This window comes from Paenibacillus lautus NBRC 15380 (assembly GCF_004000945.1).
GTDB classification, from domain to species: domain Bacteria; phylum Bacillota; class Bacilli; order Paenibacillales; family Paenibacillaceae; genus Paenibacillus_AQ; species Paenibacillus_AQ lautus.
In genome coordinates, this window is the sequence record NZ_BIMF01000004.1 from 1 (window position 1) to 57,671 (window position 57,671).

50 protein-coding genes (1 of these 50 running past the window's edge) are annotated in these 57,671 nt (G+C 50.1%); 10 read left to right on the plus strand and 40 right to left on the minus strand.

The annotated features are described in order from the left end of the window. Positions 1-122: 122 nt before the first annotated feature. From metG to adhE, 13 genes are all read right to left on the minus strand, one after another. Positions 123-2,111 carry a methionine--tRNA ligase gene (gene metG / locus PLA01S_RS09175; protein ID WP_127591742.1) on the minus strand — a complete coding sequence of 663 codons (1,989 nt, stop codon included), beginning with the start codon at positions 2,109-2,111 and terminating at the stop codon, positions 123-125. A gap of 473 nt (positions 2,112-2,584) precedes the next feature. Further along, positions 2,585-2,842 (minus strand): membrane protein insertion efficiency factor YidD, encoded by a 258-nt coding sequence (gene yidD, locus PLA01S_RS09180; protein ID WP_127591743.1) that lies wholly within the window; start codon positions 2,840-2,842, stop codon positions 2,585-2,587. Then, a complete protein-coding gene (locus PLA01S_RS09185) occupies positions 2,839-3,309 on the minus strand; it encodes a Fur family transcriptional regulator (RefSeq protein ID WP_127591744.1) in 471 nt (156 codons plus the stop codon). Before PLA01S_RS09185 ends, yidD begins: the two co-directional genes overlap by 4 nt. Before the next feature lie 230 nt (positions 3,310-3,539). Continuing rightward, positions 3,540-6,272: a copper amine oxidase N-terminal domain-containing protein gene (locus PLA01S_RS09190; protein ID WP_127591745.1), complete on the minus strand. Its 2,733-nt coding sequence runs from the start codon at positions 6,270-6,272 to the stop codon at positions 3,540-3,542. A 155-nt stretch (positions 6,273-6,427) separates the two neighbouring features. Beyond that, the gene (gene nagZ, locus PLA01S_RS09195) at positions 6,428-8,068 is read right to left on the minus strand and encodes a beta-N-acetylhexosaminidase (RefSeq protein ID WP_127592196.1); all 1,641 of its coding nucleotides are present in this window, start codon (positions 8,066-8,068) and stop codon (positions 6,428-6,430) included. 99 nt (positions 8,069-8,167) lie between these two features. Continuing rightward, positions 8,168-8,953 (minus strand): response regulator transcription factor, encoded by a 786-nt coding sequence (locus PLA01S_RS09200; RefSeq protein ID WP_100536215.1) that lies wholly within the window; start codon positions 8,951-8,953, stop codon positions 8,168-8,170. Continuing rightward, positions 8,931-10,787, minus strand: coding sequence for a cache domain-containing sensor histidine kinase (locus PLA01S_RS09205; RefSeq protein ID WP_127592198.1), 1,857 nt, complete (start codon positions 10,785-10,787; stop codon positions 8,931-8,933). Before PLA01S_RS09205 ends, PLA01S_RS09200 begins: the two co-directional genes overlap by 23 nt. A gap of 22 nt (positions 10,788-10,809) precedes the next feature. Then, positions 10,810-11,637 carry a carbohydrate ABC transporter permease gene (locus PLA01S_RS09210; protein WP_100536214.1) on the minus strand — a complete coding sequence of 276 codons (828 nt, stop codon included), beginning with the start codon at positions 11,635-11,637 and terminating at the stop codon, positions 10,810-10,812. Then, positions 11,637-12,521 carry a carbohydrate ABC transporter permease gene (locus tag PLA01S_RS09215; protein WP_127591746.1) on the minus strand — a complete coding sequence of 295 codons (885 nt, stop codon included), beginning with the start codon at positions 12,519-12,521 and terminating at the stop codon, positions 11,637-11,639. Before PLA01S_RS09215 ends, PLA01S_RS09210 begins: the two co-directional genes overlap by 1 nt. A 91-nt stretch (positions 12,522-12,612) precedes the next feature. After that, positions 12,613-13,971 carry an ABC transporter substrate-binding protein gene (locus tag PLA01S_RS09220; protein ID WP_127591747.1) on the minus strand — a complete coding sequence of 453 codons (1,359 nt, stop codon included), beginning with the start codon at positions 13,969-13,971 and terminating at the stop codon, positions 12,613-12,615. A gap of 206 nt (positions 13,972-14,177) precedes the next feature. Further along, complete coding sequence (pflA, locus tag PLA01S_RS09225; RefSeq protein ID WP_127591748.1) at positions 14,178-14,921, minus strand: pyruvate formate-lyase-activating protein; 744 nt, start codon at positions 14,919-14,921, stop codon at positions 14,178-14,180. 43 nt (positions 14,922-14,964) lie between these two features. After that, positions 14,965-17,211, minus strand: a complete 2,247-nt coding sequence (pflB, locus tag PLA01S_RS09230) for a formate C-acetyltransferase (protein ID WP_127591749.1) — start codon at positions 17,209-17,211, stop codon at positions 14,965-14,967. Between the two features lie 319 nt (positions 17,212-17,530). Next, entirely contained in the window at positions 17,531-20,140 is a 2,610-nt protein-coding gene (gene adhE / locus PLA01S_RS09235) for a bifunctional acetaldehyde-CoA/alcohol dehydrogenase (protein WP_127591750.1), read from the minus strand. Positions 20,141-20,416: 276 nt separating this feature from the next. Here adhE and PLA01S_RS09240 point away from each other — a divergent pair, with 276 nt between their 5' ends. Both PLA01S_RS09240 and PLA01S_RS09245 read left to right on the plus strand, forming a co-directional pair. Continuing rightward, positions 20,417-21,142 carry a Crp/Fnr family transcriptional regulator gene (locus PLA01S_RS09240; protein WP_100536208.1) on the plus strand — a complete coding sequence of 242 codons (726 nt, stop codon included), beginning with the start codon at positions 20,417-20,419 and terminating at the stop codon, positions 21,140-21,142. Positions 21,143-21,229: 87 nt separating this feature from the next. Continuing rightward, positions 21,230-21,388 carry an asparagine synthase gene (locus PLA01S_RS09245; protein ID WP_071223816.1) on the plus strand — a complete coding sequence of 53 codons (159 nt, stop codon included), beginning with the start codon at positions 21,230-21,232 and terminating at the stop codon, positions 21,386-21,388. A 400-nt stretch (positions 21,389-21,788) separates the two neighbouring features. Here PLA01S_RS09245 and PLA01S_RS09250 read toward each other — a convergent pair whose 3' ends face one another. From PLA01S_RS09250 to PLA01S_RS09295, 10 genes are all read right to left on the minus strand, one after another. After that, positions 21,789-22,577 carry a formate/nitrite transporter family protein gene (locus PLA01S_RS09250; RefSeq protein WP_127591751.1) on the minus strand — a complete coding sequence of 263 codons (789 nt, stop codon included), beginning with the start codon at positions 22,575-22,577 and terminating at the stop codon, positions 21,789-21,791. Positions 22,578-22,624: 47 nt separating this feature from the next. Next, positions 22,625-22,942, minus strand: a complete 318-nt coding sequence (gene nirD, locus PLA01S_RS09255; RefSeq protein WP_127591752.1) for a nitrite reductase small subunit NirD — start codon at positions 22,940-22,942, stop codon at positions 22,625-22,627. A 95-nt stretch (positions 22,943-23,037) separates the two neighbouring features. Continuing rightward, positions 23,038-25,476 carry a nitrite reductase large subunit NirB gene (nirB, locus tag PLA01S_RS09260; protein ID WP_127591753.1) on the minus strand — a complete coding sequence of 813 codons (2,439 nt, stop codon included), beginning with the start codon at positions 25,474-25,476 and terminating at the stop codon, positions 23,038-23,040. Between the two features lie 182 nt (positions 25,477-25,658). Then, entirely contained in the window at positions 25,659-26,336 is a 678-nt protein-coding gene (locus PLA01S_RS09265; protein WP_127591754.1) for a hypothetical protein, read from the minus strand. 182 nt (positions 26,337-26,518) lie between these two features. Then, a complete protein-coding gene (locus PLA01S_RS09270) occupies positions 26,519-26,839 on the minus strand; it encodes a winged helix-turn-helix transcriptional regulator (RefSeq protein WP_071223811.1) in 321 nt (106 codons plus the stop codon). A 147-nt stretch (positions 26,840-26,986) separates the two neighbouring features. Beyond that, positions 26,987-27,655 (minus strand): uracil-DNA glycosylase, encoded by a 669-nt coding sequence (locus PLA01S_RS09275; RefSeq protein ID WP_127591755.1) that lies wholly within the window; start codon positions 27,653-27,655, stop codon positions 26,987-26,989. Positions 27,656-27,833: 178 nt separating this feature from the next. Continuing rightward, positions 27,834-28,556, minus strand: a complete 723-nt coding sequence (locus PLA01S_RS09280) for a ThuA domain-containing protein (protein ID WP_100536201.1) — start codon at positions 28,554-28,556, stop codon at positions 27,834-27,836. A 45-nt stretch (positions 28,557-28,601) separates the two neighbouring features. Then, on the minus strand, positions 28,602-29,570 hold the full coding sequence (locus PLA01S_RS09285; protein ID WP_127591756.1) for a sugar phosphate isomerase/epimerase family protein: 969 nt from the start codon (positions 29,568-29,570) through the stop codon (positions 28,602-28,604). Between the two features lie 45 nt (positions 29,571-29,615). Beyond that, the gene (locus PLA01S_RS09290) at positions 29,616-30,701 is read right to left on the minus strand and encodes a Gfo/Idh/MocA family protein (protein WP_127591757.1); all 1,086 of its coding nucleotides are present in this window, start codon (positions 30,699-30,701) and stop codon (positions 29,616-29,618) included. Positions 30,702-30,873: 172 nt separating this feature from the next. Then, positions 30,874-31,974, minus strand: coding sequence for a Gfo/Idh/MocA family protein (locus tag PLA01S_RS09295; protein WP_127591758.1), 1,101 nt, complete (start codon positions 31,972-31,974; stop codon positions 30,874-30,876). Positions 31,975-32,114: 140 nt separating this feature from the next. Here PLA01S_RS09295 and PLA01S_RS09300 point away from each other — a divergent pair, with 140 nt between their 5' ends. After that, a complete protein-coding gene (locus PLA01S_RS09300) occupies positions 32,115-32,933 on the plus strand; it encodes an AraC family transcriptional regulator (RefSeq protein ID WP_100536197.1) in 819 nt (272 codons plus the stop codon). 100 nt (positions 32,934-33,033) lie between these two features. Here PLA01S_RS09300 and yxiS read toward each other — a convergent pair whose 3' ends face one another. Together yxiS and PLA01S_RS09310 are read right to left on the minus strand one after the other, a co-directional pair. Then, a complete protein-coding gene (gene yxiS, locus PLA01S_RS09305) occupies positions 33,034-33,348 on the minus strand; it encodes a protein YxiS (protein ID WP_100536196.1) in 315 nt (104 codons plus the stop codon). A gap of 91 nt (positions 33,349-33,439) precedes the next feature. Next, entirely contained in the window at positions 33,440-34,141 is a 702-nt protein-coding gene (locus tag PLA01S_RS09310; RefSeq protein WP_100536195.1) for a TerC family protein, read from the minus strand. A 518-nt stretch (positions 34,142-34,659) separates the two neighbouring features. On the opposite strand from PLA01S_RS09310, the gene PLA01S_RS09315 reads away from it, so the two are divergent. The 3 genes from PLA01S_RS09315 (at position 34,660) to PLA01S_RS09325 (ending at position 36,646) form a co-directional block, all read left to right on the plus strand. After that, complete coding sequence (locus PLA01S_RS09315; RefSeq protein ID WP_127591759.1) at positions 34,660-35,271, plus strand: TVP38/TMEM64 family protein; 612 nt, start codon at positions 34,660-34,662, stop codon at positions 35,269-35,271. Between the two features lie 90 nt (positions 35,272-35,361). After that, positions 35,362-36,327, plus strand: coding sequence for a peptide-methionine (S)-S-oxide reductase MsrA (msrA, locus tag PLA01S_RS09320; RefSeq protein ID WP_127591760.1), 966 nt, complete (start codon positions 35,362-35,364; stop codon positions 36,325-36,327). Positions 36,328-36,463: 136 nt separating this feature from the next. Continuing rightward, a complete protein-coding gene (locus tag PLA01S_RS09325) occupies positions 36,464-36,646 on the plus strand; it encodes a DUF2188 domain-containing protein (protein ID WP_009592922.1) in 183 nt (60 codons plus the stop codon). A 69-nt stretch (positions 36,647-36,715) separates the two neighbouring features. On the opposite strand, the gene PLA01S_RS09330 is transcribed toward PLA01S_RS09325, so the two are convergent. Beyond that, complete coding sequence (locus PLA01S_RS09330) at positions 36,716-37,408, minus strand: YitT family protein (RefSeq protein ID WP_127591761.1); 693 nt, start codon at positions 37,406-37,408, stop codon at positions 36,716-36,718. A gap of 482 nt (positions 37,409-37,890) precedes the next feature. On the opposite strand from PLA01S_RS09330, the gene hmpA reads away from it, so the two are divergent. Beyond that, positions 37,891-39,096, plus strand: coding sequence for an NO-inducible flavohemoprotein (gene hmpA, locus PLA01S_RS09335; RefSeq protein ID WP_127591762.1), 1,206 nt, complete (start codon positions 37,891-37,893; stop codon positions 39,094-39,096). 193 nt (positions 39,097-39,289) lie between these two features. Here hmpA and PLA01S_RS09340 read toward each other — a convergent pair whose 3' ends face one another. Then, entirely contained in the window at positions 39,290-39,784 is a 495-nt protein-coding gene (locus PLA01S_RS09340; RefSeq protein ID WP_127591763.1) for a Crp/Fnr family transcriptional regulator, read from the minus strand. Between the two features lie 182 nt (positions 39,785-39,966). Between PLA01S_RS09340 and PLA01S_RS09345 the strand changes: the two genes are divergently transcribed. Then, positions 39,967-40,353: a YhjD family protein gene (locus PLA01S_RS09345; protein ID WP_127591764.1), complete on the plus strand. Its 387-nt coding sequence runs from the start codon at positions 39,967-39,969 to the stop codon at positions 40,351-40,353. A gap of 29 nt (positions 40,354-40,382) precedes the next feature. Continuing rightward, positions 40,383-42,530 carry a YhgE/Pip domain-containing protein gene (locus PLA01S_RS09350; protein ID WP_127591765.1) on the plus strand — a complete coding sequence of 716 codons (2,148 nt, stop codon included), beginning with the start codon at positions 40,383-40,385 and terminating at the stop codon, positions 42,528-42,530. Between the two features lie 116 nt (positions 42,531-42,646). On the opposite strand, the gene PLA01S_RS09355 is transcribed toward PLA01S_RS09350, so the two are convergent. The 9 genes from PLA01S_RS09355 to PLA01S_RS09395 all read right to left on the minus strand — a co-directional run bounded on the left by PLA01S_RS09355 (position 42,647) and on the right by PLA01S_RS09395 (position 53,907). Continuing rightward, positions 42,647-43,735 carry a glycoside hydrolase family 18 protein gene (locus PLA01S_RS09355; RefSeq protein ID WP_127591766.1) on the minus strand — a complete coding sequence of 363 codons (1,089 nt, stop codon included), beginning with the start codon at positions 43,733-43,735 and terminating at the stop codon, positions 42,647-42,649. A 29-nt stretch (positions 43,736-43,764) separates the two neighbouring features. Beyond that, positions 43,765-43,986, minus strand: coding sequence for a hypothetical protein (locus tag PLA01S_RS09360; RefSeq protein ID WP_246059405.1), 222 nt, complete (start codon positions 43,984-43,986; stop codon positions 43,765-43,767). A 414-nt stretch (positions 43,987-44,400) separates the two neighbouring features. Further along, entirely contained in the window at positions 44,401-45,309 is a 909-nt protein-coding gene (locus PLA01S_RS09365; protein WP_246059406.1) for a hypothetical protein, read from the minus strand. A gap of 17 nt (positions 45,310-45,326) precedes the next feature. Then, positions 45,327-46,688: a nucleotide sugar dehydrogenase gene (locus PLA01S_RS09370; protein WP_127591768.1), complete on the minus strand. Its 1,362-nt coding sequence runs from the start codon at positions 46,686-46,688 to the stop codon at positions 45,327-45,329. 177 nt (positions 46,689-46,865) lie between these two features. Continuing rightward, complete coding sequence (locus PLA01S_RS09375; RefSeq protein WP_127591769.1) at positions 46,866-47,672, minus strand: response regulator transcription factor; 807 nt, start codon at positions 47,670-47,672, stop codon at positions 46,866-46,868. 61 nt (positions 47,673-47,733) lie between these two features. Next, complete coding sequence (locus tag PLA01S_RS09380) at positions 47,734-49,122, minus strand: glycosyltransferase family 2 protein (protein ID WP_174819204.1); 1,389 nt, start codon at positions 49,120-49,122, stop codon at positions 47,734-47,736. Between the two features lie 22 nt (positions 49,123-49,144). Continuing rightward, positions 49,145-50,338: a HEAT repeat domain-containing protein gene (locus PLA01S_RS09385; protein ID WP_127591770.1), complete on the minus strand. Its 1,194-nt coding sequence runs from the start codon at positions 50,336-50,338 to the stop codon at positions 49,145-49,147. Between the two features lie 18 nt (positions 50,339-50,356). Beyond that, entirely contained in the window at positions 50,357-52,615 is a 2,259-nt protein-coding gene (locus PLA01S_RS09390) for a hypothetical protein (protein WP_127591771.1), read from the minus strand. Between the two features lie 770 nt (positions 52,616-53,385). Beyond that, positions 53,386-53,907 carry an HPP family protein gene (locus PLA01S_RS09395; protein ID WP_127592202.1) on the minus strand — a complete coding sequence of 174 codons (522 nt, stop codon included), beginning with the start codon at positions 53,905-53,907 and terminating at the stop codon, positions 53,386-53,388. A 148-nt stretch (positions 53,908-54,055) separates the two neighbouring features. On the opposite strand from PLA01S_RS09395, the gene PLA01S_RS09400 reads away from it, so the two are divergent. Beyond that, on the plus strand, positions 54,056-55,012 hold the full coding sequence (locus PLA01S_RS09400) for a GntR family transcriptional regulator (protein WP_127591772.1): 957 nt from the start codon (positions 54,056-54,058) through the stop codon (positions 55,010-55,012). Between the two features lie 152 nt (positions 55,013-55,164). Here the strand turns inward: PLA01S_RS09400 and PLA01S_RS09405 are convergent, their stop codons facing one another. The 4 genes in view from PLA01S_RS09405 to PLA01S_RS09420 are tightly spaced (at most 37 nt apart) and all read right to left on the minus strand, a layout consistent with a single transcriptional unit that may run on beyond the window. Further along, positions 55,165-56,187, minus strand: coding sequence for a potassium channel family protein (locus PLA01S_RS09405; RefSeq protein ID WP_127591773.1), 1,023 nt, complete (start codon positions 56,185-56,187; stop codon positions 55,165-55,167). Between the two features lie 37 nt (positions 56,188-56,224). Next, the gene (locus PLA01S_RS09410; RefSeq protein WP_100536174.1) at positions 56,225-56,617 is read right to left on the minus strand and encodes a DUF350 domain-containing protein; all 393 of its coding nucleotides are present in this window, start codon (positions 56,615-56,617) and stop codon (positions 56,225-56,227) included. Beyond that, entirely contained in the window at positions 56,614-57,288 is a 675-nt protein-coding gene (locus PLA01S_RS09415) for a hypothetical protein (protein WP_127591774.1), read from the minus strand. The genes PLA01S_RS09410 and PLA01S_RS09415 overlap by 4 nt, the downstream gene beginning before the upstream one ends. Next, positions 57,289-57,671: the 3' portion of a glutathionylspermidine synthase family protein gene (locus tag PLA01S_RS09420; protein ID WP_127591775.1), read on the minus strand. The gene runs 817 nt beyond the window's last position; only the last 383 of its 1,200 coding nucleotides appear in the window; its start codon lies off the right edge, out of view; its stop codon occupies positions 57,289-57,291. It abuts the gene before it with no gap.

Consider the following 57,671-nt stretch of genomic DNA (forward strand, 5'->3'; position numbering starts at 1 on the left):
CCTCGATAAAGGTTTTCTTATCAAAAGCGGACTTTTTGAACAACCTCTTAAAGGAAAAAATAACGGCGTACCCTTTAATAGGGTACACCGTCTATCGCGACTTAATTCAATGCGAGAGCATTTTATTTGACAACTGCGCCGTTAGGCATGCCCTCTGGTACCGTTGCAAGCGTCAGCTGGTCTCCGTGGGAGGCGGCCAGAATCATGCCTTGCGACATTTCGCCTCTAAGCTTCACCGGTTTCAGGTTCGTTACGCAAATCACTTTGCGTCCGACCAATTCCTCCGGCGTGTAGAACTTCGCAATGCCGGATACCACTTGCCGCTGCTCAAATCCGAGATCGAGCTGCAGCTTGAGGAGTTTGTCCGCTTTCTTGACCGGCTCGGCAGCGATCACCTGCGCTACGCGCAGTTCTACCTTGGCAAAATCCTCAATGCCGATTTCCTCTTTAAGCTCCACAGGCTCCTCCGAGCTATCGGTGGACGAAGCTGCTGCCGAGGTCGAAGGCTCTTCCTGGGCGGCCTTCGTACCGCCTGTCATCGCCTCTGCGATGTATGCCACTTCCTGCTCTGTATCCAGGCGAGGGAATATCGGCTCGCCTTTTTGAAGCTTCGTCCCAGCCGGTATGGCTCCGAACTGGCGTCCGCTTTCCCAAGTTGTCCATTCGCCTTCCGCCAAGCCGAGCTGATCCCACATTTTCTTCGGCGTACGGGTCAGGAACGGCTGCAGCAGGATCGATGCCACGCGGAGCGTCTCCACCAAATGACTCATGACGGATGCCAGTTCATTTCGTTTGCCCTCGTCTTTGGCCAGCGTCCATGGCTGGGTCTCATCGATATATTTGTTGCTGCGGCTGACAAACTGGCTGATGGCCGTCAGCGCAACCGAAAATTCCATATTCTCCATAGCGGTTTCGACTTTCTCATAAACCGACTTAGCCGCTTCCTCGATGGCTGCATCAAACGGCGTTACGCCTGCGGAGAAAGCCGGAACTTCTCCGTCAAAATATTTATCGACCATGGCCACGGTTCGGTTCAACAGGTTGCCCAAATCATTGGCCAGGTCGGAGTTCACCCGCTCCACGAAGCTTTCTGGCGTAAAAGTACCGTCCGCCCCGAATGGAACTTCGCGCAGCAGGTAATAACGAAGCGCATCAAGACCATACCGGTCTATCATCGTAACCGGATCGACCACATTCCCCTTGGACTTGGACATTTTCCCGTCCTTCATCAGCAGCCAGCCGTGAGCAAACACCTTTTTCGGAAGGGGAACATCGAGCGCCATCAGAATGATCGGCCAATAGATCGTATGGAAACGCACGATCTCCTTACTCATCAGGTGTACGTCGGCCGGCCAGTATTTGTCATACAGGCTGGTGTCCTCTGTACCGTATCCGAGTGCCGTTATATAGTTCAGTAGTGCGTCAATCCACACATAGATCACGTGCTTCGGATCGCTTTTCACCTTGACGCCCCACTCATAGGTCGTACGGGACACAGCCAGATCCTCAAGACCCGGTTTAATGAAGTTGTTGATCATCTCATTCTTGCGGGATACCGGCTGAATGAAATCCGGATTCTCCTCGTAATACTGAAGCAGGCGGTCCACATATTTGCTCATGCGGAAGAAGTAGCTCTCTTCCTTCACGAGCTCTACGGGTCGTCCACAGTCCGGACAGTTGCCGTTGACAAGCTGACGCTCCAGGAAGAATGACTCACAAGGCGTGCAGTACCAGCCTTCGTATTCACCCTTGTAGATGTCATCCTGCTTCAGCAGACGTTCAAATACCTCCTGAACAACCGAAGTGTGGCGCTGCTCCGTGGTCCGAATGAAATCTTCGTTTGATATGTCCAGCTTCTTCCACAGGTCCTTGATGCCTGCCACGATGTCGTCAACGAACTGCTGCGGGGTTTTTCCAGCCTCCGCCGCTTTGCGTTCAATCTTCTGTCCGTGCTCGTCGGTCCCCGTCAAATAACGGACATCGTACCCACGAAGCCGTTTGTAGCGGGCCATGGCGTCGCCGGCCACCGTAGTATAAGCATGGCCGATATGCAGCTTGTCGCTTGGATAATAGATTGGCGTTGTAATATAAAACGTCTTTTTGTCTGCCATAGTAACCTTCCTTTACCGTGAAATGAATTGTCGTGTCAGGCTATCTCTTTTGATGAAAAACAGCAGTAAACAGCAAAAAACCCCCGCCCCTATGGGACGAGAGTTGTTCTCACGTGTTACCACCCAAATTCCCTGTCCCCTTACGGGTAACAGGCTCGTCTGCCGTCATCCGGCAGTCCATTAACGCTGGCTCACGCCGCTTCTTTACGGCAGTCTGATTACCCGGACTGCAGCGCTCAAAAGCGGATCCTCCAAGACCATTTTCCGAAATTCGCCAAGACCGGTTTCCAGCTGCTCCGGCTCTCTGTTCAAGGCAAGCTTTTCGTACTTATCTCTTCCTCGGATATACCTATAATTTCTTACATTTTAATCAAACCGGCTGCGGCGTGTCAAGGTTAAGCGCGATCCGAAGGACTGTTATGTCTAAAGACAGCTGCATTCCGTCCCATATCGAGTAGGATGCCCCAAAAACGCTATTTCTCTGTCAATGAAGACGACACCTTATCCTTACGCGGCGGAACCATGTCAATGCCGCCAGGATGAAACGGATGGCATCTTCCTATTCGCTTGGCTGCCAGCCAGGAGCCCTTGAGCGCGCCGTGCACCTCAATCGCTTCCAGAGCATAGGCCGAGCAGGTTGGATAGAATCGGCAGGTCGCCGGTTTCAACGGAGAAATGAATTTCCGATAGAAGTGTATCGGCACCTTCACCACTCTGCGCGCCGTGCTCATGCCCGGCTATCCCGCTTTCCCCCACTGGCTGGAGACGTTTCCTTATCGGTATTGTCCTTGCCGCAGTCCCTGCAGTAACCGAACACTTCGAATTTATGCTGAACCACCTGGAAATCATCCGGTGCATCGGTCAGCTGCATCGGGCAGAACTTAATCGGGTACGTCTTCTGGCACTGCAGGCAGATCATGTGATGATGGTGATGTTCTTCGCTGCAGCGTCCTCGAAACTTGATGCCTTCCTCGAACACAACCTGCTCCAATACGCCTAACTCGTACAATACCCGAAGATTCCGGTACACCGTATCAAAGCTCAAACCACTGTACTTCTGGCCCATATATTCGTACACATCCTTGGCCGTCAAATATCCAGGATGTTCCCCAAACAATTTGGCAAGCGTCTTGCGCTGATCGGTAATGCGCAGCCCATGTTCCGACATGGCGTCGATGATCTGTTCCGTCGTAAGCATACGGAGGTAGCCTCCTCTACTTGAAGATACTCTCTTCTTATAATGCCTGAAAAATAAGACAGCGTCAATGAAAGCGGTTGTGTATAGGCTAAACGCTTCCAAGGTACTGCGCCGCTGGAACCCGAAACGATCGGCATTTGACGTGATCCCTTGGAGAGTGCCAACAAAAAGGACAGCCCTAACCATGTGCTGGCTGTAAGGCTGTCCCTTTATTATGAATAAATAATGGATTAGTTCTTCACTTGCGGAAGCGGCTGCAACAGAATGTTGATTGGCAAACTGCTTCCCGGTGCCGCCGTAAACAGAATTTCCACGGTCTGCTCGTAATTCCCCGTCCGATAGAGAACGGCAGCTTCATTCGGTGCAGATACAGCGCCTCCGCTTGTATTCGGCGTCTGAATGATATTTCCGTTCACCATCATCGCCCCCATGTATTTGCCTCCGCGCGGATTCAGCGTGATCAGCGTATTGGGCGCTACGCGGTGCAGCTTGATTTTGTACAGTACGCCGAAGTTCCCGGCATTGGATTGATATGAACCGTTAATGCCATCATATCCTTCCAGATTCGGATCGTTTGTCTTGTCACCAAGCGCGAGACGGGTAGGCGTGTTGCCAACCAGATCATAGGATTCAATGATCCGTGTCGAGTCCGGGTACGTTCCCCGGTTATGAACGCCATCGCTCGGATGGAGCTTCAGGTAAGGAAGCTTTTGAATCGGATCCTTGGCTTCATCAATCATGATGACATCATACCGGATCGGCGAATCCGAATAGAGATCAGCAAACATGGAGAGCACCTGCTGATTCTTCATGGTTTGCGCGCTCAAGTCTTGCAGAATGACCCGGCTTTCCCCAGGGGCGAGCGAGATCGTCTTGAATGAATCAGCTGATTGCATGGACTCGAGGTAGCGCTGAACAGCCGCTTTTCCCGTGGCAGTCGGAATATTAATCGGACCGCCTATTCCCGTATACTCGGTTGTCAGACGCGCCGTCATGGTGTTGATATTGGTGGCGACGACGTACATCTTCATGTTCTTCCCGGTTGCGTTCAAGTGGTGAATCATAAACCGCGTGCTGGCATTGCCGACCTCGCGGTAGACGATGCCCTCTTGATAGACGGTTTCCGGAGAGTTGCTGCGGATCAACAGATAAGGTTCGGAGCTTCTTGTAATCGGCATCAGATTCCATGTCGGCACAGCGGATCCGTCAAAGGTGTATTTGTCGCCGATGCCCGTAAACAATTGATTGAATTGATCACGCGTGTACAATACTTCGCTCGTTACGTTAATAATCTTCTCGTATGAGCTGGTCGCTCCATGTTTATCGGTAACAATCAACAGCACTTTATGCGGTCCTGCCGTAAAAAAGGCCTGATCATTGTTTTCCCACTTATACGTAAGCTCATCGCCAGGATCGTTGTCATAACTCATATTCATGTACGTTATTTTCTCACCGATCTTATATTCCTGTTTATCCGTTTCGAACATGGCAACAGGCGGCGTATTCGGTGCGGATACTTGGATGCTCAATATATACGGGTCGCTCCACTCCCCGCTGGAATCCTGTACCGAGTAGGAAACCGTATGCACGCCGGGTTCGTCAAAAATCTCTTCCCGGCCTTCCCAATGCTCGTCAACTATAGCCAGGCCCGTCGGCGAATAGGCATTCGTCTTATACGTAACCCTTGTTTGTCCGGCAAGGATCTCACCAGGCTGCACCGTGAAGGAAGCTACGGGCTTTGCGCTCAGGGTAAGAATAACCCGTTTGTTCGGCTGGTCCACCCGATAGGTGATGTCCAGCGCCTGCGTGATGCTGGTCAGCGGCACCATGAACGTATTGTTGGACTGGTATGCAGGTCCCTTCATCGATTTTCTGACCCCGTTTACGGTGTACACGCTGCTGTTCGTCTTAAAACGAAGCTCATCGTTTCCGCGGATGATAATCGTTTCCTTTGTCTTTCCGTCATAAGTCAGCTTCAAGCCGACACGATCGACGAGGGAGCGAATGGCAACAAAGGATACGCCGTTCTTTACTGCCATCGGCTGACCTGCCGTATACGCTTTCCCGTTCTGATACATCTTGTTGCTGTTCATCATCAGGATGAGGTCATTCGGACCCAGGTTCGGTATATTCGGAACCTCGCTGCCAGAGCCCCCGCCGTTATTTCCGCCTGGCTGTTCGCCGTTATTGTTGCCGCTGCCCATACCGGATAAATCGAGAATAACCTTCTTCTCGGGCTGGTTCACCTGGTATGGGATATCAAGCGCTTGCGTGATTGCGGTTAACGGAACCATAAACACATTGTTGCTCTGGTAGGCAGGGCCTTTCATCGGACGTACCTGTCCGTTGACTTTATAATGGCTGCTTCCTGTCGTAAACCGAAGTTCATTTCCATCCTTAAGGATGATGGTTTCCTTCGTTTTGTTATCGTAAGACAGCTTCAGTCCTGCACGTTCAACCATGGCGCGAATGGCGACATAGGATACCCCTTGCTTCACAGCCATCGGCTGTCCCGCTTTGTATTTCTTGCCGTTATGGTACATCACATTGCTGTTCATCATCAGAACAAGTTCATTCGCAGAAAACTTGGAAGTGCTGACTTCGGGTTTGTCTCCGGACGAGCTGCCCTCTTCGTTCTCTGCTACCTCATTATCGGAAGGATCGTTTTGCGTGTCCTCCTGCTGTTCATTTGATGCAGAAGGTTCGGCATTCGGATCGCTAATCGTGCCTTCGACTGAATCAGAAGGTGTTTCCTTTGGCGTTGCCGATGTTTCCTCCGCTTGCTGCAAGTCCGTCTGTTGTTCTCCACTTTGCTGGCTTTGTCCTTCCACCGGGGACTGCAGCGCTGATTGGCTATTTAGCGCCGGAGCTGTAATATCCGGTGATTCAGCTGCCGCGGGAAATGCCATGGATACCTGGGCCGCGGCAAGGACTGTAATCATCGAGATTCTCTTGAAATTCATTCTCTACTCCTTTAAAACTCTCAGTATAGTCTGTCTGCCTCTATTGGACATACTATTAGACGCGGACTTTCCCAAAAAGTTGCTCAGAAATGGCTGGAAAATAGGAAAACCGGAGCATTCCTAGGTAGGAAGACTCCGGTTCCAGCAACCTTTATTTAATTATTGACATAGTCCTCATTACATCTCCAGCCTAGCGGATAAGTCGCGCTGATCCCTACCGGGAGCTTACCCTCAGGCGTAACCTGTCCTATCAAGACGCCCGCGGCTGCATTCATATAATAAGGTGTGTTCTCGTAGCAACACACATACGTCGGAACCGGCGGAAGATCATTGATATCATAGGGATTACGGGTAGCGACGATAACAAGTGCCACATCCTCAAGTTCAGCCAGCTTGTTCACCAGCTTCTGCTGGCCAGCGGGAAGACGGCTCTCCGAGGTGTACGTAGCGACTACAATCTGGTTATATCCTTCAGCTGCCTTAACGGCTTGCTCTACCTCTTCATCGGACATATCCGTTCCGACACGCAGATCGTCTGCCTGAACCCCGTAACTTCTCAAGGCATCCCCTAAGGTGTAGCTCTTGCTCCATGCTTCATCCACCTGGGTTGCCTGAAGCAGTTCAGGCCAGATCACCGCGACGGCCTGCTCCGGCTTAAGAGGCAGCTGCCCTTCGTCTTTCACCAGCGTGATGCCTCTGCCTGCGATTTGAGCCAGCCATTGTTTGGTCTCTTCCGCAACCTCGCCAATCGGGTAGACCGGAAGCTCTTCTGCGAGCTTCGCATTACGCTGCTTAAGCGTCAATATCCGCTCTACAGCTGTATCGATCAGATCTTCTGAAAGTCTTCCGCTGCGGACAGCCTCAATGACGGCCGTAATCGCCGCCGTCTGCTCGGATAGATTATGGCTGACCAGTACGCAGTCCGCACCCGCTTCGATCGCGCGTATCGCGCCCTCCGGAATTCCGTACTCTTTGGAGATTGCATGCATCTCAAGGCAGTCCGTTACGATCAGTCCTTCAAACCCCATCTCTTCCCTCAGCAAGCCCGTTAACACGGCATGAGAGAGCGTAGCAGGCAGATCACTCGGCTCTATCGCCGGGAAACTGACGTGAGCCGTCATGATGGCATCCACGCCGCCCTGGATCGCTTGCGCGAACGGATACAATTCCACGCTGCGGAGCCGTTCCAAATCATGCGGTACAGAAGCCCGCCCGAGATGAGAATCGACGCTAGTGTCGCCATGCCCCGGGAAGTGCTTAGCCGTAGCGGATACGCCTTCTTCCTGGTATCCCTTAATCGCCGCAGTCCCAAGAGCGGCAACAGCTTGGGGATCTTCGCCGAAGGAACGCACGCCGATGACCGGATTACGAGGATTGTTGTTCACATCGAGGCAAGGAGCGAAATTCATGTTTACACCGAGTGAACGCAATTCGCGCGCCCCGATTTGCGCTGCCCTGTACGAATCCTCCGCGCTGCCCGCTGCTCCAAGCGCCATATTCCCCGGAATGCGGCTGATGCCTTCATGATCAATTCGTGCAACCATACCGCCCTCTTGATCAATCGAGATCAGAAGCGGGAACTTTCGGCTGTCCGATGCGAGCTGCTGCAAGGACTCCGACAGCTCGGCAAGTTGAGGCAGCGTTTTCACGTTCCGGCGAAAATAGCAGATGCCCCCGACCTGATATTGTTCGATCAGGATTTTGGCATGCTCATTCGGCGTCAGTGCGTTGAAGCCGCATATAAACATTTGTCCTACCTTTTGTTCTAACGATAAATCTGCTGCCGTCCATTTCATTGATTCCATACCTACCTTCCATCAATTTAAAGGACTTTGCAAGCCAGGCGGGATTGGCCTAGTGATGACTTTAGCAGCCTGCATGGGTCCTTTCAAAACCTATACCGTTGCCTCCCCGGACATTTCCCGAAATTCGGATGGCGTCATGCCGGTAGCCTTTTGAAATACCTTGGTAAAATACCGCCGCTCATGGTAACCGACAAAGGAGCCGATCTGAGCGATATTCTTATCGCTGTTCACCAGCAGGAACTTGGCAGCCTCCATCCGCTGTCTCGTCAAGTACTCCACAAAGGTAAGTCCGACATGGTTCTTGAACAATAAACAGAAGTAGCTGGAGCTGATGCCCAGATGCTCCGAAAGCTCCTCAATTCCCAAATCCTGTCCCATATGGGTATTGATATACTCCAGAGCAGACGTTACCAATTGTTCCGGCGTTTTCTTTACAGCTTCGGGATTCGGAGCCTCATCAATAAGCGAAACGGTGCTGTAATACTTCTCTTTCGCCCTCTTCTTGCGGATCTCCTCCCCGATCTCCCGAATCTTCATCTCGAGTTCCCCGTAATGAATCGGCTTGCTGATGTAGTCTTTGACGCCCAGCTTAATCGCTTCCCGTGCATATTCAAACTCCTGATACCCCGTCAGCAAAAAGATTTCCGCCCGGCTTCCTTTCTCCCGGATCTTCGTAATAAAGGACAGTCCATCCATGACGGGCATCCGGATATCACACAGGATCAGATCGGGATTATACTGGTCCGCTACTTCAAGTGCTTCCATCCCGCTTCGGGCAAGTCCGACAACCTTCATGCCCATCTCTTCCCAAGGCAGAACCTTGCTGAGATTGTTCAGGATGGGAGCCTCATCATCAACTAATAATGCCTTCAACATGCTGCCCTTCCCCCCTATCATAATTGGGTATGACGCATTGTATAACGGTGCCGCCGGGGCGGCTTGAGCATATGAACAGACCGTAATAATCCCCATACTGAATTCTAAGCCGGTCAGCCACGCTCCGCAGTCCAAGTCCCCGCCGTTCCTGGTTCACTTTGAGATTCTGCATCGTCGTCTGTTCGGATCCGTTATCCTCGGACACCATATATTCAAACATGGACAACTGCTCAGAGGTCATGCCGAGTCCGTTATCCTCTACCCGAATGATGACATTACCGAGCTCCTTCCATGCAGAGATCCGTATCCATCCCGTATAAGAAATGCCTTCAAAGCCATGCTGTATGCTGTTCTCAACCAGCGGCTGCAGCGTCAGCTTCAAGATGCGGCTGTGCATAAGCTCTTTCGGCACGTCAATCTCGTATTCGAACAGGTCCTCGAACCGAAACTTCTGGATTTCAAGATAACTCTGCAAGTGCCTGATTTCTTCATCCAGCGTAATTTCTTCCTTGTCCTGTATACTGATCCGCAAGATGCTGGCAAGCCGGTAAACCATCTCACTGACCTTGCGTCCTTCATTCTGGACAGCGAGAACATTGATCGATTCCAAGGTGTTAAAAAGGAAGTGCGGCTTAATCTGCGCTTGCAGCACACGCATCTCCGCGTCGGTTTTCTGCCTCTGCTCCTTTTTGATCTGCGCAAACAGATTGTTGATCCGGTTCATCAAGTTGTTGAACCCTTTCGACAGCAGCAGCAGTTCATCTTCTCCCTTCTCTTCAACTCTCGCGTTCAAATCCCCATCCTCCACGCGGCGCATAAACCGCACGATAACAGCGATCGTCCCGGTAATCCGATTCATGAATAGACGGTTGAACACAATCGCGGTAACCAGACAGAGGCCCATAATGACGAAGAACCACTTGGCAAAGGAGGTAACCTCCTGTGAGAGCGAGTTCCAGTCGGTTACCGAGACGAGATTCCAGCCGTAATCATTCAGATGATAGATGGAAACAATATTCTCTTTGCCGTTAAACTTGGCTTTAAAGCTTTGGTAGCCTTGCTTAAACTCAACGTCACGCTTCATATATTGGCTGATATTTTGACCATCCATATCGTTTTTTGGGTCAAATAAAATGAAGCCTTCATTGTTGACCAACATAAAAGATGTGTTCTGCAGATTGTTAGGCAGTGTCAGATTACGGAAAATCTCTTCAAACTCCCACCTCTTGATCTGGACCACAAGAATCCCCAGTTTGCGGAGTGTCGTGACATCCTTAATCAGCCTGATCTGCGTAAATACCGGTTCCGCCCCCGTTAATTCCGGAAATTCGTGCGGAGCCAGCCATTTGGGAATTCCGTTAAGCTGAACCACCTCTTCATATAAGGGACTATTCTTAAACTCTTCATAAGGCAGCGTCCTGAAATCTTCTTTACTGAATATAGGAATCGGTGATGACTCTTTATTAAAATGATATAAAAACGCATAACTGATCGCTGGATGATTATATAAAAGATTCCGAAAGCTCCGCTGTCTGTCGTTCAATTTCAGCTGGTCCGCATTGGATTCCTTAATCAGGTTCTGCGCATCGGGATCCTTGGCGTTCAGCGCCATGGCGAAGACGGAGGTGGCAATCCCGTTATCCGTGACGTACTCCATCTCCTTAAACACGCTCAGAATGCTGTAGCTGATCGCTTTGAGCGAATATTCGGCCTGCTGGCTGTACTTTTCCTCTATCGAATTGTAGGTAATAAAGAATGTAAATAGGCCCAGCACAAATAACGGAATAATAATGAGCCCCAAAAAGGCCGTGAATAGTTTGTTCCGCAAATTCATACGCATGCTCCTGCTCCTAGGATTACCCCTTGACGCTTCCTGCGGTGACACCTTCAATGATCTTCTCTTGCAGAACGGCATAAATGATAAGGACCGGCAGCACGCTGAATATGATACCCGCAGACATTTGTGCGTAGTTCATATTGTAGGCGTCTCTGAAACCGACCATTCCGACAGGCAGCGTTCTCAGTTCATCATTCGATAGGAAGTAGTTAGCAAGCAAGAATTCGTTCCAGTTACCCAGGAAATTGATGATAAATACGGTAACGATGGCCGGAACGGTCAGAGGTAAGATAATTCTAGCAAACAACCCTCCGGACCTCAATCCATCAATAACCGCAGCCTCCTCGATTTCACCGGGCAGCGAGCGCATAAAGGCAGCCAGTATAATAACCGAGAACGGGATGGCATTGGCAACATACGGAAGAATCAGAGCCATATGCGTATTCAAAATATCCAACTGCCTCATCATGCCATATATCGGCAGCATGAGAGAGTTATTCGGAATCAGCATGCCTATCAAAATACATTGAAAGACGATGGCGCTGATCCGGTTGTATCTCATCCGCGTCACGGCAAAGGCCAGCATCGCTGCAAACAGAATCGACAAGCAAGCTGAGAGCACGCCGATGTATAAGCTGTTCCAGAAATACGTGCTAATCTTGGCGCTCACCCATGCGTTCACATAGTTATCAAATACCAGCGTGCTAGGCAAACCAAAAGGGTTCGTTGCAATGGACTGGTTATCTACCTTCACGGAAGAGAACAGGACGAACAGGAATGGATACAGTATGACGAGCAAGTATGCCATCAGAAAAATGTGCGGGATCAGTTTCTTTATTGCTCTCATCAGTATTCAATCCTTTCGTTGCGTCTTGCGATCAGCACCTGGTAGAGCACCGTTACGACAATTGTGAAGAGGAAGATCAGCACGGCGATCGAATTGCCAAAGCCATGCTTGAAGCTCGTAATCGCATATCGAATCATATATGTCGCCATAACGTCGGTTGAGCCGGCCGGCCCGCCCTTAGTCATAACCAGAATAATGTCCGCCGCTTTCATGGCTCCCGCGATCGAAAGCATGATTACAACAGAGATAATTGGCATAATTAATGGAAGCGTGATTTTGGTTGCTCTTTGGACGCCTGTCGCTCCATCAATTGCCGCAGCCTCATCAAGCTCTTTGGGTATGGATAAAATTGCGGCAAGCACCATCACGATGTAAAAGCCGGTCCATTGCCACGCATTCGTGATCAGGATGGCAATCATGGCCCATTTGCTATCCGATAACCAGTAGATGGGTTCAATTCCAACCAGCCCTAAAATCTCATTCATCAGACCAAAGTCCGGGTTGTAAATGAATCCCCATAAAATGCCGATCACAGCCGTCGACATGATGGATGGTGCGAAAACCGCCGTTTTATATAGCCCCTTCAAACGCTTCACGTTTGCGATTAACAGGGAGAAGAATACGATTGTCGGAACCTGGATCAAACAGGAAAAGAAAATGAAATAAACGTTGTTCCTGACAGCCTTCCAAAAAGCATCGTCATTCAAAGCTGTCACATAGTTATCGAACCCAATGTACTTCACATCTTTGGAGATGCCGTTCCAGCTCGTAAAACTGTTGTCAAACGCAGTAAAGATCGGGTATATGAAAAAAGCCAGAAACAGCAAGAATGCCGGCAACACAAAAACGATGTAAATCAGAGGATTTCTCAGCGCTTTGTTCATGGTAACCTCCGTATTTATGTCTGATGTTGTTTAGGCGAAAGGGCACCCCCATGTACCGCAGCGGGTGGTGCCCTTTCGTCTAGAATTTTAGTTATTCCTCTGAAGCATTAGCCGCTTCTTGCGCTGCTTGCACATTCTCCAGCATCTTCTCGGCATCAAGCTCGCCGCCGATAACCTGCTGAATTCCCATGCTCAGTGCGGTGTTCACGTCTGCTTGAACAAGTGCATCAAAGGCAGGGAAGGATTTGTTGATCTCACTGACGCCTTTGAAAATGTCCTGCATAAGCGGATCATCCGAAGTGGAGTTCATTGTTGCCAGATCCATCTTCATGGCCGGCAGTACACCGTCTTCTTTCAGTCCGCGAAGCTGCATTTCATCTGTCCACATATTTTTAATGAATTCTTTAACCGCTTGAAGTTTACGAGGATCTTCTGCTACCGCTGCGGAGAATCCATATCCGTTGTTTGCGTCCTGCATGACGATGACAGGGTCGCCTTCATTAACCGGAGGCAAGTTGAAGTAGCCGACCTTACCTACCATATCACCTGCTTGAGCCGGATCTCGAAATACGGAGTTTGCCCACGATCCGTCCATCATCATGACGGCTTCGCCGGTGATCATTTGGTTTCTCATATCCGCGTATTCGAAGCCGAGCTCGCCTTTTTTGAAGTACCCTTTCTCAACCCATTCCTGATGCTTCTTCACGCCTTCCACGACTTTCGGATCCGTCCATTTGGTTTCTCCGGTCTTGAAGCCGTAAGTAACCTCCGCACCTGCATAGTAGCTCCACAGGTTATTCGTGGTCATGAGTGGAATCCAAGCATCCTTGGAGGATTGCGCAAAAGGAATCTTGCCGTCGGCTTTGATCGTTTCGGCAATTTGCTCCAGTTCGGCCAATGTTTTTGGAACACTCAGGCCCTTTTGTGTGAAGTAATCCTTGTTATAGAAAATCCCTTCAATGGAACCGCCAATTGGCAATCCGTAGATCTTGCCGTCATGTGTGAACGGGTCCAGTGTCGTAAATTTGTCTTTAATGCCGAGTTCATCCAAAATCGGAGTCAAATCGAGCATCAAGCCTTCTTTGGAATATACGCCTGCATCCGGGCTGCCGAACACATCGAATACTTCCGGCGGCTTACCGGCTGCCATCTCGCCTCTCAACTTCTCTTTACGGTTCACTTCAGAGTCTACAGCGTCCAGCTTGATTTTCAGCCCGGGTACCGCCTCTTCGGTTTTACTGACAACATCGTTCAGCAATGCGAGACGGAATTTCTTGGATTCACCTACTTGCGTATGGCGAATGGTGATTTCAAACGGCTCATTGCTCACCGTTCCTTCCGAACCACCTGACGGTTTTTCTGCTGCCTTGTCACCGCCGCCGCATGCAGACAAAAGCGTGGATGAGACGAACAGAAGCGACATTAATAAAGCCAGACCCTTTTTCTTCATTGTCTTTGACCCTCCCGAAGTGTTTGTATACTTGATAGGCGCTTTCCTTACATCTTCATTATAGAAAGCGATTCCACTTTTCGATAGGTCGATATTTTTCTATCCAAGGGATAAAATCCTCTACAAAAAACAATAACCCTTCCATATCTAGGAAAGGTTATTGTTATTAATTGTAACATATTATGTTTAGTATTATACGGGTGGCATTAATTCTGGACAGTCTGTATTTTCTCGGGTATCTCTCCAATCAACCGGTAAGCGCGTGCCACTTCTTCCTCGGACGGAGAAGGCACGCCCTCCAATGGATAAGCCATGCCGAGCTCCTTCCATTTGTACACGCCCATCTGATGGTAAGGCAAGATTTCGAATTTCTCCACGCCGTGCAGCGTCCGGATGAATTGACCGAGTGCAATCAAGTCGTCCTCGCTATCATGGATGCCCGGCACATAGACGTGCCGGATCCACATGTTCCGATCATGGTCAGACAGCCAGCGGGCGGTCTTTAACGTCCTTTCATTGGACTTCCCGGTAAGCTTAATATGCTTCTCGTCGTTGATATGCTTCAGATCAAGCAGCACCAAGTCGGTAAACTCCAACAATTCCGATATTTTCTCCGGTTCATTATAGCCGTTGCTGTCCAGAGTCGTATGCAAATTCCACCGGCGCTTTACTTCCTTGAACAGCTCTGTGACAAAAGGATACTGCAATGTCGGCTCACCGCCGGAGACGGTTAACCCGCCGCCCGATGAACGGTAGTAGCTCAGATAAGGTTCAATCTCAGCCAGCACGTCCTCCACCGTCATCTCGCGTCCTTCATGCAGTCCCCAGGTATCCGGATTATGGCAGTATTGACACTTCAAGAGGCAGCCCTGCATGAAGAGCACAAAGCGGATACCCGGACCGTCCACCGTTCCGAACGTTTCTATGGAGTGTACATGACCTTTTAGCATGGTGCGTCATCCTTTCTGTATCCGCTATGGTTGTCTTCCATTCTTACATCGATCCGTGGAACGTACGGTTGATGACATCGAGCTGCTGTTCGCGCGTCAGTTTGACGAAGTTGACCGCATAACCGGATACCCGGATCGTTAACTGCGGATAATTCTCCGGATGCTCCATCGCATCGATCAGCTGCTCCCGGTCAAATACGTTGACGTTCAGATGGTGCGCTTTGCTGCCAAAATAACCGTCCAGCATCGAAACCAGGTTGTTCACACGGATATCACTCTCTTTACCAAGTGCTTTTGGCACGATCGAGAACGTATTCGAGATGCCGTCGAGGCTGTCCTCATAAGGCAGCTTGGCCACGGAGGTCAGCGAAGCGAGAGCTCCCTTCTTATCGCGTCCGTGCATCGGATTCGCGCCCGGAGCAAACGGCTCGCCTGCCTTGCGTCCATCCGGCGTGGTTCCTGTCTTCTTGCCGTATACGACGTTCGACGTAATCGTGAGCACCGATTGGGTCGGCATGGCATCACGGTAAGCCTTGTGCTTGCGAATCATGCTCATGAAGGCCTCGACCAACTCAACGGCGATGCTATCCACGCGATCATCGTTGTTGCCGTAGCAAGGGAACTCGCCTTCGATTTCAAAATCCACCGCAATCCCTTGCTCATTGCGTACCGGCTTCACCTTCGCATATTTAATCGCGCTCAGTGAATCCGCTGCTACGGACAGGCCTGCGATGCCGCATGCCATCGTGCGCAGGATATCCCGGTCGTGAAGCGCCATCTCAATCCGTTCATAGCTGTATTTGTCATGCATGTAATGGATAACGTTGAGTGTATTCATATAGAGCTTAGCGAGCCATTCCATCATCGGCTTGAATCGCTTCATGACTTCATCATAACTCAGAACCTCGGCGGTGATGGCCGGATATTCCGGTCCAACCTGGGCGCCGGATTTCTCATCCTTACCGCCGTTGATCGCATACAGCAGCGCTTTGGCGAGGTTCGCTCTGGCTCCGAAGAACTGCATCTGCTTCCCGATGCGCATGGCGGATACACAGCAGGCGATGCCGTAATCGTCTCCGTAGATCGGACGCATGAGATCATCATTCTCGTATTGAATCGAGCTGGTTTCAATCGAAACCTTCGAACAATATTTTTTGAAGGCTTCCGGCAGCTTCTCCGACCACAGCACCGTCAAGTTCGGTTCCGGAGCAGGTCCCAAATTGTACAGGGTGTGCAGGAAGCGGAAGCTGTTCTTGGTCACTCTCGTCTCACCGTTTACCGACATCCCGCCGATGGATTCCGTCACCCACGTCGGATCCCCGCTGAACAGCTCGTTATAATCCGGCGTACGCAGGAATTTCACGATCCGAAGTTTCATAACGAAATGGTCGACCAATTCCTGGGCTGTCTCTTCCGTCAGCTTGCCTTCAGCCAGATCCCGCTGAATATAAATATCAAGGAAAGAAGATACCCGGCCAAGCGACATCGCAGCGCCATTCTGTTCCTTGATCGCAGCCAAATAACCGAAATACAACCACTGGAATGCTTCCTTCGCCGTATTCGCAGGCTTGGAAATGTCAAAACCGTGCATACCCGCCATTTCCTTCAGTTCCTTGAGTGCCCGCATTTGTTCAGACAATTCTTCGCGCAAACGGATAACCGGCTCATCCATGGCATCCACTTCAAGCTCGGCGAGTTCTCTCAATTTGTCCTGAATCAGTGCATCTACACCGTATAACGATATTCTGCGATAGTCACCGATGATACGTCCGCGACCGTACGCATCAGGAAGTCCCGTAATAATCCCGGCCTTGCGCGCTGCTCTCATCTCAGGAGTATAGGCGTCAAACACGCCTTGATTATGCGTTTTGCGGATGCCGTTAAAGATGTCCACAACTGCCTGCGGCATTTCAAAGCCGTATGCGTTGCACGCATCAATCATCATCCGGATCCCGCCAAAAGGTTGAATCGAGCGCTTGAACGGCTCATCGGTCTGAACGCCGACAATCTGTTCTTTATCCTTATCCAAATAGCCAGGTTGATGGGAGGTGATGGTTGAAGGTGTATGGACATCCACGTCCAGAACCCCGCCGTTGTCCCGTTCCCTCTTGGTTAAATCCGATACGATATCCCACAGCGCTTTGGTGTTATCCGTGGGTCCTGCCAAAAATTCATCAGAGCCATAATAGGGAGCAATGTTCTCTGCAATAAAATCATTAACGTCAATTCGCTTGGTCCATTTACCTGATTTAAAACCTTTCCAGCCTGCTTCTTTTTCAATCACCGACATATCGAATCCCTCCTAGATTTGCTGGGGCTTGCAAGGACAGGCGGGGCCACACCTTGATCTATCTCAGATCTTTACATGTGATAATTTTCACGACCAATGATGCAACTACCCCGCCTTGTGCCTTCAAGCTTCTATATCAAAGATCTGAGATTCAGCTTCCTTCTACACCTTTATTGTAGTCCTGTTGATCTCTTGTATCTGTGATAATAATCACAAACTTATACTTTCCCGTGATTTTTATCACTCTGGTCCTGGTCTCGCATACCTTACCTCAAAACCTTCACAGTTCTTCATGATCGGCGTTCAATACCTATCCTATTTAGAACCGGCCGTAGAATGCGTTGCGGTAAACTTCTGCGAGCTCTGTCACCAGCGGCAGCTTCGGATTGCTCGTTGTGCACTGGTCTTCAAAAGCCCGATCCGCCAAATGCTCAACATTTTTCTCGAAATCTTTAGGATCGATGCCAAGCTGCTGGAACGACTCCTCGATACCGAGCTTGCTGTTCAGCTCCCGGATCGCGGCAATCAAACTGTTTACGCCCTCTTCCGTCGTTCTTGCCGGCAGCCCCAGAATCCGTGCGATTTCAGCATATCTCTTATCAGCTACAAAATGGGTGTATTTAGGCCATGCCGCGAATTTCGTTGGCTTCTTGGCGTTGTAACGGATGACGTGAGGCATCAGGATAGCATTAGTGCGTCCGTGTGCCGTGTGATACTGGCCGCCCCACTTATGCGCAAGACTGTGGTTGATGCCCAGGAACGCATTCGCAAAAGCCATGCCGGCAAGTGTCGAAGCATTATGCATTTTCTCGCGGGCGAGCTTGTCACCGGTAAGCGCCGACTGCTCAAGATACTGGAACACCAGCTGTATGGCCTTGATGGCAAGCCCATCCGTGTAATCGCTGGCCATCACCGATACGTAGGCTTCAATTGCATGTGTCAGAACGTCCATACCGGTATCGGCTACCGCCGTTTTAGGCAAGGTGTACACAAATTCCGGATCGATAATCGCCACATCCGGTGTCAGCTCATAGTCAGCCAGCGGGTATTTGGTATTCCCCAGCCCTTTGTCCGTGATGACGGCAAACGAAGTCACTTCCGAGCCCGTTCCCGACGTTGTTGGAATGGCAACGAACTTTGCCTTCCGTCCAAGCTTCGGATATTTATAGACCCGTTTGCGGATATCCATGAATTTTTGCTTCAGATTGTTAAAGTCCGTATCCGGATATTCATAGAACAGCCACATGGCTTTGGCTGCATCCATTGGCGATCCGCCGCCGAGGGCGATGATGCAGTCCGGCTGGAACCTGGCAAGCATCTCCGTTCCGCGTTCTACGGTCGTTGTCGAAGGATCCGGCTCGACCTCCGAGAAGACTTCGATGGCTACCGGCACTCTGCGCTGACGCAGATAGTGCTCCACCCGCTCCACATAACCCAGCTTCACCATCATGGGGTCGGTAACGATCGCGACACGGGTGATTTCCGGCATTTTCGCAAGATACTGCGTGGAACCTTTTTCAAAGTAAATTTTGTCCGGCACTTTAAACCACTGCATATTCACGGTTCTGCGGTTCACCCTTTTCACGTTGATTAGATTGACAGCCGTCACGTTCGACGAAGTGGAATTACGTCCATACGAACCGCAGCCCAGCGTCAGCGATGGCAGGTTCGTGTTGTAGATATCGCCGATGCCGCCTTGCGAAGAAGGCTGGTTCACCAGGATGCGGCAGGTTTTCATCCGATCCGAGAATTTCATGATGATGTCCTCATTGTGCGAGTGTATCACCGACGAGTGACCCATGCCGCCAAAAGCAACCATCTCTTCTGCGCGGGTTATGCCTTCCTCGGCATCCTTTACCTTATAGCAGGCCAGAACCGGACTCAGCTTCTCGGCGGACAACGGATAAGCCGGACCGACCCCTTCCAGCTCGGCGACCAGGATCTTGGTGCTTTCCGGCACCTCGAAACCGCATGCCTCGGCAATTTTAGCGGCCGGCTTTCCGACGATGGACGGATTGACCGCACATTTCTCCGATACCATCGCATGCGCAGTCAGCTTCGCCAGCTCTTCCTTGTTGACGAAATAACAGCCGCTGGCGATCATTTTTTTCTTCGCTGTATGATATATAGGCTCCTCGATAATGACAGCCTGCTCCGAAGCGCAGATCATGCCGTTATCAAAGGTCTTGGACAAAATCAAGTCGTTCACCGCCTGATCCAGATCGGCGTTCTTCTCTATAAAGCAGGGCACGTTACCTGGTCCTACGCCGAGGGCCGGCTTGCCGCAGCTGTATGCCGCCTTAACCATCGCCGAACCGCCCGTAGCCAGAATACAGGCGACGTCAGGATGATTCATGAGCGCATTGGTTTTATCCATGGAAGGAGCTTCGATCCACTGGATGCAATCGGCAGGAGCACCTTGCTTCACGGCGGCATCCCGCAATATCAGCGCAGCTTCCCGGCTGCAGGCCTGAGCGGATGGATGGAATCCGAAAATGATCGGGTTTCTTGTTTTAATGGAGATCAGCGCTTTGAATATCGTCGTGGACGTCGGATTGGTTACCGGTGTTATCCCCATGATAATCCCGATCGGTTCCGCTATTTTTTGAAAGCTGTCATAAGCGTTGTCTTCAATGATACCCACCGTCTTGTCATATTTGATGCTGTTGTGGATATACTCTGTGGCAAACAGGTTCTTGATGATTTTGTCTTCGTACACGCCGCGTCCCGTTTCCTCAACCGCCATCTTCGCCAGCTGCATGTGCTTCTCAAGGCCTGCCATGGCCATCGCCTGTACAATCCCGTCGACTTGCTCCTGATTCAATTCCATAAACTTTTCTTTGGCCCGATTCGCCTTGTCAATCAGACCCTGAATGTACTCTGCTGCCGTTTGTCCTTTAACTTCAACCGTTCCTTTGCTCACAGCCATATCTCTCATCCTCCCATGGTTCGTGTTTCTTTCTTCTCTACGCCTCGATCGTAACACAGCTGTTTCTAAAATCATGTGAAATATTTCACAATATTAAAATTTATCTTTTCTGTGTGATTCATACCTGTCTTTCCCTTCTTTCAAGTGAAAGAGATCACAAAGTTTGAAAATTCGCCACGATTTCCCTCTTATTCCCCCCCAAAAGTGAATGTTTTCACGTTATAATGTATTTAAAGATTAAACAGATCAAATTTTAGGATGTTAGGGGATACCAACATGAATACTGTAGACCATGTAATGGAAATCGAAAACTTAGGGAACACGCAGTGCTTCTCGGAACAAAACCGCAACCGTCTGCTGGTCACCATGAAGGAAAGGGTACTCCCTGAAGGATCCCATTTGTTCTGGGAAGGTGACTTCGCCGACAAGCTGTACTTCGTTAAACAAGGAAGAATTAAATTAACCAAATCGACGGATGAAGGCAAAGAGCTTATTCTATATATGTACCATCCAGGAGACATGGTCGGTCAAGCCGATCCATTCTTCAGCAACAACCACAGTTTCTCGGCAGAGGTGCTTGAGGATAGTGTTGTCGGAGTCATCGAGCACAAGGATCTGGAGCTGCTGATCTGTCAGCATTGCGACTTTGCCATTGATTTTATGAAGTGGATGGGCATTCACCACCGCATCACCCAGACCAAATTCCGTGATCTCATGATGTACGGAAAGCCCGGTGCTTTAACGTCGACGCTCATCCGTCTGAGCAATACCTACGGGCAGCATCAAGCGGATGATACCATTCTCATCAACAAGAAGATTACCCACACCGATCTATCGAACATGATTGGGGCAACCCGAGAAAGCGTGAACCGGATGCTGAGTGACTTACGCAAAAAAGATGCCATCGAATATGCCGGCGGGATGATTGTCATTAAAGATCTTCCGATGCTGCAGGAAATCTGCCATTGCGAGCTGTGTCCGAACGAAATCTGCCGGATTTAACCGGCCTGCTCCCTTCTGTGCATAATTTACAGTCATCTGCTTACAATAAACCTTGTCTTTCCAAACCAATTAAAGGGAGTGCTCAGCATGCGTGAAGGTTTGATTCCTGCTGTTCTTGGAACTGTGGTTTCTGCTTCGGGTGCCGCTCTGCTTGGCAGCAAGTATAAACTTGCCGCCACCGGTATTCTCGGCTTCGGACTGGCTCATATCGTGCTCGGTGCGATTGACCTCGTGGAACATCGGTAAAACGATTGGGAAGACAAGATTCGCATAGCTGTCCTTTCAGTTCAATGACTGAGGAGGACAGCTTATTTATGCTAGCGCCCTCCCGTTCGCTCCAGCGATGACATCTCTAAAAAGCGGATATCCCCCCACTCTATTAATATACAAAAAAGAAACCGTTTCTTGGCAAATGGAAGAATGACAGACCATTAACCAAGAACGGTTTCTTTGTTTATTCATCAGGTTAAACTTCATCTGACAATGAACTTGGAGGATGGAATTCCTCCACAACATCTCGTTCGCACGGTGAATGAAGCGGTCAACCGCTTGGGCAACCGAGAATCTTTATGGCTGACTCCCCAAGGCAGCGGATGCAACAGCTATCATTCATTCCGCTCCAAGGTTCGCTACCGCCTACGACAGCCTACTTTTGCTTGCTCCCTTTTCCCGACGAGATAAACCAGTAAGCCATGCCTACAAACAACCCGCCGCCAATCATATTCCCCAGGGTGACCGGCACCATGTTGCTGATCCATCCACCGATGGAAATGGTCTCGGGATGCCCTGGTAAAATCGTCGCAAGCGTCAGAAGTGTCATATTGGCTACGCTATGCTCGTACCCTGTCGCAATGAAGGCAAACAGACACCACCATATTAAGATCAGCTTTGTCGTTTCTCCTTTGGCCCGAATCCCCATCCATAAAGCCAGACAGACAAGCCAGTTACACAAGATGCCTCTGAAAAACAGCTCCATAAACGGATCATTCATTTTCTTGGCGGCAGCCGTGAAGATGAGATGGTCCGGCGCCAGGCCTTTGAACAGGCCGGAAGCATACACCAGATAGCTGAGCAGAATCGCTCCAGCCAAATTGCCGATAAATACGAGTACCCAGTTTTTCAGCGTATCCCCCATCGTCGTTCGTCCGGATAAGGTGCTTATCGTAAAAAACATATGATTCCCGGTGAACAGCTCGGATCCGGCGAACACCACCAACGTGAGCGCAATTCCGAATGCAGCTCCCATAACGAGGGATTGGAAAGGTGAGCCGGCAGCTGCCAGCGGCGCCCCCAGCTTAAAGATCAATACAATTCCAATGCCGACATACGCGCCCGCCAGCATAGCCGATACCATATAGCGCAGCAGATTGTTATTCATCTGCTCTTTTTTCCCGACGGCGGCATTGACGACGGCTTCCACATCGGTTTTAAACATGGGATACCACCCCTTGATATCGTCTGTTGATTATGCGATTGCTGGCCTTAAACACCCACCTCAACCCTTCCGTCCACGGCGCGAATCGGATACACACGAACCTGACCTTGATCCGGAGCCTGTACGAGCCCGGTTGAAAGCTCGATTTTCCAATCGTATAACGGATCGTAGATGTAGTGCCCGGATACGATGGCTTCTGAAAGCGGCCCTCCTTTTGGATGTGGGCTTTGATTGTCCAGCGCAAACCATTGATGATCCGAAGTCCGGAAGACGGCAATCTCCCGGTCTCCAAGTTGGACCACCCTTCCGAGCTGTGACAGAAAATCATGTTCATTCCCTACCGTAATAAATCTTCCGGTTTCCATAACATATAACCTCCACTTCTCTTTTCTATCCTCATCCTTACTTCGAATAGCTCTCTTTGTTCAGGCGGCAAGAGGGAAGTATGTTCCTCCCTCTTTTATTTGCTGCTGACCGGTCTTGCATCCTCGAATAACGTATTGCGCAGCTTCTCGTCGTTCAGCACTTTCTTCCAAGGATCCTCGACTTGCTGCAGGGCGAGCTCAATTCTCTCCACCAGTTCCTTACGCTGCTTGGGATCATCCAGGATAACCGCTCGGATTTGTTCCAGTCCCAAGCGCTCCACCCACTCCGATGTTCTCTCCAGGTACTTGCCGGTTTCACGGTAATACTGCATCAAGGCTCCGCAGATTTCGATCAGCTCTTCATCCGTTTTCACTTTGCAGAACGAATCAGCCAGACGCGCTTTCGTTCCGCCGTTGCCTCCAACGAATATTTCCCATCCACCGTCATTGCCAACGATCCCGATGTCTTTTGTGCACGACTCGGCACAATTTCGCGGACATCCATTGACCGCCAATTTAAATTTCGCCGGAAAATCCAGTCTTTCAAATTTCTCCTCGAGGAATGCCCCCATGCCCATCGAATCCTGCGTACCGAAACGACAAAATTGGGAACCTACACAGGTCTTCACGGTCCGCAGCGATTTGGCATAAGCATAACCCGACGGCATATCGAGCTCTTCCCAAACCCTCGGTAAATCTTCCTTCTTAACACCGATGAGGTCCAGACGCTGTCCGCCGGTAACCTTTACGACCTTCACATTATATTTAAGCGATACATCCGCGATTTTCTTCAAATCCTCCGGTGTGGTAACGCCGCCGTACATTCTTGGGACTACCGTGTACGTGCCGTCTTTCTGAATGTTGGCGTTCATCCGTTCGTTGACAAATCGGGATTCTCTCTCCTCCTGATGGGTTACCGGATTCAGCATCGCCAGATAATAATGAATGGCAGGACGGCATTTCGAGCAGCCCTCCGGGTTGCTGAACTCCAGAACATGCATGACTTCCTTCGTCGTGGTAAGCCCCTTGGCGCGGATTTCGGCGACGATTTCGTCCCGATCGAGCGTTGTGCATGGGCATATGCCTTGTTTGCCTGCCGCCTTAAAGCCATCGCCCAATACGCTCTGGAGTATTTGCTCCACGACAGGTTTACAGCCGCCGCACGAGCGGGTAGCTCCTGTACATGCTTTAATCTCATCCACTGTCGTATGGCCTTGGAGAGTAATGGCATCCACAATGGCTTTTTTGGTTACGCCGTTGCAGCCGCATACGATTTCATCATCGGGCATCTTCTCCAGCGAGAATGCCTTGGCGCTTCCTGTCCCTGCACTGTCAGTGCCCATGATCGAATCGTAAATCTGATCCGTCATGGCTGTCTTTTTCCGAATCATGGATTGAAGGCTTGCCGAATCGCTCACATCTCCGAACAATATCGCCCCAACGATGATATTGTCGCGAATTAATATTTTCTTATAGGTCTTGCGCCAATCATCTTTCGCGGTGATCACCGCGTGTTCGGCTTGCTCCATGAACTCGCCGGCAGAGAATACATCAACCCCGCTGATTTTCAGCTTCGTCGATACAATGCTTCCCTCGTAAGGCTTGCCTTCCACGCCGCATAGATGCTTCGCCAATACCTGTCCCTGTTCGAACAACGGCGCAACCAGGCCGTAGCATGCCCCCCGATGCTCGCAGCATTCGCCAACCGCATACACATCCGGCCAGGAAGTTTGAAGATAATCATTGACTACGATGCCCCGGTTCACTTCGATTCCGCTCGCTTGGGCGATCGCGGTGTTCGCTCTGATGCCCACTGCCATAACCACCAGGTCGGCTTCAAGCTCATCCCCATCCTTGAACCGGAGTCCCGTAACTCTGGTATCTCCCAATATTTCGGTTGTTTGCTTGCCTAATAAGAAGTTGATGCCCTGCTGTTCAAGCTCCCTTTTCAGCATGCCGGATGCCATCGAGTCCAACTGGCTCTCCATTAAATCCTGCATGAGATGAACTACCGTCACCTCCATGCCCAGGCTGACCAATCCCTTGGCCGCTTCCAGACCCAGAAGCCCCCCGCCAATGACAGCCGCTTTCTTGTATGCCTTAGCGGCTTGAAGCATCTGCGTGCAATCGGCAATGTTTCGGAAACCGATAACGCCTTCTTTGTCACTTCCCGGTACGGGTAAAATAAAGGGCTTCGAGCCCGTAGCTATCATGACTTTGTCATAAGGCACCGTCAATCCGTTGTCGGCTGTCACGACCTTGCGCTCTCCATCAATGGCAGTTACAGTGGCACCCGTGTGCAAAGTGATATGGTTATCCTCGTACCATTTCCAATCATTCAATACAATGTCATCCAATGTTTTGCTGCCTTCCAGCACATACGACAGCATGATGCGGTTATAATTCGGATGAGGCTCTTGTCCAATGACGGTGATGTCAAAATTCCCACCCAATTTAATGATTTGCTCGACCGTACTAATCCCGGCAATACCGTTGCCAATGACAACTAACTTTTCTCTCTTTATATTGGACATAAGTTCGATTCCTCCCCAACACATTTATCTAGTGATCGTGGTATTCCGTTCCTTTCACATAAATTATATCGTCTGACGTCATTAATTTTTGTGATATATTTCACATAAATCGTTAAAATTTTAAACAAATATACAAAATAACCCTGTCCGCATCGGAACAAGGTTATGATGAAGAATGCTCTCTATATAATATCGGCTTCCATATAGGCTCGTTCGCCGTTAGGAACCTTCAAATAAGGACGAATCCCGGCAAACCCCTTCGCGTCCAGGTTCACCCCGGTCATCCAGTTCCCCTCCAATAAGCCACGATCCGATTGCATAATGACGGCAGGTGCCTGAATATGCTCCTGATACAGAACAATGTCGGCCTGAATGGTCTTAAAGGCCTTTCCTTGTTCCACCAACGGTACGGCGCTGATATACGTAGGCACAAAATAATTCGCGATCACATCCAGCTCTTCCCCGTCAAAAAACGGCTCGCTGCCAAGGATGGGATGCAGCATCGCGATTTTCTCATAGAGTGACCAGATGATCATCTGCAGGAATCTTCCCGTTCGTCCTATATTCTGCCCGGTGGACGCATTCAATTTATCGGTTTCATAACCAATGAACTTCCATCCGCCGGGGGCTTTGACCCATTTCTGAAACATGCCTGCAGCATCGGCACTGCTTGGGTAAACGGATTCTGCAGATTCCGGGCTTGTTCCAGACACAGCTAGCCACAGGGAGTCCGGCACATACTGGCTCAGCATCCGCTTGGTTTTCTCAAAAATATGAAGCACTTTTAATGAAGCGTTTTCAAGTTCTGAGATGTCCTCTTGTCCATAATGGAAACGGGAGATATACGTTCGCTTGGTCATGGGCTCGCCTCCTTGATATGCTGCTGGGTTTTTCACATTATATAGCAGCTGCGTCCGCTTGGTGCATGTCCACCTATTCTTGCCGTAAAGAAACAGGAATCATACTGCTATTTAGAAAAAAAACCCTGAAATGAGGATGTCTCATGCCAGGGTTTAATCATCAAGGGGAGTCTTAAGATGACTCATCTTTCGACCCATTGTTCTGCCCAGGATGCAATTTGCTCCATCACCGGACGCAGTGCTTTGCCTTTTTCAGTCAGTTCATATTCAATACGTACCGGTGTTTCCGGATAGACATGACGAATCAAAATGCCTTCACATTCCAAATCCTTCATCCGCTCGGAGAGCATTTTATCGCTCATGGACGGAATCAAATTCGAAATATCCTTAAAGCGCTTAGGCCCGCTCATCAACGTTTGAATAATCAAACCGTTCCACCGTTTGCCCAGAAAAGAAAATGCAGATTCAAAACGGGGACACATCGTAACATTTGTAACTTCCATATCCCTTCACCTCTTTACGAAGTCACCTTGTTTATAGAAACTCATAAGCTTAATCAAAAATCTAGAAAACTTACGAATTGTAAGTATGTTTCATTTTAGCACATTTCCGAGAAACTGAAAACCACCTAGCCCCTTTTTCCCATAAAATCAGCGTTTGTCCCATAATATACGAGCCAAAATATCCAAATCTTCCTCGATCAAAGTGGATAATTTCCTATTATACAGTACGGCCGCTGGATGGAACAGAGGGAATATCTTATAGGTTTCCACTGAAAACATATAGCCCCCACCGGGATTCTCCGGATCTGCTGCTTGCTGGACCGGGCCTTCCATCAGTTTGCCGTGCAGCGATGTCACCGTTTCATGGCTTCCGATTAACCGGTGCAGCGCCGTATTTCCCATGGGTGCGATAATGTGTGGGCGAACCCATCGGATCTCTTCATCAAGCAAAGGTGCATGGGCCAATATTTCCGCCTTCGTCGGTGTCCGATTGGAGCGGCTGATGACACGCTCGCCCGTGGACCTCACGATTATCTTTTCCTTATAGGGCCTGCTTCTCATGGCACTGGTAATATAGACTTGCTCCCGGGTCAGGTTCAGCCGTTCCAGGTAGGCATTCATCTCTTGTCCGGCCTGCCCTACAAAAGGTAAGCCTTCCAGAACTTCATGGGCGCCGGGTGCTTCCCCGATAAACATAATCTTGGCGAAGCGGACTCCTCTCCCCAGCAGGAAGCCCTCAACGGGTTGATGGACAAGCTTGGCCTGGCATATGGCGATGGTTGCGGGATCTACAGGTGCGCTTTGTACTTCACTCATGTGTACAGCCCCCCTTCTTGTATATCATAACAATACCCCATACTTAGGTATATTCTATCCCTAGCTGGCAAAAACATTTCGGTGAACTTTCACCGCCAACGATAAAACGAGCCGCTCAAGGATTGCCCCCTGAACGACTCGTTAACTCATTGCTTCTTAAAAAAACGCTGCTTGTAGCTTAGACTAAAACGGGAAGCGCGCGAACCGGCTGACTGTTGCCAAAGGTTTGCTTGCCTGCTGTAGAATAAGCCCAGTTAATCGCATTGGTGATCACTTTCAGCACTTCGGGGTTGTAGTAGGTTGGATAGGTCTCATGCCCCGGTCGGAAATAGAAAATGTTTCCATGACCACGCTTGAACGTGCAACCGCTGCGGAATACTTCGCCGCCTTCAAAATTGCTGACAAATACCAGCTCATCTGGGGCTGGAATATCAAAGAACTCCCCGTACATTTCCTCGTGCTCAATGATGATCGGCCCCGTAATTCCCGCCGCAATCGGATGCGTCGGATTCACGCTCCAAATAATTTCCTGTTCTCCTGCTTCGCGCCACTTCAAATCGCAGCTTGTGCCCATCAATGCTTTGAACGGCTTGGAAAAATGTCCGGAATGAAGAACAATCAGACCCATCCCATCCTGCACGCGCTTTACGACCTTGCTTACGATTTCGTCACTTACCTGGTCATGAGCCATATGCCCCCACCACAACAGCACATCGGTTGAATCCAGTACATCGTCCGTCAATCCATGCTCCGGCTGATCAAGCGTTGCCGTTCTGATAACGAAATCCGGATTTTGCAGACCCTCCGCCAAAGCAGTGTGAATCCCCGCCGGATAAACGCTGCGAACCTCATCATGGATCTTCTCGTGTACGAATTCATTCCAAATGGTTACGTTAAGCATGTTGCTGTTCCCCCTAATTGCTTATTCGGCTATTCCTCTACGCTGTTAGACCCACCACATTTCTCCGAGCGGCTCTTCGATCAGCACTTGCTGAAGGTTTTGCACCGCTTTGGAGAAGCCTTCTTCAATGGACATCAATCCATCTTCATGTTCAATGCTTACGACATAATCATATCCAACCAGACGAAGGGCACTCATCATATCCGCCCATTCCTTCACATCATGTCCGTAGCCTACGCTGCGGAACTGCCAAGCGCGATCCAGCATGTTGGCATAAGACTGCATATCGGTCAGACCGTGTTTGTTCACGTTGATCGGGTCAATGCTTGTATCCTTCGCATGGAAGTGGTGGATTGCCCCTTCGCGACCCAAAATTTGAATCGCTTGAACAGGATCGATCCCTTGCCACCACATATGGCTCGGATCCAGGTTGGCACCGATCACTTCGCCTGCGGCTTCACGCAAACGGAGCAGCGTGCCTGGCGTATGAACGGAGAAGCCGCCGTGCAATTCCAAACCAATCTTCACATTTCGATCTGCGGCAAATTTACCCCATTCGGTCCAATAAGGAATGACCTTGTTATCCCACTGCCAAGTCAGAATCTCTTGGTAGTCGTTAGGCCAAGGCGCAACCGGCCAGTTCGGGTATTTAGCATCCTCATGGTCGCCCGGGCAGCCGGAGAATGTGTTAACAACAGGTACTTCAAGCTTCTCGGCAAGTTCTACCGTTTTTACGTACGTGTCATGGAACTCTTTCGCGATTGCCTTTTGCGGATGAAGCGGGTTGCCGTGGCAGCTCAGTGCGCTAATGATCAACCCACGGGATTCTACCGCATTTTTGAAGTTTTTCAGCGCGGTTTCATTCTCCAGCAGCTCGGCCGGGTTGCAATGCGCGTTTCCCGGATAACCGCCTGTTCCGATCTCAACCGCTTTAAGTCCCTTGGATGCCACGTAGTCCAAAGCATCCTCAAATTTACGTCCGCTCAGCAATACCATAAATACGCCTAATTTCATTGTATACCTCCTGGTTTATCTAAGTATTAGTAGTGATTGTAAGATTTAGTTATCGAAGTAAACCGCTTTTCCGGTCTTCGCCGATTCATAGATCGCTTCCAGAATTTGCGTTACCACAAACGCTTGCTCCGGCTTAACCACAGGGTCCTTATCCTCAATTATAGCCTCCAGCCACATTCTGGCTTCACGGTCCGCATCATTTTCCTTGGAACCGGAATAGAACGCTACGCCGCCGGCATTCAAATCCACTTTGGTTTCATACAATCTGCTCATTTTCTCGCCGTTAATACGCAAACCGTCCTTCATGTCAGCTCCGCCTTCGGTACCCGCCAGCACGGCTTTGGCTTCGCCAGTCTCAACGACGTTAAGGGCCCAGCTGGATTCCAAAATAATCGTTGCGCCGTTCTCCATCGTGATGAACCCGAATGCCGAATCCTCTACCTTGAACTCCTTCGGATCCCACGGACCGAACGCATTCGCCGCATTCTCGCGTTGACCAAGTTTATGGAACGTGGATCCAAGCACGCTCTTCGGCTTGTAGTTGTCCATCAGCCACAATGTCAAATCCAGTGCATGGGTACCGATATCGATCAACGGACCTCCGCCTTGCTTCTCTTCGTCAAGGAATACGCCCCAGGTCGGAACGGCACGGCGGCGAACAGCCAGCGCTTTACCGTAGTAAATCTCGCCCAGATCGCCTTCCTCACAGACGCCTTTCAGATACATGCTATCATCCCGGAAACGGTTGTTGTAACCGATGGTAAGTTTTTTCCCTGTACGCTTTGCGGCGTCCAGCATGGCTTTGGCTTCGGAAACGGTCTTCGCCATTGGTTTCTCGCACATGACATGCTTGCCGGCTTCCAAGGATGCAACCGTAATCTCGGAGTGCGAATCGTTCGGTGTACACACATGAATAACATCGATGCTGCCGTCTAACAGCAGCTCTCTGAAATCCGTGTATACTTTTGCGCCTTCAACCCCGTATTCGGCAGCCGCCTTCTGCGCGCGCTCTTCAACGATATCGCAAAAAGCGACCAATTCGGCCTGCGCCTGCTTCTTCAAGCTCGGCATATGCTTGCCGTTGGCGATTCCCCCGCAACCGATAATTCCGATCTTCAACGCTTTCGACATGTCCATTTCCTCCCCATAGGCATTTGATCACTTTGGATGCTCTCCAAATATTAGTGCAACGCTTTCATGCGGACCATTTCCAAGAATTCGCAATCCTGTCAGATCCGTCAGAAGCTGGTTTGCATGTCGTTCATAACCAGTTTACAAGAATATGAACCGGGCTGCCAGTTCGCTATTCCGGCATGTCTGCCTGCTGCGGCGCCGGAAGTTTGCCATAGCGGTATGTGCTTTGCAGAACGATATGTCTGCCCTCCAGCGAAGACTGCTGGAACGACTGCATAATCTCCAGCACGTGGTAAGCCAGACGGGCACTCACGCGATGGTCCTTCCGCTCATGAATCGATTGAATCATATCGTTGATACCCAAGCCCCGCTCGTTCGTCCCGCATTCAAATGCAGGGTCAAGCAGCTCCCACTCATCGGAGCCGTGCTTCCGGAGCTTCACTTCGCCGTTAAAGAAGTTCGGATCCCCAAGACTTAAGCTCCCTTGCGTGCCATAGATCTCGATCCAAGGCAGGTTCGATCCGCCAAAGATATCAAAACTTGTGATCATGGTTGCAATGGCACCGTTCTCAAAATCCAGCGTCCCTGCTAAATGCGTTGGGGTCTGCACCGTGATCGGTTTTCCTTGGAGCGGGCCGGAGCCGATTACGCGGTCTGGAATCTGGATGCCTGTGGATGCGCTGATCCGGCTTGCAGGACCAAGCAGCTCTACCAGGGCCGATACATAATAAGGACCCATATCCATCATTGGACCTCCGCCCGACGCGTAAAAAAATTCAGGATTAGGGTGCCATGCTTCCGGTCCTGAACCCATCATGAACGCCGTTGCGGCAACAGGTCTGCCAATAAGCCCGGATTCAATCGCGGCTTTGGCCGTCTGTACGCCGGAGCCCAAAAACGTATCGGGTGCGCAGCCGACGCGAAGTCCTTTTTGATCTGCCATATTTAGCACGCGGCGAGCTTCATCAAGGGTAATAGCCAGCGGCTTTTCACTGTAAACATGCTTCCCTGCCTCCAGGGAGGCGATATCCACATTGGCGTGGCTGGCCGGAATGGTCAGATTAATAATAAACTCAATGTCAGTCTGTGCAAGCATCTCTTCAACCGTGTACACGTTCGGGATGTTGAACTCTTCGGCCTTCTTCTTCGCGTTGTCCGGAATAAGGTCAGCACATGCCACGACTTCAACCCAAGGGCTGTTCTTTAAGTTCGTGAAGTATACGCCGCTGATCGTTCCGCAGCCAATTATACCTGCTTTCATTTTTTTCATCGCTGTCACTCCTTGAGCCTTTAAATGTGCTCGGACTAGTACAATGGTATTCTTTTATGCTTTCGTTTAAAATGAAGAATATGATTAAAACATGAACAATCTGGTCATTATTTTCTTATTTTTCAAAGGGGACTTTAGCAATGGATTCAAATCTTTCCAACCAAGTCGTAGCAGCGGATTTCTCATTTCATCGTAAACCTTTCAAGATGTCCCTGGCTGACGGTTTCGACACCTATTTGATGCGATGGCAGACCGACGGCAAGTGCCGCGCGAAAATTGATGACGAGCTGTCACTCGTGGAGGCAGGGGATCTGTTGATCTTCACGCCAGGACAACCCTATGAACTCCGAATAGATGACGAATATAACGCTTTGGGTGAATTAACCATCGAAAGCGGAGATTACCATATTTTTTTCAAGGGTCCCTGGGCTGACGCGTGGTGGAATTCCAAGAAACGCCCAACCAAAATTCGGGTCCCACTGGAAGAGCGTTACCTGAGTCTGTTTCGGCAAATTCTGCTGGAGCAGCGCCGCGTATCGGATCCTTATCCGGAGATTTCGGATTACACGGTACGGATTCTATGTCTCGAAGTGGATCGCCTGTTATCGGAGCAGCCATCGACCACGCCCAAGACGTATCTAGCCTACCGCATGAAAAATTACATTGAAGAGAATGCCTCCTCGATGTTCAAGCTGGAGGATGTCGCCGCCCATGTCGGCATCAGTGTTTCCCGGGCAGTCCATCTGTTCAAAGAAGCTTTTGGCACCACCATCATGCAATACACCATGGACGTTCGCCTGAGCATGGCCAAGGAACGGATTGTGTTCAGCCCTCTCTCGCTGGAGGATGTCGCCGAAACTTCCGGCTTTGCCAACTATACTTATTTTCACCGCGTTTTCCGCTCCCGATTCGGCGTTTCGCCTAAACAATTCCGCATGGCCAGCCGAACGTCAAATTGATCGGACCATCTGCGCAGTAAAAAAGCGGGTCGACCAAGGTTTTTCCTTGATCGACCCGCTTCTCTCTTGAATCACATGTAAGATATTCCATGATTCCACATTACTTCTTATCAGAGCCTAGCGTGGCCGCTGCCTCGGCTACAACGATAGCCAAGTCTTCATTTCCGAATAACGACAGAACACCAAGCAGGGTCTGATCCGGTATTTCACCAGCTTCTTCCTTGGGCACCGTTAATTCCAGCACCCGCGCCAGCCGCTCATTGTCCGGCTGATTCGGATATGCCTTACGGTACAGTTCCACTGGGTCCAGTCCGTGATTCACACACCACTGGGCAAACACGAGGATCATCATATCCTCGTCCTGGCGGTACGACTCCGCAATCCGTTCTTCTACGGATTTTTCCGTAAATTCCATGTGTTACCCCTCCTCATGCGAAAAGGGCTTCGGAGCTCTCTTCGGTCATGAAGACATTATACCGTTTACTTGCGCTCAGACAAAGTCTAACCTAGTCGACCATCTTGACCTGTACCGGGTTGCTCTTCGCTTTTTGGTCATTCTTTTTCTTCATCCAAGTTCCAAGGCTGATGATAATGGCAATAACGAGAATTTCAAAACCGTACTTCAGAACGCCATTGGCGAACCAGCTGTGAATCATCGGCTCTTCCACAATCATCTTCGATGCGGTCCAGGCTAATACCGCAGCACCGATGGTGATGATAATTGGAAAGCGATCCGTCAACTTCAGGATAATGGTACTTCCCCACACCATAATTGGTACCGAAATCGCAAGTCCGATAATAACCAGCATGAAGCTTTCGCCAGCAGCGCCAGCTACAGCAAGCACGTTATCCAGTCCCATCATCGCGTCCGCGATAATAATCGTACGGATTGCCGCCCACATTTGGTTGCCAGCGGAAATTTCATGCTGCTTCTCATCCACCATCAGCTTGTAGGCAATCCACAACAGGGCAAAGCCACCGATCAAGCGCAAGCCAGGGATCATTAAGAGCTGTACAACGAGGAGGGTGGCCACGATACGAATGACAATCGCACCGACGGTACCCCACAGGATGACCTTCTTCTGGTCTTCCTTCTGGACATTACGAGCGGCAAGCCCGATAACAATCGCGTTATCGCCTGCCAACACAAGGTCAATCAGGACAATCGATAGCAGTGCCATCCAAAAATCCATCGACATCAAATCCATGCTTCTCCCATCCTTTCTTCATTTTCTTTAGGTTTCTGCCTACCGATGTCCTCCATCCAAAAAAAACGCTGTTCCCTTAGTTTATAAGGTCTACAGCGTTTTTTGGGCGCAAAAATAGACCTCCACCTCATTAATAAATAAATCAGGCAAAGGTCTCGCTAAACAACATACTCGTTGCCAATAAAGCCGGGGATGGTTAATCCCGTAATGACGACTTTACTTACGATATAGAATTTATAAGTGATCAGCGGAACCCATGAAATTCTATATCGCAAGAAAACCTACCTTGAATCGCGATCACTCATCCATGAAAAGGCCACGATATAGGTTTTCTTATGAAGCTACTCCCCTTTGGGAACTATTCGGTTGGACATATTATAACATATGAAAAATCGCTTGTATATTCAATTTTTCCCACCCGAAATCAAATGCTTAGCTGTCCGAAAGATGGGCAGCATTGCTGTTTTTTTGCTATCATGGTGCTATTCTGGTTGACTTTCGCAAAGTGAGGATTCTTTATGAAGAGATGGATCTTACCCGCAATTTATACAATAGCATTGACGCTGGCTTTTGCATACAGACAAGAAATCATGGACTGGCTTGGAGGAAATCCCCCACTCTACCTGATGATCGTGCTGGCAACCCTGCTTGCCTTATTTCCCATTGCACCCTACAAAGTCATCATCGCTATTCTCGGCTATGCATATGGCACCGTTTGGGCTGCAGCCATTTCGTGGTTTGGAACAACGATAGCCGCCGTCATCCTGTATGCGGCTGTACGCGCCTTATACCAGGAGCCCGGCAGGCGACTGCTCGGCAAATACGCGGCTATCCATAGGTTCACAGCCGTGGTGGAACGGCGCCCCTTTCAGTCGATCCTGCTTGCGCGCTTACTGCCCATCATACCGCAAATGGCCGTCAATATTTATGCAGGCGTCGCCTCCATTCCATTCTGGACGTACACAACCGCTTCAGCCATCGGTAAAATCCCCGCAATTCTCCTGTATGCCTGGCTGGGCAGCGGGTTTGCCGATCATCCGCTCCTCTTTGCAGGTATCGCTGGCGGACTCATGCTGGTTACCGCTCTGTGCCTGGCCGCTATCCGGTGGTATAAAGGGAGACCGGCTTAAACGAGCATCATTTTGGTTTCCTTGACCAAAATGATTATAATATAGAGTAAGACTTACATTTATATTGTTATAACGATGGAGGGATAATAGATGAATAATCGTTCAACCCCAAGTGAATTGGCTACCTTTGCGGGAGGCTGCTTCTGGTGTATGGTCTCTCCTTTTGATGAGCTGCCGGGTATTCTGAAGGTCGTTTCCGGCTATACGGGCGGTCATAAGGAAAATCCCACCTATGAAGAGGTATGCTCTGATACAACGGGTCATTACGAGGCCGTTCAAATCACGTATAACCCGGAAGTATTCCCTTACGAAAAGCTGCTCGAGCTCTTCTGGCAGCAAATCGATCCAACGGATGAGGGCGGACAATTCCATGACCGGGGCACATCTTACCGAACCGCTATTTTTTACCATACGGAGGAGCAGCGCGAGCTTGCTGAACAATCCAAGCAAGCCGTAGCTGCCAGCGGACGATTCGACGGACCGATCGTAACGCCCATCATTCCGGCCAGCACTTTCTATGAAGCTGAAGAATATCATCAGGATTATCACAGGAAAAATCCGAGCCATTACAAACGCTACCGCAAAGGTTCAGGACGCGAGGATTTCATTGAGAAGCACTGGTCGGATCCGGTCGATACGGCCGAGCTTAAACAGCGCCTGACACCGACCCAATATGAAGTGACCCAGAATAACGCAACCGAGCCTCCGTTCCACAATGAGTTCTGGGATCATCACGGGGAAGGCATTTACGTGGACATCGTATCCGGCGAGCCGCTTTTCAGCTCAACGGACAAATATGATGCCGGCTGCGGATGGCCGAGCTTCACCCGTCCGATACGCGAATACAACATCAAGGAAAAAATGGATCTCACCCATATGATGGTCCGCACCGAGGTAAGGAGCAAAAAAGGCGACTCGCACCTCGGCCATGTATTTGACGACGGTCCTGGGCCGAACGGCCTTCGCTACTGCATCAATTCCGCCGCACTGCGGTTTGTACCGAAAGAAGAGATGCAAAAGGAAGGCTACGGCGAGTATTTGCAGCTGTTTGAATAAATCGAAGTTTCCAAGTACATTGTCCTCCGTTGGGGACAATGTACTTTTTTTGTGCCATTGAAACCGTTTATTCAATTTGGCTGCACGGGGTAATATACATTACATACGAATTACAGAAGAACTGGAGGGAGTACACATGCCTTGGAGCAAAAATGATTATCCGCCATCCATGAAAAATCTGGAGCCGCGGGTGAGGAATAAAGCCGTGGAAATTGCCAATGCCCTGCTGGAGGAAGATTACGATGAAGGTCGTGCCATCGCTATCGCCACCGCCAAGGCACAGGAGTGGGATGAGAATCATCCCAAGGACGAGAAGTGAAAATCCAGGCATAAGCATACGAAAGAAGCTCACCCTGCATGCGGGTGAGCTTCTCTTAGTTGGACCGCATTATGATCGGCCGCTAACGGTATGCTGCGCTGTCTTCGGAGTAACCGGAGTGCTTGGGGCACGGACCGCCTTCCGAATCGGTTTCTTTTCCGTTTTCTCGGTACCGTACGTCACTGTGATGGTGATCACTTGCCCGGCAATCGATACGGCTAATATAGTATATAAGGTTTCAACCAATGGCATGTAGAATAGCGATAATAGCAGTACTACGGCATCCATCAGGAAAAACACCGTCCCTACCTTAAGCCCGCTCCATTCGCTGAACAGTACGGAGATCACGTCGTCACCGCCTGTCGCCCCGCCGAAACGGAGCACGATGCCTGCACCAAAGCCCGTCAATAAACCGGACAGCAGCGCGGCTGCCAGCAAGTTATGATTCAGATCGATAACAAGCGTGGAATACCGCTCGATCAATGCGTAGAACACGGTGAACATGCTCGCCGCAACAACGGTATTGATAATAAACTTCCGACCTTTGATGAACAAGGCAATCAGCAGAACCGGTATGTCCATGAGGATCATGCTTAATGCAGGCGGAATATCAAGCGCATATTTGCCAAGCAGCGCAAGGCCGACAAAGCCGCCTTCGGTTAAATGATTGTGAAAATTAATGTGATAATACGTAAACGCCATTAAAAACGTTCCGAACAACATCGCCGACATGGTGATAATTGTGTTTTGTCTTTTCCTCATACAGGATCCCTCTTGTCGTAGTAGATTGGTCAGACATAGGCCAATCTCTACCTAGAGGCAACCTGGAGGAGTTCATCCTTCGAACCATAGTTCCCATCCTTTCGTAAGAGACCGTCCTTGTCTTTAGACGTCCGACTTCGCTCTACGAAGGAAGCTATGTGTATGAGAGATCATAACGTTTCCAAATCGTCCTTTGGGGATTCGTCCTTCGGGGACACATGGTATCCTGATCCTTTCTCGTTTTAGTTAGAGTGCTAACATTATTATAACACAGTTGGCATACAAGCTAAACAGCTGGCTAGAATGAACTGGAATCTATATATGGAATATGTAAAAAAACTCGCTTTCAGAACTCCCCTCCATAAATATCGTTGTTCACATATTCGCTAAATCCGATGTGACCAAAATCACAATTACCCTTTCTTCCCTTGTCTATACTTAAATCGAACACGAATTCGACTTATGAATCAGGGGGAGTCTGCATGTTAAGCCAGCATACGATTGAAGTCGTTAAATCAACCGTTCCTGTTCTTGAAACGCATGGAACGGCAATCACGAGTGCATTTTACCAAAAATTGTTTCATCATCATCCGGAGCTTCTTAACATATTCAACCATGCGAATCAACGAGAAGGAAAACAGCCCTTTGCTCTTGCCAATGCCGTGTACGCCGCCGCAGCCCATATCGATCGTCTTGAAGCGATCGTCCCGGTTGTTAAGCAGATCGGACACAAGCACCGGGCGTTAAACATTTTGCCCGAGCACTATCCGATCGTCGGCGAAACGCTGCTCGCCGCCATGAAGGAAGTGCTGGGTGACGCTGCATCGCCCGAAATTATCGAGGCATGGGGCGAAGCTTACGGCGCCATTGCCGATGTCTTCATTGGCATTGAAGCCGATATGTACCATAAAGCCGCGAACGAAGCCGGCGGCTGGAGCGGATACCGCAATTTCGTAATTGACCGGAAGGTGGAAGAAAGCTCCGTCATCACTTCCTTTTATTTGGTCCCGCAGGACGGCGGCGAGATTGCCGATTATCAACCCGGTCAATACATTACGCTCCGGATAAAACCTGAAGGTGAAACCTATTATCATAATCGTCATTACAGTCTCTCGTCCGCACCGGGCCAGCCTTACTACAGAATTACGGTCAAGCGTGAGGATGAACTGGAAGGAAAGCCTGCCGGCATCGTCTCCACTTGGCTGCACCGTCATGCCGAGGTCGGGACCGTTCTCGAGGTCACTCCTCCGGCCGGTTCCTTTACGCTGGATACGGACACCGATCTTCCGCTTGTCTTGATCAGCGGCGGCGTGGGTTTGACCCCGATGGTGGCCATGCTCGAAACCGTGCTGCTGAGTCAGCCCGACCGGAAAGTGACGTTTATTCATGCGGCCAAGTGCGGCAGCCAGCATGCGATGAAGGCTCATATCGATGCGCTCGCCTCCAAGCATCCGCAGCTAACCTCTTATGTCATTTATGAACAACCGGAATCGGAGGATCAGTGCCACCAAGCTGGCTATATTGATCTTGATTTCCTTCGTAAAACCGTCGATGCGAAAGCCGACTTCTACTTCTGCGGCCCTGTTCCGTTCATGCGTGCCATTAACAGTCAATTGAAATCGATGGAGGTACCTTCAGACCGGATTCATTATGAATTCTTCGGCCCGGCGGGTACATTGGAAGATTAATGAACCGTATTACAAAATCAATGGGTGCCTGTCTTGCATAAAGACAGGCACCCTTTTTGGATTGATTATGCTTGCTGGTGACTATTATTCAGCGAAAAAGTGAACCTTCTGCTAATTCTGTCGTGAGCATGTTATTAACATATGTATCCCGGCGTTCATATCGTCCGCAAATTCAGGGCTAGACGTGCTTGCCCTATTCCCGCAGCAGCCGGTTTACCGTTTCTCTCCTCACGCCGATCAACTGTCCGATCTCTTCCTGAGTCAGATACTCGGTCAAGTGTATTCCCTGTGAATACTCATCCAGCCACCGGATCAGCAGTTCAAGCCGCTCCGCAGGTCCTCCCACCGTCAAGTGATCCAGCCTCATCTGCATGAATCGCACTTTTTCCTGCAGCAATCTGGCAACCTCGAGCGGTTTCTGCGGATCCTCCGCGAGTTGGCGGTACCACGCTTCAGCCGATATGACCTCCACTTCGCTCTGGATCAGAGCGATCGCCGTTCCATGTGTCTCCTTCGGGCTGATCAGCGAATGGTGGGGCACCGTTTCACCGGGATATAAAATATTGAAAAGCACTATGTTGCCGTTCGGATGGAGACGGGTCACCTTGAACAATCCGCTCCGGATGTGATATAGATGGTCCCCGCTATCCCCTTGCCTGAATAATATTTCGCCTTTATGTAGAATCATGAATGAATCGCCTCCTGATGAATGCAGTTATCAGGAGTGTAAACGATATGCCGCCACGAATCCACTGGGGTCCATAATCAATTGCCAGAATTTAATGGTTGCACGCCGCATATTGTTGGCATACCATGTGTATGATAGAACATACGTTCCTATATTTATTTATGTCTGAGGATGTGTCTCTTATGATGAAGCCTTCCACTCCTCCTCCGCCTTCACCAGAAGACGAAGCCCTGATCCGAGATTACCTGCTGCATCACATCATCCAGTCTGCACTCGAGCGGGATATTCGAATTCTCAAGACCCTTAAACTCAAAACGGCTGACCTCTATATCTTAAATCTGCAGCTTATTAAAAAAGGAAATTCGGATCATGCCTGGTTCATACAACAACAGATGAGAAAGCGCGGCATCCGGATTCATAGCCAGAACCGCACAGCCAAGGAAGGGCTGCAGGTTCAGTATTTGTGCCGCGGATATGAAGGCAGCCTGCTCTGCGAATGGCACTCCCTCAAGGAAGAGATAAAGGATCGGCTCGTTTCGTATCTTGGCACGAATTTAGCGGCATACTAGCACCGACTACGTACAAGACAGGAGCGCTCATGAAGAATATCTTCCACATATATTCTGCCGATATCCATAGAATCATCCGTAATTGGGCTGCAGGCGTCATCATAGCCGGGCTTGCCGTTCTTCCTTCTCTGTATGCCTGGTTTAACATTGAGGCTTCTTGGGATCCCTACGGCCAGACCTCCGGTGTATCCATTGCCGTTGCCAACCTGGATAAAGGGACCACTCTTCGCGACCAGCCCATTAATCTGGGAAAAGAAATCGTGGAGTCCCTCCATCACAATGAGAAGCTGGGATGGCGGTTTACGGATGATAGCGAGAACGCCATTCAAGGTGTACGGCGCGGCGATGATTATGCCGCCATCATTATTCCGGAGAACTTCTCTGCCCGGATCGGCACCGTGCTGACCAATGAGCCTGTCAAAGCTCAGATCCTCTATTATACCAACGAGAAAATCAACGCCATTTCTCCCAAGGTGACGGCCCAGGGCGCATCCGGTGTCGTGGAGGAAATCAGCAAAAATTTCATCAAAACCGCCAACGGCACCATCTTCGAAATTTTCAACACGCTCGGGATTGAGATCGAGAATCAGCTCCCGACAATCAATAAAGTACGAAGTCTTCTGTTCCGGCTCGAAAAAAGCTTTCCGGAGCTCAATGAAGCGGTGGGCACAGCCGCTAAGGATATTCAGCTGGCCAACCGATTGGTCCAGCAGGCCGACACCGCCCTGCCTCGCCTTGAAGGGATTGCTACGGACGGCAAGACCATGGCCGGTGCGCTGGCAGAGTTCGCGAATCAGGCCGCGGGTGCCTCGAAATCGCTGGAGCCTGCTCTGCGTCAGGACTTGGAGGTACTGGCTGCAACCACCGGAGCGCTCTCGCAAGTGCTGGACGCTCTAGGGCAAGCCGACATGGACCCGAAGGAGCTTGCCAGCCGCCTGAACGCTGCCCAGGAACGTGCAGAGACAGCAGCGCAAGCCGCGGCCCGGCTGGGTCAATTGTTCAAGCGGCTGGGCTCGATCTCCCCGGCGGCAGCTTCCGGGGCGGCCAAGCTCGAGGACATTGCAGCACGCTGGACCTCAGCTCAAGCCGTGCTCCAAACCATAGCCCAAGCCGTGGAACGGGGAGAAGAAGCACCTGCGGATTCAATCGATAAGCTGAAGAAGCTGAACGATGACATTACGGGACTAACCAATACGCTGTTAAGCCGCTACGATACGGAGATCGGTCCAGCGATCAGCAAAGCCTTTACCAAGGGCGCAGGCACGGCCAAGCGTGTTCAGCAGGAGCTGACCCAGGCGCTTGCCGCAGTTCCCGACATTCAGCGTTTGCTCAAAGATGCCCGGAAAGGGCTCAAAGTAGGGGGCGAAGAAGTGCAGCTTGCCCAAAGCCGTCTGCCGGAAGCCGAGCTACGAATTACGCAGCTGGCTAATCGGCTGCGTGAGATGGAAGCTGAAGGGGATATCCAAGAGGTTATCGATTTGCTTCAAAACAATTTTGAGCTCGAAAGCCAGTTTTTTGCCGAGCCTGTTACGCTGGAAGAGAATCGCCTGTATCCAATCCCAAACTATGGCTCCGCCATGTCTCCTTTCTTCACGACCTTATCCTTGTGGGTAGGCGCCCTGCTGCTCGTTTCCCTGCTCTCCGTCGAGGTTCATGATGAAGAGAGAAGCTTCCGCAGCATCGAGGTTTACTTCGGACGCTATTTAACATTTCTGACCATTGCGCTGTTCCAAGCGCTATTCGTCACCCTGGGTGATATCTATTTGCTGCGGACCTATGTAGTGAATCCGGGCTGGTTCATCCTGTTTGCACTGCTGATCAGCTCCATCTTCATGCTGATTGTATATACGCTGGTGTCCGTGTTCGGCAATGTCGGAAAAGCGATGGCCATCGTACTTCTCGTGCTGCAGCTTGCAGGCGCGGGCGGAACGTTCCCGATCCAGATGACGCCGCCGTTCTTCCAGGCATTGCATCCGTATCTGCCATTCACCTACGCCATTAGCATGATGCGGGAAGCCGTTGGCGGCATTCTATGGGATATTGTCATCCGGGATGTCCTGTTCATGCTGATCTTCGCGGCAATTGCGCTGATGATCGGGATTGCGCTCAAGAAGCCGATCAACCGGGCCAGCGGCGGACTTGTCCGCAAAGCGAAAGCCTCGAAGCTCATCCATTAATCCACCCCTTTTCGCATAGAAAGACGGCTTGGCTGCAACATGAGTCATACCTTACGCAAAAGGACACCCCAACCGGCTTCTTAGAGCCGTGGGATGTCCTTTTTTTCGTAAAAGATTCACTCATGTTGGGATTGCTGATGATATTCCTTCAACTGTTTCAACGTATCCTCTTCCATATCCCCAAGCCGCCAGATCGCAATCTTCGAAATACCCGAGTCTCTCGCCGCATCCACCCAGCCGGCAATGGTCATTCCATCCGCATACCACACGGTATGGCCGATGCCTTGGTCGTCCGTATATTCAAAATACAGGGCACCGCTTGACGGATCCCGTCTCGGATCGTCCGAGATGGCATGCGCCAGCTCCACCGCACGCTTTTCCGTTAAAGAGACCACCTTGCCGTTCTTGGCCCAGTCAAACCCGCCAACCGACAGCGCAATGGCATGGTCTCCCGGGATCCCGTGCAGTTTGTCCGCCAACTTCCTTATCATGGCGTGATCCGCCTTTGGACCCGGTCCGCTATGCCCTCCGTACAAGTTATATGCCATCAGGACATAATCCGGACCTTCCGGCAGCAGGTCAAAGGATGATTGGCTGATCCCCGGCTCCAGCACGATTCGAAGAGAGAAACCCTCCGCTTGCAAACGTTCATACAGCTCCTCGTACAGAGCCGAAAGATTCGCCCAATCTTCCTTGCGTACCTTCTCGTAATCCAGTTCCACACCGCTAAAGCCATGCTGGGATACCACAGCCAGAATGTGCCCGATATGCAGACTGGGGCTTTCCGGAGTTGCCACGATCCGTGAGATGAGGGCAGGATCCTTCTGGTCTGCCGTCCCATCGGTATCGAAACGATCGTTTACGATGGTCAGGACACGGCGAAGCTGCTCCCCCTTCCGGGAATTCTCCAGAAACTCAGGCAGTCCCTCCCGAAAATCCGAGGTAAAATGGAGTTCGTCTTTAGGATTGAAGTAAGCTGCAAAAAAATGGATTTCTTCAAGCTCACTACCGAGCTGCTTCAGATCCGTTATGCCCGTTTTCCACTGCCAGTCCGTAATCCAGGCAGACAGCTTCACTTCCGTTTGCGTTAACTGAGCCTGCAGTGCTTTCTCCTGCTCTCCGGTATGCAGCCACCAGAAAGAGACAGCAGCACACAAAGCCATCAATACCACAGCTCCTGTCCATTTCCTTCTGCGATTCTTCATTGTTGTTCACGTCCTACGCCATCCGAATATTAAAAAGTTTCCACAGCCCAGTCAACCGCCCGGCTCATGCTTCTCTGCACGCCTGTCAGGACACCGTTCAGTCCGGACGGCTTGTTCGTAAACAGCAGCTTCCGATCACCGCCCGCAGGCTCGAATGCAATCGTGACATCTTCAAAAATAGCGTCGTAAATATCATCTTTCTCATTCTGCTCGTGATATTGCGATTCAAACGCCACGCCCTCTCTATTCATCTGGATACTCCTTTTAAATTTCAAACAGGGTTTTTATTAAAGCCCTTCCTGAATAAACCAATAAAATATAACACCAACCTATTATAATTGCTATAGCATTTTGGAAGAATTCATAGATTTTCAACTTTTTCAAAACTTTCAATTACAAATAAGGGACCCCGGTCGTCCAGCTTATGTAATCCGTTGCCCCATTGCTCTTACTCCCTGCCGCTCGATGTTCACATTATAGAATTCAGTTCTATACAATTTCTAAACAATTCCGATTCAACCGGGGCCTCCCCCCCTGTCAGACAAAAAAAACACCTCCGAAAGTCTCTTAAGACCTTCGAAGGTACGTTGAATTGTGAATGATTCATGTTGTTGTTCATGTTGTTACCATATTAACCGGAAATCATAATTAAACCTTATGGTAAATCAAGGCTCTTCCCCAGCCATCGCGGTTCGTTTGTGAACCCAGGCCTGGTAGTGATGGACGGCCATTCCCGCAAAGGAAGAATGATCGCTGCCAAGTTTGGCGGCACGCAGGGCTTCGTCCTCCATCTCCTGTTCGCTCTTGGCAAAGAAGGTCAGATGCTCGCCTTCCTCCGTATCCCCGAGCTCCATGCCGATCCAGACGGACTTGCCGAGTTCATCCGCCTGTTCCAGCTCTTCCTTGGACAATTCATACATCTGCTCCCCGCTGTCCCGGTATGCCATAACGGCAATCGCGTCCGTGTTCTGGATCATCCAGCGGCTGAACGAGTCGGCATCCGCGCTTCGCGGTCCAGGGACCTTGTCAAGCCAGAATGGTACCGCGGCACTGAACAATAGCCCCTGACGCTTAGCCTCCTGCACCCAAACCTCCATGTTCGCGCTCCATTCTTCCACCACCTGTGCCTGTTCGCGGCCCCATCTTCGAAGCACATAGGGCTCGACATCAAACTGCACGCCCTCGAATTTCTCCTCCGGCGCAGCCGTACGATTGTACGTTTCCAGCCAGGTCAGCAGCTCCATCCCTTTTCGCCGGCCTTCCTCAAAAGCCCAATCCGGCTGACCGTTCAAGGCGTGAACGCTGATGCCCTGCTGATGTGCAGCAGCTACAAAATGGCGGTACTCCTCGTCCGTAACCTCTTGTTGAATCTGCAAAAAGATCGTTGTAATGCCTTCCCTGCCGCTAAAGGCCACAATCTCCTCCGTTTCACTCCGGATCAGACTTGCATCCCACAGCCATGTAGCCTTGTTCTGATTCACCTTGCCTGACGGGAGAAGAAGAAGGATCAGCAGCAAAAGACAGATGCCGGCAACCAGGATGATCCACTTCGCTTTTGCATGTATAGGCCTCATTCTTCTCGTCCATTTCATCAGATCAAGACAGCCTCACCAGGCTCAGCTACATGCTGAACGGAATGGCCGATCTTGTAGATATGAGGCTCGGCGAACGCTTTAAACGCATTTCGTGTATCTAAGATCGGCACGCCGGTGGAAGCGATCGAATGATAATCCAGATTGCTGTGGTTTGTAATGAGGACGATGCAATCGTAACGGCTGAATTTCGCAAGATCATACTCCACGCTGTGAATCGTCTTGCCTTGCTTATCCACAAAACTGTGGGCATACGGATCGTAATAATCCACATAGGCGCCATTTTCCTTGAACTGTTCGTATACTTCAAGTCCCGGAGATTCACGCAGATCGCTGATGTCCGGTTTGTAAGCCATGCCTAACAGCAGGATACTGGAGCGCTTGATCGATTTGGCATATTCATTCAGAATCGTAGCCGTCTTGTTGATCACGTAGTAAGGCATATTATCGTTGGTGGACTGTGCCAGCTCAATGAATTTGCTGTAAAAGCGGAAGCCCTTGGCCTTCCAGGACAGGTACATGGGATCCAGCGGAATGCAATGGCCGCCGATGCCCGGTCCCGGATAGAATGGCATGAATCCGAACGGCTTGGTTGCCGCTGCATTGATCACTTCCCATACATCAATGCCCATGCGGTCGCACATCATGGCCATCTCGTTGACAAAGGCAATATTCACGCTGCGGAACGTATTCTCCAGCAGCTTGGACATTTCCGCCACTTTCGGGTTGCTAACGGGTACAACCGTCTCAACGTACTGCTTGTACAACGCTTCACCCAGCTTTAAGCAGGCGTCCGTCGTTCCTCCGATGACCTTCGGCGTATTTCGTGTATTGAACCGGCTGTTGGATGGATCGACCCGTTCCGGCGAGAAGCACAGATAGAAGTTTTGGCCAACCTTATAACCGAGCTTCTCAATCGGCTGTTGAATCAGTTCCTCCGTGGTTCCCGGATAAGTCGTGCTCTCCAGCGTAATTAACAGATTAGGCTTCATAAAGCGTTTGAGCTGATCGACTACCATTGTAATGTAGGAAGTATCCGGGTCCTGGTTCTCGCTGAGCGGCGTCGGCACGCAGATGCTGACCGCGTCAATCACAGCAATCATGCTGTAATCCGTTGTCGGCTTAAAGCGTCCAGTCTCCATGCATGCCGCAAGCTCTTCGGACGAGATGTCCGTAATATAGGACTCGCCGCGGTAAATGCGGTCAATTTTATCAGAATCCAGATCGATACCGATGACCGTGAATCCCTGTCTTACCATTTCCACAGCCAGCGGCAATCCTACATAGCCCAGTCCCACAACACCCAGAACGGCTTTCTTATTCTCAATGGCACTCAATAACGTTTCATATTCCTCATTCACAAGTATTCAACCTCCATCGGATGTATAGTCTATTTGTCTATTTCTTTTGCCTATTTCGCCAAAAGACAGACCTCGTTTTGTTGAAATCTCTCCTTGCGATTAAAGAACCTCTCAGCTCAACTAATCACGTATCATTCATCAATTCTCTTCAAACTAAAAGCGTTAGTAACGATGTGTTTAATGAAGGCAGCGGCGGATGCGGGCATCCAGTTCCACCGGCGAGAACGGTTTGGTTACGTAATCATCCACCCCGTTTTGGAAACATTGGCTGATCGTCTGCTCCACTCGTTTCTCGGTTAATACCACAATTTTGGGCGGTTCCTTCATATCCAGCTGCTGGATATGATGAATGAAAGGCAGGCCGTCGATGCCATGCAGGTTGAGCTCGGTCAGCACAAGATCCGGCTCCCATTTCGGGATGAGATCCAGCGCCTCCAAACCGTCTACTGCTTCAAGCGTTTCATAACCTTGCATGGTCAAGCGGATCTGTAAAAACTCCCTCACCGTGGCATCTTGATCCACGATGAGAATGCGGCTTTGACCGCTGTCTGCTTCCTCCTGCGTAAATATATGAATATCCGAAGAGGTGCTGAGCTTGGTCGCTTCTGCCATCTGCTTCAACGTCAGCGCTGACGGCACTTCAGTAAGCGCTGCAAGCGTAATACGCGGATCTGCTTGCTCCAAACGGCCTTGCAGATGCTGCTTCAGGAGCAATGCCTGATAATGGGCGGCATCCAGCGAATATCCAGGCAAGGTAACGGCCAATACACCGGTATTGGTGTCTAGCAGTACCTCACCGTTCACGCCGGACAACTGGTCCACAAAGCTTTGAACCTCCGCCTGCCCAGCCTCCGTCTCGGACGAATTGCCTGCACAGTACAGAAACAGCAATGCTGTTCCATGGCTATGGTTTCTCACTTCCTCCTCCAAGCGGCCGTAAAAATCAACGGCCTGCACGCGTTGCAATGTTGCGGATTGAGACATAACTGTAGGTCCCACCTCTCTTTATATTTTGATGCTGTTACATATGAACCGGGCCTTGAAGTCAGGCAGCCTCGTTCTTATCTTTCCAGCTCTGCCGGGTCATGGTACCCCATGAATTGTTGTTTTGCAGATATTGAATATGCCCCTGTACTCTCCACAGCACACCTAACTGGTGGTAACCCACGAATTTGAGTGCCGAGAAGAGGAGCATCTTCACCAGATCGGACAATTTGGTATACCGGCGGAAGGCCATCTCCTCCAGGATGAGAGCTCCCACGCTGAGCAGGTACCCACTTAAAAAATTGACGAGTCCAAACACGACCAGCACATGCCAATTTGTCATATCCAGCAATACATATCCAAGCAGAGCCAGAAGGCCCGTAATTCTGAAGTAAGGGTTTAGCGCTTCAAAAATAACGTTGTAGGGCATCGTCAACATGCCCATGACTTTATATTTCGGATTGAACAACATATCGCGGTTCTCGATCATGTTCTTCAAGTTTCCCCGTCCCCAGCGCTTGCGCTGATTGGACAAAATGTTGTAGCTGTCCGGCGCCTGCGTCCAGCACACCGCTTCCGGACAAAAGGAAACGCGGTATTTGATTTTATTTTCCAGCATATAGCGATGCAGCTTGATAATGATGTTCATATCTTCACCGGGGTAGCCTCCCCGATAGCCGCCTACCGCGATGACATAATCTTTGCGGAACAAGCCGAAGGCTCCCGAGACGATGATGAGCCCATTGAAATGGCTCCACCCGATTCGCCCACCCAGGAAAGCTTTCAGATATTCGATCGATTGGAACATCGGCCATACCCGGCTCGGCAAGGATACATCCTTAACCTCTCCGTTCTCAATCACGCAGCCATTGGCGATCCGAACATCCCCGCCGATTGCCACCGTTTCCTCGGGATTCTCCATATACATGCGGGCCATCCGGATCAGCGCATCCTTCTCCAGCAATGAATCCGCATCGATGGAAGAAATCAGCGGATAACGGGACAGGTTAATGCCCGCGTTCAATGAATCCGCCTTACCGCCGTTCTCTTTGTCGATGAGGTAAAGCTGCGGGTACTGCGGATTATAATAAATGCCCCGAACCTTGTTTGTACTGATATTGCCGCGAATCTCCGGATTGGGCAGCAGCGTCAAACCATACTCCTCAATCAGCACTTTCAGCGTCTCATCGGAGGATCCGTCATTGATAACGATGACCTCGTAGGTTGGATAGTTCAGCGTCATCAGACAGCGGACATTCTCCGCGATAGTCAACTCTTCGTTATAGGCGGGAACCAGCAAAGATACCGATGGAACCAGTTCCGAACCCGAGAGCGTATTGTATTTGGAATACGTAGCGCGTCTGAAAATATCCTTAATATTTCTGAAAGAAAACATCAGAATTACAAAATAAAGCGCGCTAACGATCATGACGTAATAAATCGCCACCATACCGTAAGTGAGCAGGATATCTCTAAGCAGTGTAATCTCCTCCTACTCCTGCAACCGTGCCGATCCGTTTGTTCGTTTGAACGCCGAAATAACGATCGTACACCAGTTTTCTTTTGTTAGATGCCACCATTTGCTCAACTTGCTCATATTCGCCTTCGTTGGACATAATCCGTTCGATCCGGTACAAGGCCGTTTCCCTGGCTGGACCTTCTCCTGTCAGCGCGGCTTGGCACAATGTCTCGAAGCCTTGTTCTCCTAACATGGCAAGACTCTCCGCGCTGTTGTTGCGCACATGCCAATTCTCGTCCTTCAAGGCGGAAGCGAGAATCGGAATACTGCCTGCGGCATGAAGCCGTCCCAGCGCTTTTGCCGCTGCCGCGCGCACTTCCCACTCACGATCATTCATAAGCTCCGCAATGGTATCATCCTTCAGGGCCGGATAGGAGCCAAGATACAGCTTGACCGCCTCCGCACGGACGTCCTTCTCTTCGGATCCGACCAGTCGATCGAGTGCCGGTACGACAGCCGGAATGGCCTGCCCCCACATGGCTACAAGCGAGACCTTGACCAGTCCAGGATCGGGATCATCCAAGAGCTTGCGCATGAGGCTGGCTGAATCCAGCCGGGTTTCCAGCAAAATATCGGCAGCCATATGATGAATGGCTTTATCGTAGGCCAGCAGCTTGGACAACATTTCTCGAATCTGCTGTGACTGAACTGCGCTTTTGGCAATCGCCCGCGCAATAATGATGGTCATCGGACCGTAATTCGTACGGTTCATCAGATGCTGAAGCTGCGGCACGGCCTCTTCCGCACGCATCCCGCCAAGGCGGTAGACCGCTTCAATACGGCGGTCTTTCCGCAGGCTGGATAATGCCCGGATCTCCTCTTCCACAAATCCGGCATCCCGGCATAAACGCAGGAGCTTCTCTCTGGCGTCCCCTTTGAATTGCTCGATCCACTCCATAAACTTGGCTTGAATGACCCGGCGATCAGCCGATGTCAATTTGCCAGGCGGGAGCTCCAGCTTCGTATCGTCATGCAGATGACTCTGGACATACACAAAATAGTCATGATGTTTTTCTGTTAAGCGTTCCGTTTCTCTTTGTATGGCATTGTGCTTGATCTTCATTTGGAACAACAGGATAATGCCGGCTGCAATAAGGCCGAGACATACATAGACAAAGACGTATGCCATTTCTAAATTTGAAAACATATCCGATGGCTCCTCCTTTTATTTAGCATCTGGTTCCCGCTCTTTTTCGGACAGACGGGTGAATATGTCCTGCATATCATAATAGCTTTGTTTTAATCGTTCACTGTACTTGGTAGCTTCCCATAGCTCCCAAGTATAGGGTTCGATCTCCTCCAGGTTGATGGACTCTGCCGATCCTGACGCTGATTTCCCGCTCTTCTCAGATCGTTCCGCGATCCACGGAGCCAGCCGGATCCCTTCCGTTGTTATCGTGCTGAATGTACGCTTGTCTTGAAGCGGGCTGTAGTCCACCACCTGCAGCGAACTCGGATCCCCGAATCCGAGCAGCATCCATGGGATCCTCATCTCAACAAACCTGTCTTGATACTGCCAGGCCGTAAGCGAATTAAAATCCGGAGATTTCGGATCACTGGTCCCCTGCTTCAGCATCCCTACTTTCTCATCCACAAACGGATGGGAGAAGCGGGTATCCGGCGGGTTCATCAGTAGGCTGATGGCCAGCTTCCAGGCATGAAACGAACCTCCAGGCACCACAGGATCATCCTTGGTTCCCTTGGCTTCTTCTTCCGGCAGCATCCAATATCCCTCTTTACCGTACAAACGGCTGTGGAAATCGTATGATGGCGCTATGGTGACCTGGGACTCATCCTCTTGACCTAATTGAATCAAAGTTTCCAAAGCCCCACCTTGGAGCGTTCGTCCCGCCAGTTCTTTCTTCGGGATGTCGCCGCCAGGGATCGTATCTGCTCCAATGAAAAGCTTGGAACGTTCGGGATCAAATGCTTCTTCCAGTTCCATGCCGATATACAGGTAGGCTTCATCATGAGTCAGCTTCATGTTCTTGACGCCCAGAGCCGTTCCGGACCAGGTCTTGACTTCCCCTTCGGGAACTTTATCCCAATCGCTGAGATCCCCGTCAATCGTGATCTGCTCTACCTTGCCCGGCTGCATGGCGAGAACGCCGAACATCTTCTCATTCGTCAGCACATTCAACCAGAATGCCCGGCGGTCTGCCGGTATTTCAAAAGGCATCGTATTCCATGTTTTCTTGAACCATTCGTCCTGCCACATGAACAAGATCGCCCCGGAATAGCCTTCGTCGTAAATATCCTGGGTCAGCGAAACATTAACCTGGCCTTGCTCCGCTTCATCATGCCCCCCTTGATCCTTCCCTCCAGGACCGTGGTGTGAAATACCGATGGATGAAGGTACGCCGTATTCGGTGACCATAATCGGCATATCCTCGAATTCTGCCTTCAATTTTCGCAAGTAGGCTTTGTACGTGTTATAACCCCCATTCCCGTCAGGAAGGGTCTGTAGCGTTTTGTCCGTCCGGAAAAAATCCGGGTAGTACGGATACACATGGTATGCGGCAAAATATCCTGCATCCCAGTTCACCGGTTCTACATGCCTCGCATCAACAGACACCAGGTCTTCTTCAAACAGCGGTTCCCCCGGATGCTCAAGCACATCCGTTGTGACCCAATTGGTAAATGTCATCGGATGCTGCCATCCGTACTTCTGCTCCTCGGCAGCCGTATAGTCCAATAAAGATGCCAGCCAATTCTCAAAGGGACTTGCGTCCTTCGTCCCCGAGAAATAGGACCCCTCATACTGAGGAACATCCTTATGTACCGTGTTGGTGTTATCGACCATGGTTGGGTCCCATTCGGTTCCCACATGCCAGGCCATAAGGTACTTGCCTGCATTGACCTTATACTTGCCACTCGACTGTCCATGCTTGGGCTCAACGTTGATATCGCCGTAGACTGCAGCAACAGCCTTCGATATCTCCGCTTTGAACGTTTGGATGATTTCTTCGTCATAAGCATCCTTACGCTCGATTAGCTGCTCCTCCGGAGACCAAATGCCCTGCATGAAGTACAAGGGGTCATCGCCTTTATCCCGGTTATATTTCACAAGTGCAGAATAAAAGACCGGATTATGCACGGTGTAGACCCTGATTACGTTCGCTCCCATGTCATCAATCTGTTTAAACCAGCGAAGGTAATCTTCCTCCGTTGCCGGAAGCTCACCGGGATAATGTCCAGGTACGGTTGCCCCAAGATTCACGCCTTTGGCAAAAACCTCTTTCCAAACTTCGTCATCCTCATATACCAGAAAGGAGGTTCCCTCTGTTTTGAATTTCATTTTCACGCCGTCCGCATCCGCATACGTTTTTAATGACGGTCGTAGATATCCTTGAATTACAGCGGCACCGCAGAGAAGCACTATAGTGAATAGTGCTGCGATCACCCACCATTTTCGTCTGCTCATCGTCTTCGTTGCTCACCTGCCCTTTCTTTGACATGCTTGTTGCTGCACCGACATGTGACGACTGAGCCATACTCGTCATTCTATAGCCGATGCGTTCCCGATACCATATTCCTTCTTTACCAACTTTTCCGATATCGATACTAGTCAAAAAGAAGTAAAACAAACCTCTTCCACATTTTTCCCCCGATAACACTCGCCGCTGCCTCCTCGTCCCTGTCATTTGACAACTTCACAGCCTGATGTTAGTTGTGTGCAGTGAAAAGCATCGCTGCCCGAATAAGGCTGGAACCGCATGACTTCATTCCATCAGAGGAATGCAGTCAGACGACGAAGATTTTCAGAAAATTTTCGTGAATCATAAGTTTAAACGCATGAAAATTGCTAAAGTTCCGGTCATTTTTACATCATTATCCATAGTTATTACAAATTTGATACCAAAGTCGTATAAAAAAACGGCTGAGAACCGCATCCTGTAAAGGTTTGGCAATATTAACCTTTTATACAAAATAAGAATAGAGTCCTGTACCGGGATTGTGTAATATTCTATAGATTTGACACCCGGGATCAAGTGGTAAGTATCGCCTATTTTTTATGATTTCGGTTTGGATTTTCCCGGATGGTGGTATATAAATTAGTTTGGGAATTTTCAAATCTGCGTCATAACAACACAAATCAGACCCGGTCCATTGTAGATCCGAGTCTGTTGTTGACGATATATGATTGAAGAAGTTACCATGATTACCGTATTTTCATCAAAGAAAAAACTGCCTTCACCACCAAAAAGTCGGATATCTTCGCTCCTTCACCGCATTATTGACGAGCAGAGCCACAACCACGATCATGACCGACCCGGCAAGCACCGGCGTAAACAAGAATGACCAGCCGCTGCCAGCCATAATGACAACCAAGGGATCTGCACCAGCCGGAGGATGGGTCGTTTTGGTTATGCCCATCAAGCTGATCGCCGCTCCCACACCAATGGCCATGGCCCAGATTCCGTCCCCCAGAACCTCAAGCGTCACAAGTCCCGTGAATGTTGAAATGAGATGCCCTCCAATGAGGTTCCTTGGCTGTGACAGCGGCGCGTCCCAAACCGCAAATGCAAGCACGCAGCTCGCACCAAAGGGGGCCATGATCCAAACACTCCCTGCGAGTGTCGTCAGAAGAGCCAACAATCCGATGGAAACAGCCCCGCCGATAAAGCCAATGGCGATATTTATGGGACGAACGGTCAACGGACTTCTAGCCCCCCCTTTCATTTTTTGTAAATATACAGCTGCCAGATCCTTCATCATAATCCTCCATTATTCATAGTTAACTAGTAATTTAGTTATATATAAAATAATGACTTATATCCATACATGTCAATACTTTTCTTGATAATTAGCGAATGATTATGTAATGTTAAATTACTAGTTGACTAGGAAAGAGGGTTTTGTTATGCCGCATAAACTGATGCTTCGAGTCGACCCGCACGCCACCCTTAATGTGAGCACACAGGTTAAAGAGCAATTAAAGTGGTTGATTGGGATTGGACAAATCGAACCATTCGATAGGCTGCCTCCGGCCGGTGCGCTGGCGGATCTGCTGGGACTGAACCGCAACACCGTGAATCTGGTCTACAACCAGTTGAAGGATGAGGGGATCGTCTCGATGCATAAGGGCAAAGGAACGCAGGTATTGAACAACGTACAGGTAGAGGAGCTTAGAACTCGCAGAAAGCTAATGCACGAGCTGGTCGAGCGAACGACGGAGGAGTTAAGCTCCGTTAATATCCAGCCGAGCGAGTTCTTTGCCGCATCCCTCGCCTATACGCTGCTGCAGGAGCCTGTCCAGAACACGAAACAGCGTATTTTGTTCATTGAATGTAAGGAACATGATTTTCCCTTTTATCAGACAGCGATTGAGCAAATGACGGGTGCCGAAGTGAAAACGGTATTTCTGGAGGATCTGTTGACGGGGAAGCAAGCCCTATTCGAGGCGCTGGAGTACTCAAACCACATGGTCACAACATTGAATCACGATGCCGAAGTAAAGGCTCTGTGCAGCAAATATGACAAAAAAGTAACGGTCATTGGCGCCAGCGTGGAAACATCCGTCCTGCTTGAGATTGCCCGGCTTACACCGGGAAGCGATATCAGCTTTGTCTGCATGGGTAAGGCAGGTGCACAGTGGATGGCCAGCCGCATTCAAGAAGCCGGTATTGAGGGGGTCCACGGCCGCTTGGCTGGGCTGGATAATCGGGAGGACCTACTGCAGCGGATCGAGGAATCCGATTTGGTCTATGCATCTAGTGCCGCATATGAAGAGGTTCGAGCCTTATCCCCCGAGAAGGTGAAACTGTTTCCCATGATGCTGGAGAAGAGCAGTGAGAACATTCTAAGAGAGATGGTCTGATTCCAATAGGAAAAAACGCCCACTGTTATAAACAGGGGCGTTTGGGGGGCTGGATGTTTCTATCTGTGCCGAATGTTTAACATCTGGATACCGGTATCACTAAAACCGAAGACCCAATGTAGTTCCACCGGCATCGCATCAATGGCCCATCTTCAGGCAAGCTTGCCTGTAATCCGCTTATAGGTCGCCTCGTCCGAGACCACATACAACCTGGCATCCTGTGGAATCGGGACATCAAGCTTGCGGTTAATGCTTAGATCGTTGCGATCGGAGATGAGCGTCGCTCCTTGCCGCAGCAGATCCTGAAATGCATCGCCGTAGGTCATCCATGCAGGGTTCAATGCCACTTCGTAAATATCATCTCCGTGCTGGCGGCTGAGCAGCTGCATCAGCACATCCGAGTTTCCTTCCTGGAGCGCGGCGCGTACGGCCAATCGGGACACGGCATCATGCGAGAGCACAAACTCGTTCACATGATTGTAGCGGAAATTCTGAACATGCTTCTCCTGCACGATCTCCACCGTGGTATGTACGTTCGGCGCAATCCGTTCAATGCTGGAAACAATCAGGAGCGACTTGCCGTCCACGAGAGCCGATTCATCAATCCGGGCATCCGCAAAAACAATGGCCGATTTGGCCTCCAGAATGTTGGCTCTCATCAGCACGTCATCCGCTGCTGGATCGCCGCTTACAAAATGCACCTGTTCGAGATGCTCGACAGGATGCTGACTCGAATCATCAATGATCACGATCTGGGACTTCGGCGAAAACGAAAGTATCTCATCGATCGCGGACTTTGCTTTTTTGCTCCAATTGATAATAACGACATGATCACTGCCCCGAAAATTCAACCTGCCCGCCCCTCTCTGCCGCTGTATGCTTCCAAACGATTCAATGACCCGGCCAATCACTAAACTTAGCAGCCCAATACCAAAGATATAGATAAATATCGTTAATATCTTTCCCGGCACGGTAACTGCATAATAATCGCCATAACCTACGGTTGCCATGGTGGTAAACACCCAATAAAGGGCGTTAAACCAATGGTGAAACGTTTCCGGCTCCAGCAGAAATGCCAGGGTCGAGCACAGCACCACAAACAGTACCACAATCACGCTGATCGTTGTTTTACGCAGACGCATCATTTTCAAAGATAATCTTAGAAAAAAGTGCACGTTCCTGCTCCTCTCCCGAAAATGGTGCTAATTTGACCTAAATAATCAGGCTGCTGATCGCAAAGGCCGTGCCGATAAACACCATCGCAAGCAGAATGCCGATCGCGACGTTCCCCTTTTGCAGGTGCTCGGATATTCGAATACCCGGCGTAGCCAGCTCGAATACCCAATAGGCCACAATCAAACATACATATCCGACGGCAAACCACAGCATCATGTGCCAGATCGATGAATTCGTATATGCGGATATGCCCAGAATGATGGCTGTTGCCATAAACTTGCCTCCAAATGCAAGACCCACCGCGACATTCCCCTTCTTCAGCTCTTCCATGTCGTTAAACCGGGTCATCCAGCTGAAAATCAGCATACCCAGCAATTGAAGCACGATAATGCAGATCACACTTACAACAATATTAATGACGACCGTCAATCCGCCCACCCCCGAAATTTTGCATAGGCCAAGTCGTAATCGGCGAAATCATGAACTTCCTCCAATACAACATCAACCCTGTCCTTCTTTTCCATTGCGGCATAACGCTTCTCATCGATCGGCTGCTTGATCCGGTTGCCCGTCGGCAGCTCGATGACAGCAAAATGCCTGGTGTCCTTTTTATACGTTGTTTTATAAACCCCAACCAGCTTCACGTCGGTTTTGACCGTGACTTTGAGGTTGGCTAAATCCGATTCCGCCGTCTTTTTGTCCTTGAACGACTTAATGGTCTGCCAAGACGATAAACGGATATCATTGCGCTGATTCGCATCCGTGGTAAGCTCCGCATCCATGAATTGAAGCGTCCAAATGTTGTCCCCGGTAGCATAGTTGTTATCGTTAGGCAGAAGCTCGTTATCCGGCAGGACGGTCATATCGCCGCCTATCAAATCGCCAACGGTCCCTTCAACGATCCGGTAGTCCCAAGGCACGCGAGCAGAGGTTGAAGATACTTCCTCCGATCCGGTGTGGAACACCGTGGACCCATTGCCGGAGCAGGCACTCAGCGCCAAAACCATGAGGGATAATAGGAGTGCCGCCAGAACGACCGGAGGTTTCCTCTTTCCCTTAGGAGCACCGCTATGCTGCCTTCTATCTTGTTTCAACTGCATTTATTTCACTCCCATTGCGATAAAATGGCTGGAATTACCCGTAATCAAACCGCCCGCCCGTCCCAGCAAACCGCAAGGGCTGCCATTCAGGACGAACAATCCTGTCAGTAAATGAAAATGGCCTTCCGCCGTCTCGACGCGGGCCAGGTCTGCCCTCCGCTGATAGACCGTCGGAAACATGACGCTTGTATCGTACCCGTCCTGATCCTCTACCTCGAGTTGTCCGGCCTGGTCGTACAGCTTGACAGAACCACCCTCGCGGCCGAACATCGACTTGGATACAAAGTTACCGGAGAATACCGGTTTGTTGTATGTCGGCAGCATATAATTAACGATGGCTGCACGTTCTTTCTCATCGAACAAAAGACCCAGCTCATACATCC

Excerpts from the sequence above, each read along its gene's own strand:
- PLA01S_RS09390 (WP_127591771.1), bottom strand. The coding sequence starts at position 52,615 with ATGAGCAGACGAAAATGGTGGGTGATCGCAGCACTATTCACTATAGTG.
- pflA (WP_127591748.1), bottom strand. The coding sequence starts at position 14,921 with ATGCTAAAAGGTCATGTACACTCCATAGAAACGTTCGGAACGGTGGAC.
- PLA01S_RS09270 (WP_071223811.1), bottom strand. The coding sequence starts at position 26,839 with ATGGAAGTTACAAATGTTACGATGTGTCCCCGTTTTGAATCTGCATTT.
- PLA01S_RS09210 (WP_100536214.1), bottom strand. The coding sequence starts at position 11,637 with ATGAGAGCAATAAAGAAACTGATCCCGCACATTTTTCTGATGGCATAC.
- PLA01S_RS09375 (WP_127591769.1), bottom strand. The coding sequence starts at position 47,672 with ATGTCTCAATCCGCAACATTGCAACGCGTGCAGGCCGTTGATTTTTAC.
- PLA01S_RS09285 (WP_127591756.1), bottom strand. The coding sequence starts at position 29,570 with ATGAAATTAGGCGTATTTATGGTATTGCTGAGCGGACGTAAATTTGAG.
- PLA01S_RS09300 (WP_100536197.1), top strand. The coding sequence starts at position 32,115 with ATGGATTCAAATCTTTCCAACCAAGTCGTAGCAGCGGATTTCTCATTT.
- PLA01S_RS09380 (WP_174819204.1), bottom strand. The coding sequence starts at position 49,122 with ATGGTGGCGATTTATTACGTCATGATCGTTAGCGCGCTTTATTTTGTA.
- metG (WP_127591742.1), bottom strand. The coding sequence starts at position 2,111 with ATGGCAGACAAAAAGACGTTTTATATTACAACGCCAATCTATTATCCA.
- PLA01S_RS09385 (WP_127591770.1), bottom strand. The coding sequence starts at position 50,338 with ATGTTTTCAAATTTAGAAATGGCATACGTCTTTGTCTATGTATGTCTC.
- PLA01S_RS09265 (WP_127591754.1), bottom strand. The coding sequence starts at position 26,336 with ATGACCAAGCGAACGTATATCTCCCGTTTCCATTATGGACAAGAGGAC.
- hmpA (WP_127591762.1), top strand. The coding sequence starts at position 37,891 with ATGTTAAGCCAGCATACGATTGAAGTCGTTAAATCAACCGTTCCTGTT.
- pflB (WP_127591749.1), bottom strand. The coding sequence starts at position 17,211 with ATGTCGGTGATTGAAAAAGAAGCAGGCTGGAAAGGTTTTAAATCAGGT.
- nirB (WP_127591753.1), bottom strand. The coding sequence starts at position 25,476 with ATGTCCAATATAAAGAGAGAAAAGTTAGTTGTCATTGGCAACGGTATT.
- PLA01S_RS09295 (WP_127591758.1), bottom strand. The coding sequence starts at position 31,974 with ATGAAAAAAATGAAAGCAGGTATAATTGGCTGCGGAACGATCAGCGGC.
- PLA01S_RS09395 (WP_127592202.1), bottom strand. The coding sequence starts at position 53,907 with ATGAAGGATCTGGCAGCTGTATATTTACAAAAAATGAAAGGGGGGGCT.
- nagZ (WP_127592196.1), bottom strand. The coding sequence starts at position 8,068 with ATGAAATGGACGGCAGCAGATTTATCGTTAGAACAAAAGGTAGGACAA.
- PLA01S_RS09345 (WP_127591764.1), top strand. The coding sequence starts at position 39,967 with ATGATGAAGCCTTCCACTCCTCCTCCGCCTTCACCAGAAGACGAAGCC.
- PLA01S_RS09350 (WP_127591765.1), top strand. The coding sequence starts at position 40,383 with ATGAAGAATATCTTCCACATATATTCTGCCGATATCCATAGAATCATC.
- PLA01S_RS09355 (WP_127591766.1), bottom strand. The coding sequence starts at position 43,735 with ATGAAGAATCGCAGAAGGAAATGGACAGGAGCTGTGGTATTGATGGCT.
- PLA01S_RS09325 (WP_009592922.1), top strand. The coding sequence starts at position 36,464 with ATGCCTTGGAGCAAAAATGATTATCCGCCATCCATGAAAAATCTGGAG.
- PLA01S_RS09220 (WP_127591747.1), bottom strand. The coding sequence starts at position 13,971 with ATGAAGAAAAAGGGTCTGGCTTTATTAATGTCGCTTCTGTTCGTCTCA.
- yxiS (WP_100536196.1), bottom strand. The coding sequence starts at position 33,348 with ATGGAATTTACGGAAAAATCCGTAGAAGAACGGATTGCGGAGTCGTAC.
- PLA01S_RS09280 (WP_100536201.1), bottom strand. The coding sequence starts at position 28,556 with ATGCTTAACGTAACCATTTGGAATGAATTCGTACACGAGAAGATCCAT.
- PLA01S_RS09240 (WP_100536208.1), top strand. The coding sequence starts at position 20,417 with ATGAATACTGTAGACCATGTAATGGAAATCGAAAACTTAGGGAACACG.
- PLA01S_RS09315 (WP_127591759.1), top strand. The coding sequence starts at position 34,660 with ATGAAGAGATGGATCTTACCCGCAATTTATACAATAGCATTGACGCTG.
- msrA (WP_127591760.1), top strand. The coding sequence starts at position 35,362 with ATGAATAATCGTTCAACCCCAAGTGAATTGGCTACCTTTGCGGGAGGC.
- PLA01S_RS09215 (WP_127591746.1), bottom strand. The coding sequence starts at position 12,521 with ATGAACAAAGCGCTGAGAAATCCTCTGATTTACATCGTTTTTGTGTTG.
- PLA01S_RS09340 (WP_127591763.1), bottom strand. The coding sequence starts at position 39,784 with ATGATTCTACATAAAGGCGAAATATTATTCAGGCAAGGGGATAGCGGG.
- PLA01S_RS09365 (WP_246059406.1), bottom strand. The coding sequence starts at position 45,309 with ATGAGGCCTATACATGCAAAAGCGAAGTGGATCATCCTGGTTGCCGGC.
- PLA01S_RS09245 (WP_071223816.1), top strand. The coding sequence starts at position 21,230 with ATGCGTGAAGGTTTGATTCCTGCTGTTCTTGGAACTGTGGTTTCTGCT.
- PLA01S_RS09275 (WP_127591755.1), bottom strand. The coding sequence starts at position 27,655 with ATGAGTGAAGTACAAAGCGCACCTGTAGATCCCGCAACCATCGCCATA.
- PLA01S_RS09290 (WP_127591757.1), bottom strand. The coding sequence starts at position 30,701 with ATGTCGAAAGCGTTGAAGATCGGAATTATCGGTTGCGGGGGAATCGCC.
- adhE (WP_127591750.1), bottom strand. The coding sequence starts at position 20,140 with ATGGCTGTGAGCAAAGGAACGGTTGAAGTTAAAGGACAAACGGCAGCA.
- PLA01S_RS09205 (WP_127592198.1), bottom strand. The coding sequence starts at position 10,787 with ATGAATTTGCGGAACAAACTATTCACGGCCTTTTTGGGGCTCATTATT.
- yidD (WP_127591743.1), bottom strand. The coding sequence starts at position 2,842 with ATGAGCACGGCGCGCAGAGTGGTGAAGGTGCCGATACACTTCTATCGG.
- PLA01S_RS09400 (WP_127591772.1), top strand. The coding sequence starts at position 54,056 with ATGCCGCATAAACTGATGCTTCGAGTCGACCCGCACGCCACCCTTAAT.
- PLA01S_RS09250 (WP_127591751.1), bottom strand. The coding sequence starts at position 22,577 with ATGTTTAAAACCGATGTGGAAGCCGTCGTCAATGCCGCCGTCGGGAAA.
- PLA01S_RS09415 (WP_127591774.1), bottom strand. The coding sequence starts at position 57,288 with ATGCAGTTGAAACAAGATAGAAGGCAGCATAGCGGTGCTCCTAAGGGA.
- nirD (WP_127591752.1), bottom strand. The coding sequence starts at position 22,942 with ATGGAAACCGGAAGATTTATTACGGTAGGGAATGAACATGATTTTCTG.
- PLA01S_RS09330 (WP_127591761.1), bottom strand. The coding sequence starts at position 37,408 with ATGAGGAAAAGACAAAACACAATTATCACCATGTCGGCGATGTTGTTC.
- PLA01S_RS09190 (WP_127591745.1), bottom strand. The coding sequence starts at position 6,272 with ATGAATTTCAAGAGAATCTCGATGATTACAGTCCTTGCCGCGGCCCAG.
- PLA01S_RS09360 (WP_246059405.1), bottom strand. The coding sequence starts at position 43,986 with ATGAATAGAGAGGGCGTGGCGTTTGAATCGCAATATCACGAGCAGAAT.
- PLA01S_RS09310 (WP_100536195.1), bottom strand. The coding sequence starts at position 34,141 with ATGGATTTGATGTCGATGGATTTTTGGATGGCACTGCTATCGATTGTC.
- PLA01S_RS09185 (WP_127591744.1), bottom strand. The coding sequence starts at position 3,309 with ATGCTTACGACGGAACAGATCATCGACGCCATGTCGGAACATGGGCTG.
- PLA01S_RS09200 (WP_100536215.1), bottom strand. The coding sequence starts at position 8,953 with ATGTTGAAGGCATTATTAGTTGATGATGAGGCTCCCATCCTGAACAAT.